A 40,390-nucleotide genomic window follows, 5' to 3' on the forward strand; every position below is an offset into this window, starting at 1 on the left:
GATTTCCTTTAAGAACACTGTTAGCAAATCCCTTATCAAAGGTAATAACGCAATCGAGTTTTCCTTCCGTAATTTGTTTCGATACATCAGATTCTTTAAGTTTTTTTACCTTTACATTCTCCAAATCTTTTATAAATTTAATGGTATTTGTTGTAACAGCTTGATGATCATGATTGACAATCCCAACTTGCAGTGTCGTTCCACCTGAACCCCCATAGGAAAGAAGGGAGATAAATATTCCAATCAGAGGAGTGCATATATATAACAGAATTCCTTTTTTACTTTTAAACGTTACTCTCAACGTATTTTTCACTAACCAAAATATATCCTTCATGTTTATAACCCCTCCCGTCTTTGGAAAGATACTACCGCTATCAGCATCATAATAAGCGTTATCCCTATATTCAGGATTATGGAAGGAATAGCAGCCCCAAGATCATTCGCATAAATCACTTTGGTAATCCCTTCAATTACCCAAGATAATGGTGAAAGTTTTGGAATATTTCCTGCATAGTCAATTTTAAAATAAGCACCACCTATGAAGGAGGCTATTTGAATAACTATCATCACAATGGTTCGGGCCGCTCCGCCTGTTTTGGTGATATAGCTTACTCCAAGCCCAAAACTGACAGCCATCAGCACTTCTGTTAACAAAACAAGGAATATAACTCCCAAATGATCTCCCCAATTTGCTTTAAAAACAAATTTGCTAAATAAAACAACGATGACAATAAAGATAAAATTTATTGTTATACTTCCCAATACTTTTCCTAAAAATATTTCACTTTTGCGAGCAGGCGATACTAATAGCCGATCCCCTGTTTTCCTTGCTATTTCCGTATTCATTAAGGAAGTACCGTTCAGTGCAGCGTAAAAGGCAATCATGGCGGTCATGGCAATCGCATAATAATCCATTGCACCTGGTGATTTTGCAGCATGTAAGGATGTTTCTTTTATATACTGTTTGGAGTGATTCGATGCAAGAACCATATTCACTTTACTTGGATCAACTTTTGCTACCGACATAGCAACATTGTATTTATCGACAAAAGCAGTCAACATTCCTTGAATAATGTTTCCTTCAATACTATTCCGATCACTTTCATATAACTTGATTCCATTGTTTGAAATCTTCACATAACCGTCAACATTATTCTGTTTTACTGCTTTCTTTCCATCTACATTCCCTGTTGCCTCTTTAAACTGAATCCCTGATTTTGCCGTTTCCTTTTTTAATGTTTCAAATGACTGTGCCAATTGATTATTCCCCAGATTCTTATATAGAACATGAATGTTATCGATTGAAATCTTACTTGTACTGAATGCATTTGATAGCGCCATCCCAAGTACCAACATAAACACAATTGGAAAAGCGATCATGAAAACAAACATCCGAAAATCTCGAAAGGTTTGCTTTAACTCTTTTAAAAAGATGTTGACAATATTCAACATTATCCCTCCCTTCTTTTAATCACGCAGGTTTCTCCCTGTTAACGTCAAGAACACCGTTTCAAGATTTGGTTCCTGCTCTTCTAAAGAACGTATTTCTGCACCATTTTTTATTAACTGTTCAATGATCTTATTTAAATTATTCACTCCTGCATCACTATGGATTTTAATAACATTCTCTTCTATTTGAACTGCCTCCACTCCGTTAATTGCCTGCAGAGTATTCAGATCAAGACCTTCCGTCGATTTCACTTCAATCCAAATATCTTTCGTATTGGTTATGATGGATTTCAACTGCTCTTTCGTACCCTCCGCAATAATTTGGCCGTGATCAACAATAGCAATGCGAGTACAGATTTCCTCTACTTCTTCCATATAATGACTTGTGTAAATGATCGTACTTCCCATTTCATTAAGCTTGCGTACAGAGTTAAGGATATAGTTTCTGGATTGCGGGTCGATACCTACAGTCGGTTCATCCATAATAATCAATTTTGGCCGATGGGCAATAGCACATGCTATGTTCAGGCGCCTTTTCATCCCGCCGGAAAAATTCTTTGGATAGTTTTTATGCTTATCACTGAGGCCAACAAACGCGAGCGCTTCCTTTACCCGGGCATCTAATACAGCGCCCCTTAACCCGTACAATCCAGCAAAAAAACGGACATTTTCATATGCAGTTAGATCTTCGTAAATGGCTAAATCCTGTGGTACTATCCCGATATTCATTTTTGCAAACCGGTTATGTTTGACGGCATTCTTCCCAAGGATATTAATAACCCCTTCGTTGCTTCTTAACAGTCCAGATATCATATTGATGGTCGTGCTCTTACCCGCTCCGTTTGCACCTAAAAATCCGAAAATCTCCCCTTCTTCAATTTTTAAAGACATATTATCCACCGCGATAAAGTCACCGAATTTCTTCGTTAAATTTTTTATCTCCAACACGTTCACGTTTTTTCTCCTCTCCATTAGAAAAGCGAAAGCGCCTTTCTCATCGGTATACGGATTTCGTAGTCACAGGCGAGACAAAGGAAACCGAGTTGTGATAGTTCACGAGCTGAGGTTTCACCCGCAGGAAGAAGACCAGAAACCCGAGCTAGCGGGATAGGCGCTGCAGCTAGACATGTATTAATAGTTTCTGATGATATTATATGAAAAAGGAATGCACTCCCATAAGTGCATTCCTTCATTGTTTTAACATGAGAATTCTCATGTTTTTCATATGAGGTTTTTAGATAGAGTTATTTACCCTGATTACATGCTTTGATAAACTCTGCAAATAGACGATCCATCTGAAAATTATCGCCCATTTCCTCCGGATGCCACTGAACACCCAACAGCCAATTTTCTTCCATATTCATTGCTTCAATAGCTTCTATAATTCCGTCAAATGCCCGAGCTGTTACCTTTATTCCAGGTGCAAGATTATTGACAGCTTGATGGTGAAAACTATTCACCCGCACTGCGTGCAAACCAAGGATGGAGAAAAGCAAGCTATTTTTATTTATTTTAACGCTGTGAGAAGCAGTTTCACTGGATGCCTTTTGAGTGTGCTGAATACAATTAGGAACGATACTTTCAATATCCTGCAAGAGAGTACCACCTAGTGCTACATTCAAGACATGCATCCCTCTGCAAATCGCCAATACCGGTACTTTCTTTTTTCTTGCTTCCTGTACTAAACTTATTTCAAATTGATCCCGCTCTAGTTTTGTTTTTTCCAACTTTGGATGAGGTTCCTCATGATAAGAGAAAGGATCTATATCTTCCCCGCCACTTAAAATAATACCATCACATATGCTTATCCAATGTTCTGCCATTTCTTGTTTCGCAACAGCAAGAATAACAGGAATACCCCCTGCTTTAGTTATTGCTTCACAATAACTAATCGGAAGAATAGAGCTTTCTTGGCCATTATATTTAACCGATGAACTAGCAATACCGATAACTGTTTTTTTCATATTCAATAAATGTTCTCTCCTCTTTCAAAACAATACTTATTAAGAGTATTTCCTTTTAAAGAAGGAGCTATTTATGAATATAGAAAGGGTAAAAATAAAATCCAAAATTGTTGCAAGGTAATAAAAAAATGGCGTTCTGGTTTATTATTTAACTAATGCATCCCAAGCTTAATTAAACTTCGTTAACTTCAGTGCTAATTAACAGCAAGAAAAAATGGGATGAAATAGTAGAACTTATTACTTGTTTGAAATTGAAGCTAACGGCAAGCCTGTATACTTATTAGTAGAATAGGGCAATATTAGTAATTTTACTAATAATAAGCGAGATGCTGAAAAAAAGTTCTTGTTTATGGTGAAGTAACTGAAGGTAAATATTAAGCATTATGAAAAAAAATCTTGACCCAACTCATTATTCTTTGAAGTATCAAAAAATTTTCCGCTATATAAAAAATTATGACTAAAAGGTATTTATGATTTACTAAGGTGAGTAGCTGAATATCATTTGTTACGGAAGCCACAGGCGAACGTATAGCTTCTTACCCCTAGTTTACTACAAGTAAACTGGATTCCTTTTCTATAGACTCCAATAATGGCAGGTTAAAATTTTTTGTGATAAATCAAGGGGGAAGAAGAAATGTGAAAGACTCCCACTAGCATAAGCTTTATAAGAAGAACCAGATTGCTCTTTCCAATTGTCTACTTGCCATATTGAAAAACAGCCTCTCTCAAATGTATATCATATCCACAAACTATTAGCTGGATTTGTTTAAGTACATTATTTCACAAACTCTCCTTTTAAAAAAATTAACGATGCCTTTTTAGACATCGCATTCTCAGTAATATATAAACTTTTTATTTATTATTAACTTCGAATTACTACCTTAGTTCCAGTTTTGATTAAATCCATTTAGCATCTGAAATGGTTAACGAATACAGCTACGGGATGCTTTTTGTCCCAGTTTTTGGGCCCATAGTGTACTTACAGGTTGAGATTAGGTCAAAGGACAATATAACTATTAATTACACAAAGAGATTTACTCTAAGTCCCGGTTAAAAAAAATTGTTTTTAATAACTTCTTCTGTATATTCTCTGGTAAAACAAAAAGACTCTTTGAGTTGTAAATCCCACTAAAAGGATGATCACAAGCAATAATGTTATGGTTGCTCCTGGTGGTGTGCCGAGATTATATGAAGAAATTAAACCGGTGTATACACTGAATATAGCGACAAAAATTGCAGTAAAAATAACAACCTTAAAACCCTTGGCCAATTTAATCGCAAAAGAAGCAGGTAACACTAATAACGCTGAAACTAATAACACACCTATTGTAGGAATGATGACAGAAATTGCTAGACCTGTAAGCATACTAAATGATAAAGATAATAAATTTGTATTGATTCCACTTGTTTGGGCTGTGTCTTCATCAAAAGTTAATAAAAATAAAGATCGTTTAAACAAGACAAAATAAATAAGAACAATGATTGTGACCCCTAATAATGTGTAAACCTGCTCATTACTAATGGTTACAATGGAACCAAATAAATATTGTTCTATATTTGGACTCATGCCTCCTTCTGTAATACTCATCAAAAATAATGCAAAGGATAATCCAGCCGTCATTAATATGGCTATCGATACTTCTGAATACGATTGGTATGATCTTCGCATATATTCAATCCCAATGGCTCCCATCATGACAACAGCAATACCTGATAAGGTAATATTCGAATGAATAAAAAAACCAATGGCAACCCCCGCTAAAGAGATATGAGATAAGGTATCTGCCATCAATGCTTGCCTTCTTAAAACAAGGAAGATGCCTATTATAGGAGCGATAATTGCAATGAGTCCGCCTGCCCAAAATGCCCGTTGCATGAACTCAAGGTTAAACATTTCCACTCTCCGTGTTCCCCTTTCTCCAAATGAATCATTTTATCAAAGCTGTCACCAGCTTCTTCCTGGTCATGAGTGACCATTACAACTGTTCTTTTATGCAGTCTAACTTGATGCTTCATAAACTTATAAAAACTTACTCTACTATCGTAATCCATTCCAGTAGTGGGTTCATCCAAGACTAACAAATCTGGTTCTGTCGCAAGAACTCTAGCAATGCAAATTTTTTGTTTCTGCCCCCCAGATAACGAGCCGATTTTCTCATTTTTGAATTCCCACATTCCCACCATGTTTAATGCATTTTCCACTATTTCATGATCAAGTTTGGTAAGTCTTTGATACCACTTTTTATCTTGGAATCTACCAGAACGAACAAGTTCGATGACACTACTAGGAAATCCTACATTAAATGATGCGATCTGTTGAGGGACATACCCTACTTTTAAAGGGTTTCCCATTGAATTAGTTTTACTTAAATAAATTCGCCCTGACCACGGCTTAATTAAGCCTAACATTAATTTCAGTATAGTTGACTTTGAAGCACCGTTTGCTCCTGTAACTCCAACAAACTCTCCAGAAGCTATTTCAAATGAAACACTATTTAATGTTGGAATATGAGTATAGCCAAACGTAACATTCTCTAATGCAGCTAACTTCATTGATTGCACTCCTTCCTGAATAGGAGCGTCGGCTTTTATGACGCCCTTTTTGAGCTACTCATTTAATGTTTTTTCCAAGCTTTTTAAATTCTCTTCCATTTCGGTAATATAGTCTAAACCTTTTTCTTGATCCTTCTTACTTAATCCCTCAAGTGTATTAAGTACTTCGATTTTAGCCCCAATTTCATTTGCCAGTGTCTTCGCAACCTTCGGAGAAGCAACTTCTTCATAATAAATCACTTTTAGATTATGGGATTTCGCAAATTTCTTTAACTCTCCTAATTTAGCAGGACTAGGCTCTTGATCTGGTGAAAGTCCTGCGATAGGAACCTGGGTCAGATGATACGTTCTTGCCAGGTATCCAAATGCTGCATGCTGGGTGATTATTTCACGTTTTTTAACATTTTGCAGTGCTGTTCGATAGGCCTTATCTAGTTTTTCAAGTTCTTGCAAATACGTTTTACTATTATTCTCATAATAATTCTTATTTTTAGGATCAACTTTTACTAGCGTCTGAGTAATATTGGTTACTTCTTTTTGAGCTAATGCAGGACTTAACCATACATGAGGATCCATTTGAGTTTGTTTATTCTTAGCTGTTGAATCTTCTTCAGCTACTCCTTTCATTAGATGAATTCCTTTACTTGCTTCTACATACTGTGGACCCTTATTCCCTAAACTTTTTTGGATATTCGGAACCCATGTCTCAAGAAACTTACTGTTATACACAAGAACATTGGCATTTTGAATTTTCAACATATCCTTCGGAGATGGCTCCCAATCATGGGGTTCAACATTTGAAGGAATTAAAAGCTCTACATCAGCCATATTTCCAGCAATGTTTCTAGTGAATTCATACATTGGATAAAAGGTCGTAACAATATGGATTTTTTTATCCTTCCCACCCTTTTCCTTATTTTCACTATTGTCATTCTTACTGCAACCTTGTAAACAAATAAATGCTATACATAGAATCATGAGTGCTTTTAAATTAATTACTTTCTTCACCTAATTCCCTCCAAACACTTTGAATAAAATGTAATGATTACGATTTATTATTGAAAACTTCATTAAAAAATAGATATCTTTAAGGATAATTCGAAATCATTACGATTTAGAATCAATAATAAACACATAAACTTATTTTATATGTAAACATTAATTTAAAATATCCATTATCCACTTCGATTTTTATTTAAATCGTAATGATTACGTTTATTATATTAACGTTGTTCCGATATCATGTCAAACATTGTTTTTTTAATACTCCTTTTTTTATGACGACCTATACTAAATAATTATTTCCCTTTTTTAATTCCTTGTTCAACTAAGCTGCCAGTTCGTATTATAAGGTTAAACGAATGCTAAATATTTCTGGTTGACCTGTAACCATCTGCCTCTATACAAAAATAATAAAAAAAGCTGTAATCATATCGATCAACAGCTCCTTCCTCCTATTTATTTTTATAGGAATTATATCAATATTTTTTATCATTTAGGCTTAAACATTTTTAAATAGGCAGCAATGTCGTGACCGAAAAGCCGTTTGTCCCATCCACGATTACTTTCCCGTTAATAGCGGCGGTCCGTTCTTCCATTCCCCTAATTCCAAGCCCTTTTTTCACTTTTTCAGCTCCTTTTCCATTATCCTTCACTTCCACCCTGATCAATTTATTTAATACATTTAAATCTACAGAAATATGAGTAGCCTCGGAATATTTTAAAGTGTTTGTTAAAGCTTCCGTTATGTTCTCCTGAATAATCTTCCAGTGGATTGGAGCAATTACCTCCAGATTCCCTTTATAAACAAAGGAGGTTGCCAGTTCATGTTTCGAGGCAAATTCATCAATTAATAACTTCATACGGTGAATACCCATTTGTTCCGTTGGCGGCTTGATATTTTTCAAGGTGATGCGAATGCTTTCGATTCCCTCCTTCGAGATATTGATAGCATTTTGCAGTAACTCCGTTGCTTTTTCTTGATTTATGCTCATCAAACGCTTAGAGGCTTCCATTTGAATGAGGGCACCCGTCATGGAATGACCAACTTTATCATGAATTTCTTGTGATAGCCTGTTCCTCTCCTCCAACTTGAAAGTATATTCAGATTGCCTTATGTATTCTTGATTTTCATTCAAACTTCTTGAAAGCTTTTGTAGATTTTTTCGCATTTTGTCCATATTTTTTTCGTATTTTGTCAGTTTCTCGGTAAAAATAACCCCCATCCCAAACACCATAAAGCTTAATAATGTTACCAATCCATATATAGGATACATAGCTATTGGCATATAGATAATCGGAATAGTCGCAATCAATAGTAAAAAAGGCTTTTTTTCTATAAAATAGTTTCCTAACTCATATATACTGAGAGGTAAAAGCAACATAAAATAGGAATCGATTTGTATACAGAAAATAACCAATACAATAATCGACACCAGCATAGACAGCTTTCTAGCCCCATTCTTTTTAAACAAATAAATCAAAATGCTCATACTAAAATAAACTAGCAGCGAAAAAACAATCCATGGCAAATCGGAGCTTCCTGATTGTATACAGACAGCAGCAATATACCCCATTACAATTAATTTGCTGAAAATCATCCATAATTCCATTGTTGTTTCCTCATTGCTCCACTTTTCCTGTTAAATAATAAATGGCAATTTGTGTTCGATGTTCAAGAGCCGTTTTATTTAGAATGGAAGTAATATAATTGGCAATCGTTCCTTCCGAAATAAAAAGCTGCTTGGAGATTTCTTTGTTCGAAAAACCTTTTGCAATTAATGCCATAATGCTCAATTCCCTTTCCGTAAACAAACTTGTATCTATTTTTATTTCCTTATTTTTCGGCTCTGCCAAATTAGATTTTATTTTTTCCAATACGACATCCTGAATAAAACTGTTCCCTTTATAAACACCCTTAATGGCATCACGAATCACTTCTGGCTCTGTATTTTTCAGTAAATAGCCCTTCGCCCCGTTCTTTATGGCATCCATGATATATTCATCATCATCAAAGGTAGTTAGAATTAGTGGCTTTGTATTCGTTTCCTCCGTGATTAGCTTTGTTGCATCTACCCCATTCATATTCGGCATTCTCACGTCTAATAAAGCAACATCCACCTCATGACTTTTACAATAATCAACTGCTTCCTTTCCATCGTCTACTGTCGCTAAAACCTCGAACTCCTCATACGTACTTAGGATGATTTTCATCCCTTCCCGAATAAAAGAATTATCGTCGGCAATAATTAATTTTATCTTCATTCTAATAGTGCGTTTCTCGCACTTTGTTCACATCCTTTATATGAATTTACCCTAAAAAACGTATTCTCCTTCGTTCAAATAAAATCCTTTCTAAGTTATTCTAGCTTAATATATTACAGGAAAAGCGTTGGCGCCACAGTTCATTCAAATCCATAGGAGATGTGAAGGAAACCATTGTTACGAGATGATCCCCTTACCCGAAAGACGTGGCCACACGGATTATAGCAACACAGTCCAATAATTTATATAGTATTAAATTTTCAACATTCCTTTACTCTCAAATGTTAATAAGATTTCCCAAAAAAAATTTTAAAACTTTTTATCCTCACCGCACGTCTATTTTCCGTAACAAACTTCATGATACGTATCTTAGAAAAAGGAGCTCTTTTTTCAATGAAAAGCAAGTTGGACCATTATTTTATACAGTTCGTAACAGAAAATAAAGAAGACTTTTATCGACTGGCTTATAGTTATGTGAAAAATTCGGAGGACGCATTGGACATTGTTCAAGATTCTATAAAAAAGGCGATTCTGGCGAAAGACACTATACGGGATGCTCAGTCCGTCAAAAGCTGGTTCTACCGAATCGTGGTCAATACATCCCTTGACTTTTTGCGTAAAAGGAAAAGGGTTACTTTCGTCGATGAAGAAGCGCTAGATTATTATAGCTCAGGCAAAGAAGATAGCTACAAGCATCTGGATTTAGAAAAATCTCTCGAGGAATTACCAATGAAATATCGAAGTGTCATTGTTTTACGATTTTTCGAGGATTTAAAGATTGAGGAAGTAGCGGAAGTGCTAGGCGAAAAAGAAAGCACGGTCAAAACAAGGTTATACAGAGCATTGGACATGCTGCGAATTAAGTTAAAATAACTCTTTACTGGAGGAATTTTGGATGGATAAAAAATTGGAGCAGTTAAGAAATGAATATAAAAATATTCCTATCCCTGCAGAACTAGATGATGTAGTAAATAATGCACTAATACAGTCGAGACGCCCTAGACGCATCTATCCATGGATTTTAGGGGCTGTAGCCGCTGCAGCAATTTTCATTGTTAGCTTAAATACGAGTCCCACATTTGCAAAAACATTATCTGACATACCTGTTATTAGGAATGTCGTGAAAGTATTTACGTTTAAAGAATTTAATGTTGATGACAAAAACTATAATGCCAATCTCAAAACCCCTGGTATTAAAAATCTCGAAAATAAAGGCCTGGAAAACAGTCTCAATCAAAAGTATATCGATGAAAATCGTAAATTGTATAAAGACTTCACACAAGAGATGAACGAAATGAAGAAACAAGGCAATGGACATATGAGCGTTGATAGCGGTTATGAAGTCAAAACAGATAATGATCAAATATTATCTATTGAAAGATATGTGACAAAAATACAAGCATCGTCCGATACAACATTAAAATTTGATACGATTGATAAGAAGAAGCAAATTTTATTAACCCTTCCAATTCTATTTAAAAATGACCAATATATTGACGTAATCAGTAAAAATATACAAGAGCAAATGCTTCAGCAAATGAAGGAAGATCCAAGTAAAATTTATTGGATTAGTGGAGCGGGAGATCTGGATATTAGCCAGGAAGAGATGTTTAAGAAAATCTCTGCCAATCAAAACTTTTATATCAATAAAGATCATAAATTAGTGATTGCCTTTAATCAATTTGATGTTGCACCAGGATATATGGGTACAGTAGAATTTGTCATTCCAACGAAAGTTATATCGAATATATTAGTGGGGCACGAGTATATTCAATAATTTTAACATTGACAGGGGTAGGTGTTGGTTACTATCCCTGTATACATTTAATTTCTGACATAATACCCATTGATGTATTCGTAATATAAATGTAATATTTGTAATGTAAATACCTTGAATTGAGCAATATTCGTGGAGAGATAGATGAAAGGATCTATCCGCATTTTATATTTAAAATTATAAGCAGCTTCTTTCATTTACGATTCCCTTTATTGTTTCTTCATACAACATGTCTATTCTTCTTAAAGGAGGAAACAGCCTAATGGAATTACATACAGAAAAAAAACGTTATATTCATTCTCTTGATGGCTTGCGGGCATTAGCCGTATTTGCCGTTATCTTCTACCATCTTGGATTTGGATGGGCAAGCGGAGGCTTTTTAGGGGTATGTGTATTTTTCGTACTATCTGGATACCTTATTACCGATTTACTTGTCTCAGAAAAGGAAAGAAAAGGAACAATTGATTTAAAAAGCTTCTGGTACCGCAGAGCAAGACGTCTACTGCCTGCAATGTTCACTCTCCTAATTGCTCTTTCATGCTGGGTTATCTTATTTGACCGCCATTTTCTTGCTAGTTTAAGAGGAGATATAATTGCAGCATCGTTTTATTTCAGTAATTGGTGGTATATTTTCCACCATGTCTCTTATTTTGAAAGCTTTCATTCTCCTTCCCTGCTTACTCATTTTTGGTCATTAGCAGTGGAAGAACAGTTTTATCTAGTTTGGCCTTTACTTATTTTGATTGGTTTAAACTTTTTATCTAAACGTTCTGTACTATTTTTAACACTTCTTGCTGCTATCCTTTCCGGTTTAGCAATGGCATTTCTATATCAACCAGGTATGGATCCTAGCAGAGTATACTATGGAACAGATACTCGTGCCTTTTCCTTATTAATTGGAGCTGCTCTTGCCCTCTGCTGGCCTAGTCAAAAATTAGCAGGAAAAGTACCTTTTAAATCTAGTGTTTTTCTAAATTTCATTGGGGCATTCGGACTTTTCATCCTGCTTTGGATGCTGGCTCGCACAAATCAATATGAAAGCTTTTTATATTTAGGCGGAATGATTCTGTTATCTGTTATTACGGTGCTTTTATTGGCTTCCCTTGTGCATCCTGCAAGCAGCATCAGTAGGATCTTTGAGCTTAAACCATTGCGCTTTCTTGGAGTTCGGTCTTATGGTATTTATTTATGGCATTACCCAATTATTTTGCTAACGACACCAGCTGTTCATACTCAAGGAATATCTATATTTAGGGTTTTATTTCAAATCGCACTTATTATCTTGCTTTCATCTCTTTCTTATACATTTATAGAAAATCCTATAAGAAAAAACGGATTTGGAGTCATTTGGAAAAGACTTGGAATATTTTCTTACCGACGTGCATTTGCTTTTGTGGGAGTATCTGTTATTTTACTTATTTCCATACTGTTCAGTTCAAATGAACCTAGTGCAAAAACGAATAGTAAAACAGCTTCCCTTTCTGTCCCTACAGAAAAGCAGACATCCATGAAGGGGGAAAAACAAAAAGAAAAACCGAATGAAGAACGGAAAGAGAGTCCAACCTCACAACAGGATTCCGTCTCGAAAGAAGTAAAAGTTCAACCATCCAAAAAAGTGGTGGAACAAAAGGTTCCCCTAAAGGATCATAATTCTGCAGGAGAACACAAAGTTACGCAGAAAGCTAATAATTCTACAATCGCTAAAAACAAGCACTCTACCAAAAACTCGCCACCTCCAAATTCCAATCTAGCGATATCAGCTATCGGTGATTCCATTTTGGTAGACGTAGAACCGCATTTGAAAAAGATATATCCATCTATAAAGGTGAATGCCGTAATCGGAAGACAAATGTATCAAGCTTTAGATGTTGTGAAGCAAATGAAAAAGAACGGAGAATTGGGCAATGTGGTAATTATTGAACTCGGAACAAATGGTCCTTTTACCAAAAGCCAGCTAGAAACTATGATGAACATTATTGGGGTGAATAGGAAGGTCATTTTCGTCAACACAAGAGTTCCACGCCCATGGCAAAATATTGTAAATACCGCTTTGAAAGAGGCAGCTGCAAAATATTCTAATGCCTCCCTTGTTGATTGGTATTCTTCCAGTACTAATCATAATGAATACTTCGAACCGGATGGTGTTCATCTTAATCCTAAAGGAGCATCAACGTATGCATCTTTAGTGGCTAATAAAGTGAAATAGAGTAATAGTATAAGAAGAAGGACACGAAAATAGTATTCAATTAGACTGTATTATTTCACAGCTTGATATGAACCAACGAAAAAACGAAATTCCTCAGTCTTTTTTTACCTACATAATTGTTTGTCAAACTTCAAAAAAACATGGCCAAGGATTCTAAGTTGAATTCTTGGCCATGTTTTTAAAATTGCAATGCCTCTTTTACTTCCTCGATTTGTTTTAAATGCCGCTGCTCATGATACCCTATCAATTCAACCCATTGTTTCAAACATAAAGGACCAAATAAGCGATGAGTCATTACCCTATTTGTCAAGTCTTCCTCAGATGTATTCGCAACAAAATTTATTAATGCTTCACGAGAACTATCTAGTTTTTTCTTCATCTCTTTTAAAGAGAAAAATTCATTAGAAGGCTTAAGAAAATCTGGAGCCTCGACCTTTTTTGATCGATTTAACAACACGGTTATGGGCACTTCCGAAGTTGGTTCCGAATGGTACTTCAATTCCTGCTTCATTCTTTGTACAATAGTTTTCTCCATCAAGTATAGATGTTCTAAGTTTTGCATGATAGACCATGTTGCCTCTTCTGGCTTTGTGTTTAATTGCTCATCGGATAGGTAGCTCACACTTTCCAATAATTCTTCTCTAACTTTTTGATTATGTTCCATAGATTCACCCCTGTTCATGTTTACTAAAATTATACACGTTAAACTATATAAACAGGGGAAATTTTCTATGCACATTAATCATCAGACTCTACATATTCTTTTAAAGCTGATAATTTATCTGCCCAATATTTTTCGAAGAAGCTTAACCATTTTTGAAGTTCTTTCAATGGCTCGGGCTGCAGCTTATACCTAGTTTCGCGACCTACCTTTTTGCTTTGGACAAGACCTGCATTGGCTAGTACGTGAAGATGTTTATTGACTGCGGTACGGCTAATAGGAAATTGTTCGGTAATGGAAGTAATCGGCATTTCCCTATCAGCAAGTAGTATAAGCATCTTGCGCCGGGTTGGGTCGGCAACCGCTTGAAAAACATCGTGTTTTATCTCGGTGTCTTTCATTTTAATGATTCTACATAAGATACAAGCTTGTTGTCTTTAATTTTTGCCCAACCTTGATCCATAATGCCTCGGATAACCGTATGGGGTTGATTAAACTCTGTAACCTTATTTTCATCCCAGCCAGAGTGAACGAGTGTAAATTCTGTTTTTCCATCTACCTCTTTTAATTCAAAAGTTAAATGCCAATCCTTCCCCCAATCAAATCCAACTTTATAAGGAGGATCAAGTTCCGTCACCTTGCAAGGTGAATCACCATAAGGTCCAGCATGTAAAACAAATTCCTTTCCGAGAATTGGTTCAAATGTATTGTCCATCCACCATGCTGCAATTCCTTCTGAAGTAGCTACTGCTTTCCATACTTTTTCAATCGGTGCATTTAAAAGAATACAGTATTTTATATCCGGTAATGTCATTTTAAAACCTCCAAAAAAATATAACACTAAAAGGTGTTATATCCATTATAACACCTTTTAGTGTTATTTCAACTCTACTTACTAACTAGTGTTTGATTTCTTGAAAGTTTTAATGCCATACTTTTTAATCGTGGGTCTTTTTCCGTAAGCCCAATCTTCTCCAGAACCGCCATCGTAAATTCATAATGGGCAAATCCTTTACTAGTAATTAGTTTATCACTAGCAACCATATCAGTGTCTATATAATGTCCATCAGCAAAATACTCTGAATAGATATCCTTGATATGAGGCATCGTGGTAAAATCACCTTTTACCAAACCAGCACCTGCCACGATGGTTGCTGAAGCACAGCTTGCAGCAATAAGCCCATTAAACGCTTGCAAAAATTGTTGCAAAAACAGATTATCTACTAATTCCTCCGACATTCTACCTCCGGGTAAAAGTAAAAATTCATATTGATTTGGATTTTTATACTTAAGACTTTCTGTATGAACAAGAACGCCTCCATCAGTCGATATTAAACCTCCGTTAATCGATAGAGTCTCAATCTGATAGTCAGCATCTGTTAAGAACTTTTGTAACAGGGAAACCTGCCAAATAGCAAAATGATCATAGACGATAAATCCAACCTTCTTTTGCATCTCTTACCTCCTCACAATTTTATTTTCATTATAGTAATAATTTTCAAAACAAAAAAGTCGCTAATTACTTTTGGATATACTGTATTATATTACCAACAGCAAAAAGAGCCTCTTGTATTACTCCCATTATCTACCTCCATATTCGTGAGCTTCATCTCCTAGAAATAAAGAATTCTTCCTGAGAAAATATATTTTTATATATCTGCGCGTTTTTATGATTCTATCATTTATAGTCTATAAGTCTAAAGTTTCTCCTTTTTTCTGCCATTATGGAGGGGAGACATCTCAAATAAGAGGAATGATCATTTGTTCAGGGGGGGAAATAAATGATTCCCGGAGCCCGGATTATAGAAAATCTTCCTTAATTTACCCAATTAACGAACAAAAAAAGGGGAGAAATTAGTTTCCCCCCTAATGAAGCTTATTTCGATTCTTTACGTTTTTGTCTTAAAAGGAATAACGCACCCAATAATAGGAATGCTGAACCAAATAACAGCCAGTTATAAGTATTAGTAGCTGTATTTGGTAAAATACCTTTATCACTATTTTTTGATTGGTTATTTGAGTCTTGTAATCTTACTAATGCATTTCTTGATTCTTTTAATCTATTTAACGCAGCATTAACTTCATATTGTGTAGCATTTCGGTCGGCCAGTATTTTCTTAGCATGGTTTAAAGCATCCTGATAAGACTTCCAACTGTCTTTTGTATAATCTTTAGCTGATAAATCCTCTGAATAATTTTTCTCATTATTTAGTTGTGTTTTATCGACTGAAAGAGAACGTCGAGCTTTTTCAAGTTCTGCTTTTGCTACATCTACCTCTTCTTGAGTTGCTTTGGAATCATTTATTACCTTTTTTGCTCTCTCTAATGCTTTTTGATAATTATCCCAACTGCCTTTTGAATAATCTGCTGCCTTCAATTCACTTGAAAGTTCGTACTCTTTTATAAGTTGTGTCTTATCTACTTGTGTATGATCAACATTAGGAGTTAGAGATTTTCGCGCATTTTCAAGCTCTATTTTTGCTGCATTTACCTCTTCTTGAGTTGCTTTGGAATCATTTATTATCTCTTTTGCCTTTGCTATTGCTTTTTGGTAATTATTCCAACTGTCTTTTGTATAATCTACTGCTTTCAATTCACTTGAAAGTTCGTACTCTTTTATAAGTTGTGTTTTATCTACTTGTGTATGATCAACATTAGGAGTTAGAGATTTTCGTGCATTTTCAAGCTCTATTTTTGCTGCATCTACCTCTTCTTGAGTTGCTTTGGAATCATTTATTACCTCTTTTGCCTTTGCTATTGCTTTTTGGTAATTATTCCAACTGTCTTTTGTATAATCTACTGCTTTCAATTCACTTGAAAGTTCGTACTCTTTTATAAGTTGTGTTTTATCTACTTGTGTATGATCAACATTAGGAGTTAGAGATTTTCGTGCATTTTCAAGCTCTATTTTTGCTGCATCTACCTCTTCTTGAGTTGCTTTGGAATCATTTATTACCTCTTTTGCCTTTGCTATTGCTTTTTGGTAATTATTCCAACTGTCTTCTGTATAATCTTCTTGTTTAAATTCACTTGAAAGTTCGTACTCTTTTATAAGTTGCGTCTTATCTACTTGTGTATGATCAACATTAGGAGTTAGAGATTTTCGTGCATTTTCAAGCTCTATTTTTGCTGCATCTACCTCTTCTTGAGTTGCTTTGGAATCATTTATTACCTCTTTTGCCTTTGCTATTGCTTTTTGGTAATTATTCCAACTGTCTTTTGTATAATCTACTGCTTTCAATTCACTTGAAAGTTCGTACTCTTTTATAAGTTGTGTTTTATCTACTTGTGTATGATCAACATTAGGAGTTAGAGATTTTCGTGCATTTTCAAGCTCTATTTTTGCTGCATCTACCTCTTCTTGAGTTGCTTTGGAATCATTTATTACCTCTTTTGCCTTTGCTATTGCTTTTTGGTAATTATTCCAACTGTCTTTTGTATAATCTACTGCTTTCAATTCACTTGAAAGTTCGTACTCTTTTATAAGTTGTGTTTTATCTACTTGTGTATGATCAACATTAGGAGTTAGAGATTTTCGTGCATTTTCAAGCTCTATTTTTGCTGCATCTACCTCTTCTTGAGTTGCTTTGGAATCATTTATTACCTCTTTTGCCTTTGCTATTGCTTTTTGGTAATTATTCCAACTGTCTTTTGTATAATCTACTGCTTTCAATTCACTTGAAAGTTCGTACTCTTTTATAAGTTGTGTTTTATCTACTTGTGTATGATCAACATTAGGAGTTAGAGATTTTCGTGCATTTTCAAGCTCTATTTTTGCTGCATCTACCTCTTCTTGAGTTGCTTTGGAATCATTTATTACCTCTTTTGCCTTTGCTATTGCTTTTTGGTAATTATTCCAACTGTCTTCTGTATAATCTTCTTGTTTAAATTCACTTGAAAGTTCGTACTCTTTTATAAGTTGCGTCTTATCTACTTGTGTATGATCAACATTAGGAGTTAGAGATTTTCGTGCATTTTCAAGCTCTAACTTCGCTTTGTTTACTTGTTCCTTTGTTGCAGAAGAATCGTCTAATACTTTTGTTGCATTTGTTAGAGCTGTTTGATAAGCATCCCAACTGTCTTTAGTGTAATTACTTTGTACTAAATTGTTTCCTTGCTTTACTTCATCCTCTAAAGCCTTAATGTATACTAATTCATCGTAGGCATTTTGGAGGGAAGTAGTGGCATTATCAACCTCTATTTGAGTTGCTTTAGGATTGTTTATTATTAATTTCGCTTTGTTAAAAGCATCCTCGAACTTTGTCCATGAACCTTGTGTGTATTCACTTTCAACTAGTTTTTTGCTTGTAATACTATCTTTTAAATTAACAAGAGTTTCTTTGTCCACAACAATAAATTTGTGAGATTTTGTTACGTCTTGATAACCAGTCTTTGAAACAGTTACTTTCACTTCATATTCACCTGGTGAAAGTTTTTGATTAACGTTATATGTCCAAGAGCCATCTGAATTTATATTCATATTATCTTTATCGACTATAATCTTAGAACCGTTGGAACCTGTGATAGTAATGATAGCTTGTTCTGTATCCAAATCCGTTGTACCTTTAACGCTCGGTGTTGTGTCATTTGTAATATCGTTAGGCTCATTGATTTGCAAATCCTGACCGAATGGTGGGATTGGGTCTACCACTGGTGGATCAGCTACAATAAACTTATGATATTTTGTAATATCTCGATTAGATTTAGAAGCTGTTACTTTTACTTCATATTCCCCAGGAGAGAGTTGTTCAGCAACATTGTATGTCCAAGAACCATCTGGATTAATTGTTATATTATCTTTATCGACTATAATGTTTGAACCATTAGAATCTGTAATGGTAATTTCCGCATGTTCTGTATCTTTATCTATTGAACCCTTAATGATTGGTGTTTTGTTATAAGTAGTACCGTTTGGTTCATTAATTTGCAAAGAATGTCCAAATGTATCTTCTGCTTGTATTACAAATTCTTCTACAGCTGAACCATTTTCTTCCTCACCAACAAGGTTAGAAGTGGTATCCGGGTGATACTCCACTGTAACGTTTTTAGCGTCACTATCTAATGGTTGATCCACAGTTAGTGTGACTTTGTCACCATTAGTCTTTACTTCCGTTACTTTATACTCTTTTCCATCTACTGTAACTGAAAAGGCTTCTGTTAGATCATCAACTGTTTGCTTAATGTTTTTATTAAAATCAATTGTAATTTGCTTATTCCCATCCTCAAAGCTTGCCGGATTTGTTGCTACAGGAGGGATTTTTCAAGTTTTTCCTTTGCATTTTGAAGATTGGTTAACGCTTCATCTATATCTTCTTGTTTAGGATTGGAATTATTCGATGAATCAGCAATATTATCTAAAATTTCTTTCGCAGTTTGTAATGCTGAATCGAATTGATTCCATCCTGAACGATAATCTTCCTTTTTAAGTTCTTTCACTTGATTATAATATTGTTCTAAATTTGTCTTATCAACAAAAGTGAAAGTAGATGAATTGGTTTTTGAAGTTGCTCCACCTTTAGATGCTGTTGCCTCAATTGTATAATCGCCTTTACTTAAATTATCTTTAAGATTAATAGACCATTTTCCTTCTTTGTCAGTGGAGGTTGTACTATTAAACGAATAACCCATATCGCTTTTAACAGTTACATTAACTGTTGAATCCGGTTCAGCTATTCCACTAATTGTTTTACTTTCTGGATCATAAATATAAGAACCGTCCTTCGGAGAATCGATGGATAAAGTATCGCCTAATAAATTCGCTGCTTCATCTTTGGAACTCATCTTGATTATTAAATTATTGTCTTGACTTTTTTGCCCCTCACTATTTACCACTGAAATTTGCACAGGGCGATCTCCACTGTATTGTGAATTTTCATACTGTACTAATTGTGCAATTGCATTCACTACACCATTAACTACTTTAGTACTTACAACACGAACATTATCAATACTTAAAGTTGCACCATGAGTTGTACCGTCTGTTCGGTTAAACGATCCTGCCACAAAACGAAATTTATATGTTCCATCTTGAGGAACAGTCCCTGAATTAGTAGTCCAATCTTGTGCTGATCCTCGCCCATAAAGTATTTCTGTATTCTCATTTGTTTCAGTATTTACTAAAAATCCATATACCTCATAGTCGTCTCCACCATCATTGGCTTTCCAATCGAATGATAATTTATCACCCTTTTTAGCCTTAAATGGAGAACTAATTGCTTCTATTCCAAATGAAGAAGCAATTTTGCCATCAGTTTTACCATAATCACCTGAATTGAGCATGGCATTTAAAAATCCTATTTCAAGTGATTGTCCTTTTGTTGGATCAGTACCGGCATCTATTCTTTTCACAAATCCATAAGGACCATTATTTTTATTCCAAGTATTAAAGACGGCTTCAAAACCTTCTATACTTTGAGGGTCATTATAAAGCGCTTTACCATTATAATTTAGATTGGTTATATAGGTATACTCTCCATTTGGGCCTGTTACTTTATATTTTCCATCCCCAATGTTTTCTACCTTTTGATAAGCACGACCTTTGGTATGCGTAGCCAAATCCCCTAACCAAATTTGATTGATTGTTTTTCCATTTACGACACTCGTATTATTAATTGTCCAACTTGGAACTACTACATTGTCACCACTATCTCCTTCTTCAAAATTCCCATTAGGTAGTGGTGCAGATAGATCAATTTTTAGCGCATTTCCTTCTCCATTTTCCTTACTATTAACGGAAGCAATTGCAATATCATTAAGTAAGATTTGATCCCCTTTTACTTCGAGGATAGAACCATCATCCAAAGTAACTCTTGCACCGTCAGGTAAAAATAGTTTATCTGTATCTACGTAGCCATTTGAAATTTCAAATTTTATATACCCTTCAGCGAACGTTTCCCCTGAATTTGCATCAAGTTCGAAATTAGGTGCGACTTTGACTGAATTACCTATATACGGGTCATAATCAATGTCTGTTAACTCTGCTGCAAAGGATTTTTGATTGCCCCATGTAGGTAGAATCGTTCCGAATAATAGAATGGCAATTAAAAAGATTGCAAGCTTTGACTCGTGTTTCTCCATAAATTCACTCCCCTATATTTTAAGTTAATGTGTCATCCTGCTTATTTAAGTAGTAGAACTACCAAAATCAATACTGTATCAAATCCCGCTATACAAAAACTCGACAAAAAATTACTAAACTATACAAAACTTTACATGTTCCTTGGACTATGAATATAATGGGTAATATTGAATTGGCTGGGTGTATAGATTGAGGAGTGAATTTATGAAATGTATTTCATATATATTTATCTTTATCGGTCTTTTTTGTCTATTAATCGGAGGTACGCAATTATATAAGACCTCTTTTACAGGTAAAGAAGCTTTATCCAAGGCAACAGCGCTTGTTAATGACTCTTCAAAAATAGGCAATGTTAATAATTACGAAAAGAGTAAAGAAAGGAATTATAAAAAAGATAGTGTTATGGGGTTACTTGAAATCCCTGCATTAAAAATGAAGATTCCTATTATAGAAGGTACAGAACCACGACAATTAGAAAAGGGGGTTGGTCATTATATTGATACCGCATTACCAGGTGAACATGGGCAGGTATTTCTTGCAGGACATAGGGACACTGTGTTTCGAGGATTAGGTAATTTAAATAAAGGACAAAAAATTATAATTAAGTTGAAATACGGTACATTTAAATATAAAATGACAAAATCAAAAATTGTTAAATCTGATGATCGCTCTATCATTGAAATTAATGCTAAAAAAGATAGTTTAGTGCTTGCGACTTGTTATCCTTTTCTATTTGTAGGAAATGCCCCAGACCGCTATATTATTTATGCAGCGCCTGTGTAAGTGAAGACTAATTTTAATATAAAGTTGAAAATGAGGCTGGGACAAAACTCAGTTAAAATCAAAAAAAACGTGTGAAATCTAGTTTAAAAACCTTGATTTCATACGTTTTTAATTTCGGGGCTTAAACCAGTTTTAATAGTTTTTTGTCCTATGTGTTTTTAATAGCTTTCTTCTAGTTTGGACTACTTGTAATAGCCACCCCCACTACTGTTATTTTCCTTTCTGAGATAGTGATCCAAGCTCTAAATGGTATGAAACTGTTCCGCCATGCGCCATTAATACTTGATGATAAGATTGATCCATCGAGTCTTTATAATCAACAATAGCCGTTGTAGCACCTTGAGCTGTATCTGAATCGGAGCGATACAGAGATGCATATCCTTGTGTATTTAAGTACATAGTGCTTTCAAATGGGTTCTTCATTCCAGGACCGTTCAATACATTGTATACATGCAAAGATTGCGTTAAATTGGACGGCAACAAAAAGGAAGAACTGTTTGTTGATGGCATATAGCCTGAACCACAATCTAATGTATAAACCTCTTCAATATGTTTCGTTAATGCCTTTTGTCCTTGTTGAGCAAATGATTCATCTGTTGTGACAACTTGTGCATTATGAACGATTTGGACTCCGCCTTCATTATAATTAGTTTGGTCACTTGTAATATTGCGGGTTGACTGAATAGTAGATGTATAGCGCTCGCCTTTTGCCTCAATCACCCCTTGAATTTCATAACTCTTATTTGCATTTTCTCCAAATAAGTTATTATCATTTCCGAATAAATCTGTTTTTGTTTTATCTGACCCCGTTGGGAAGGTTAACGTGTTTTTCACAATCTTCCCAGAAGTTGACTTACCACCATTTTGATATAAAAATAACGAGCCACTCATCAGCCAGTAATTAATATGCTGGTTCACTTTAAGGCTTAGTTTATGTTTTCCGCCTAATAGCCCCGCAAATGGAGTTAAATTCACCCGGTATGCAGTCATATCTAATGTATGGATACCCTGAATAGGGCGCCATAAATACGGATTCACCCCTCCAGTATATAAGGTGGGTTCTGGCCACACTGCTCCTGCAGGCTGCCCATCAATATAAACCTCAATCTCACGGAAATCCGGCTGCAGCGACCACCAAAATTCATCATTATTTTGTGGCACAGCGTATAAATCGAGGTAAGCTCCTTTAATATCCTTCGGTAAATCGAGCGGCACATCCATGGAAGGATCCCTCTCATACATATAAAAAGGTGCGGCATCCTTGGTAATAGAAACAATCTTATCAGGAGTTTCTATTTTTAATGGATCGTCTTGTCTATCCTTCTTACCTTTTTCCTCAGGATAGTATTCTAATTGAATAGACATTTCAGGAATTCCAGTGTAGGTTTCATTTACGTAGTTTTCTAACTTTATCGTTAATACCTGGTTTCCTTGCAAAATCGGCATGTATTCCGTCACGTCTTTTTGGATTTTCCACTCTATTCCATCTTTTGTTGGTTCCGGTGTCACTCCGACAAAAATCTGCGAGGCGCCTGCCCAAATTTGGAAGAGCCTGTCATATTGCCTACCTTTTTGCGTTCCCGTAATTGTTAAGATGACTTTCCCCCATTTTCCGGATGGAAGCTTCACTTCACTTTTTACAGGCGGCTTCGCATTTCCGAATTGCTCCTTTTTCAAAACTTTTACAACGGTTGGTTTTGTAGAAGGAATCGAAAGCGGAACACCAATCGAAATGGGATTATCTGTTTTGCTAAATTGCTGATTTTTAGCAATGGCTTGTGCAGTTGCTAAGGGCTTCTTTTGCACATCTTGCTTGTTTGCGAAAGTTGATTGAGTGCTTCCCAAAGTAAGAAGCGTTATGGCAATTCCTGTGAATGCGAGCTTTATTCCTGATTTTTTCATAAAAAATGATGTGCCTCCTCGGATTTTTGACTATTATGATAATTTCTAAGCTTTTTTGTGAATTCCTTCCAACTTTTGAATTATATATTTGATAGTGCTAAAGTTGGTTGACTTGACTTCTATATCAGTTTAGTTATAAACTGATATCAACAAGAGGTGATGGTATTGAAGGATAAACTCAGTCTAATGATCTGGTTCCGATTATCGAGAATTTATAACAAAAGTATCCGGGAATCGAACCAACACCTAAAAAAATGGAATTTATCTATCGCGCAATTTGATGTACTAGCACAAATTGGTTCACAAAAACGTTTATCCCAACAAGAACTAGCAGATAAACTTTTAGTTACAAAAGGAAACATCACGCAGCTCTTATCAAAATTGGAAAATATGGGGCTAATCCAAAGAGAACAGGAATGGAAAACAAAATATTTATCTTTGACAAAAAAGGGAAAAGAATTATTTGAAGAAGTCGTCCCATTGCAAGAACAATTTCAGGCATCGCAGTTTAGTAAATTAAATCAAGAAGAGAAGAAGCAATTACTAGAGTTGCTCAGAAAAATACAGAATTAAACGGAGGAATTCATATGGAATTAAAGGGTATTCACCATGTTTCTGCCTTAACAGCAAAGGCTCCTGAAAACTTTGACTTTTATACAAAAGTATTAGGGCTGCGGTTAGTAAAAAAGACCGTTAATCAAGATGATATTTCTGTGTATCATTTATTTTATGGCGATGAAAAAGGGAATCCTGGTACAGAATTAACATTCTTTGAAATTCCGCATGCTGCACGTACGCATGAGGGGGTAAATAGTATTTCTGCACTTTCCCTTCGCGTTGCAAATGATCAAGCACTTGTCTTTTGGAAAAAACGATTTGAGGAATTACATGTGGAACATGAAGAAATTAAAAATCGAGCTGGTCGCTCCACGCTTGCTTTTAAAGATCATGAAGGTCAACATCTGATTTTAGTTTCAGATGAGAATAATGTTGGAGTAAAAGGCGGGAAACCATGGGATAAAAGCCCAGTTCCACAGGAGTATGGAATGCTTGGATTAGGTCCAGTGAAATTAACTGTACACTACGCACCTTCAACGATAAATGTATTGACAGATATATTGGGATTTCGATTAAAGGGACAATATCCATCAGAAGTGGAAGGTCAGCCAGATATTCTTGTGTTTGAAACAGGTGAAGGCGGTACTGGAGCAGAGGTCCATGTCGAGGAAAGAAACGATTTGCCACCAGAACGTCTTGGACGCGGTGGGGTTCATCATGTTGCATTTCGGGTAGAGGACGAAGAAGAGTTACGAGAGTGGATTGCAAAAATCCGAGCTGCAAGATTCCCTAATTCTGGATTTGTTGATCGTTTTTATTTCCGCTCCCTCTATTTCAGAGAACCGAATGGTATTCTATTTGAGCTTGCAACGGATGGACCAGGATTTGATACAGATGAAGATATAGCTACTCTTGGAGAATCTCTCGCATTACCGCCATTTTTAGAAGATAAACGGGAACAAATAGAAGCGCACTTAAAACCATTAAATACAAAACAATAGAAAGGTGAAAGTGATGAGACATATATTTGAAAAAGGGAAAAATCCTAACTCCCCAACGCTCCTACTTCTTCACGGAACGGGCGGGACAGAGCATGACCTAATCAATGTAGGAAAAATAATTTCAGAAGAAGCTTCCTTATTAGGTGTAAAAGGAAATGTGTCAGAATTTGGAATGGCCCGCTTTTTCCGCCGTCTTTCGGAAGGTGTTTTCGATGAAGAGGATTTAATTTTCCGCACGAGAGAGCTAAATGAATTCTTAGACGAAAGCGCAGAGCATTATCAATTTGATCGGAACAATATTGTTGCAGTTGGTTATTCGAATGGAGCAAATATTGCAGCAAGCTTGCTCTTCCATTATCAAAATTCGTTGGCAGGTGCGGTTCTTTTTCATCCAATGGTGCCTAGACGCGGCATTGAAATGCCTGATTTAAGCGGAACTTCCGTATTCATCGGAGCAGGTGAAAATGACCCATTAGTACCGCTTCATGAGACCAAAGAGCTTGCAGAGTTGCTGAAAGATGCGAATGCTAATGTAGATGTACTATTTGAACAAAACGGACATCAGTTATCCGGAAACGAAGTATATGCTGCTCGGGATTGGTTCTATAAAATTTTTTCTAAATAAACATTGAATAATGGGTGTCCTAAGTGGCCCCCATTTTATTTTTGTAGGATCTATTTTGTTTTTCAAAGTGCTTCCCTGAAGATATTTCGGATATCCTCTTTGAGCTCGAGAGTTTTCTTTTTTTGTTTGGAATATGGTTCACCTTTTTTAGGGTCCCTCCAACGCTATCACCCGTTTTTCTACACGCTGCGGTTTCCATCAGGTTCCCTTCTATTTTTACACACTTCTCTCCGATTTTCCCTCAGCTTTTACCCATTTTTCCTCACTCTCCCGTTTTCATCCGTTTCCGCTTTTTTTCCTCATTTCCCTCACTTTTTTACTCACTTCTCTCGGGTTTTTCCTCAGTTTTCACCCATTTTTCCTCACTCTCCCCCGTTTTCATCCGTTCCCGATTTTTTTTCCTCATTTCCCTCACTTTTTTATTCACTTCTCTCGGGTTTTTCATCAGCTTTTACCTCTTTTTCCTCACTCTCTCCCGTTTTCATCCGTTCCCGATTTTTTTTTCCTCATTTCATTCACTTTTTTACTCTTTTCTCTCGGGTTTTTCCTCAGCTTTTACCTCTTTTTCCTCACTCTCTCAGGGTTTCATCCGTTCCCGATTTTTTTTCCTCATTCCCCTCACTTTTTTCCTCACTTCTCTCGTTTTTTTCCTCAGCTTTCACCCATTTTTCCACACTCTCTCACGTTTTCATCCGTTCCCGCTTTTTTTTCCTCATTCCCCTCACTTTTTTCCTCACTTCTCTCGAGTTTTTCCTCAGCTTTTACCTCTTTTTCCTCACTCTCTCACGTTTTCATCCATTCCCGCTTTTTTTTTTCCTCATTCCCCTCACTTTTTTCCTCACATCCCTCGGGTTTTTCCTCTATCATCACGATTTTTCTATACTCCAACGTTTTTTCACCGTTTACTACGGTTCTTCCCACTCTTAAGAATTGATTCCACCCTACATGATTTTTCCAANATCCCTCGGGTTTTTCCTCTATCATCACGATTTTTCTATACTCCAACGTTTTTTCACCGTTTACTACGGTTCTTCCCACTCTTAAGAATTGATTCCACCCTACATGATTTTTCCAATGAGTGGTATCACAATACACACGATAGTCAATGATAAATAACGAAAATGGTCAAGGAGGAATATTGATGTTTCAATCTATTTCGGAATTTTTAAATCAGTGGGAGCATGAGAGCAGCTCGACTCAGAAAGTCTTGGATGCCTTAACAGATGCATCCCTTAGACAGCAGGTATCAGCAGAGGGGCGAGACTTAGGCAGGATTGCTTGGCATGTTGTGGCTTCTCTTCATGAGATGATTTCCAAAACCGGCCTTTTATTTGAGGGGGCTACGTCTGAACAAGATGCACCAACTTCTGCCAAAAAAATAGCTGACCAATATCGACAGACAAATGAGGCAATGGTCTCTGCTATTAAAGAACAATGGAATGACCAATCTTTAAAAGAAGAACATGATATGTTCGGCAGACAGATGCCTAATGGTGCTTCTCTGCTTTTGGTAATCTTGCATCAAACTCACCACCGCGGACAGATGACCGTTCTTATGAGACAAGCTGGCCTCAAGGTTCCAGGTATATATGGCCCTTCCCAAGAGGAGTGGAGTGCAATCGGAATGGAACCCCCTAAACTTTAATAGAAAAACCCTTAGCTCTACATTCAGCTAAGGGTTTTCTAGTTTAGTTAACCTTTTGTATTCTATTTTGAATCTCCATTGTAATAGGACCAGTTTGCTTTTTCACGTAATCTACTAGTGCATCCAAATCTACTGGACCATTTACTGGATTTGTTCCCTTAGCAAATTCCGTAAATTCATCTCCACCGCTTGCTAAAAAGTTATTCATTGCTACTGTATAGGTTTGGTCTGGTTCAATCGGTGTGCCATCCTCTAATGTTAACGAAACAATTTTATCATCTGTTTTGGTACTATCCCATGTATATTTCATCCCTGAGATTTGCAGCATTTTAGAGGATCCGTCATCACGCCATTGTTGATTTAATGCTTTGCGAATTTGATCGCCAGTTAGCTCCATTGTAATCATTGTATTTCCGAAAGGTTGTACCGTGTAAAGCTCTCCCCAAGTGATATCTCCGCTATTGATGTCCGCACGTATTCCTCCTGGATTTGTAATAGCAATTTGTGCCTGTGTAATATCACGTTGCGCATCTGTAATAAAATCGCCTAAATTAGATTCGCCGCTCTCATTTTGTTTTCCAGTAAGTGTAGTTGTCGTTGTTCCAAGTACTTGGTTAATTAATGGGGCAACTCTTTCTTCATCCTCATCAATCATCGCTTTGATTTCAGGGTCTGGTGTAATGGAGTCTTGATAGGTTGTTACAATTTCTGCGCTGTCTTTTACAACGTCTTTTGTTCGTGGATCAATCCAAATATGAACATCCGCAAATGCTGTACCATATGAATATGCTTGCACAACTCGCTTTCCAGCTACTTTTGTATTGATGTAAGCATGATTATGACCGCCGAAAACTACATCCACTTCAGGGTCAATATTTTTGGCCATGTCAATCACTTTGCCGGTTGCATTTTTTCCATCATAATCGGAATTTCCAGGGTCATGCGCTAAAACAATTATAGTCCGCACCCCTTTTTTCTTTAATACCTTTGCATATGTATTAATTGCTTCTGTCTCATCTGTGAATTCAACATCCTTCACATTTGTAGGAATTGTAATACTTGGTGTTTCGGTTGTATCAACTCCGATAAACCCTATGTTTACGCCATGTACCTTTTTGATTACATATGGAGGCAGCAATGGCTTCTTTGTCTTTTTATCTATCACATTAGCGCAAACATACGGGAAATTTACGCCTTTAAAATATTCCCCAGTTGTTGGATTAGTTCCACCATATATCTGTCTCATCATTTCATTTACACCATGGTCAAATTCGTGATTTCCCAGTGTGCCAACATCAAAATGAAGTGTATTTAAAATTTTTAAAGTTGGTTCATCCTGAAATAGTGCTGATACGGGTGCAGAAGCCCCTACAGCATCACCGCTTGTCACAAGTAAAGTATCCTTAACCTGTGCTTCCCTTTGTTTTAAATAGGCTGCGAGTATATCCGCGCGTCCAACTTGCCGCCCGCCAACTGTTCGGGTGACATCTAATTGTCCATGCAAGTCATTAATCCCTAAGATTTGCACCTCAATTGGATGTGGATGTGCCTTTTTCACAGGTTTATGCTTTACGGCCGCATCTGCGGATGAGAACGGCAAGGTTAACAATGTGGCTAAACCAACTGATAATAATATGTTTCTTTTACGCAAAATCTCCCACTCCCCTAGTTTGATAGTTTACAAGATTCAGTATAAATAACGTATATTAGACATACAACGAGTAATAATATGCGTATTTTTTACAAAAATTGTATTGGAATTTTACCCGAAATCGTAAATTTGAACCACTTTACGAATAATCAATATTACCTAGTGGGCAAATACTATTTCTATCATAATCATAAAATCTGAATGTTAATTTCATATTTTGGGAGTTTCAATTTACGGTTAATTCTACGTAAAAAGATCATTTCTACTCGATAGAAATGATCTTTGGTTTTAAGGAATCAATAATACCTTTCCAGTACTCTTCCTGCTTTCAATGAATTCGTGGGCTTTTGCACCATCGCTTAATGGAAACCTAGTAGGTTCAGAAATCTTTAATTTTCCGCTTTGAATCCATTCAAATAATTCTCCGGAACGCTTCACACGTTCTTCACGTGATGTTAGCACATTCCACAGGTCACCACCAGTTAGCGTTTTCGATGTATCCATCAGCATTCTTGGGTCAACTGGTGCTGGATCACCGCCCGCCATTCCAAAAAATACTACAGTTCCACCGATACGTGTTACATCAAAGCTATCCATTAGGGTTGCTCCGATAGATTCGTACACAACATCTGCACCCAGTCCATCTGTTACTTCTTTCACTTGTGCTTTCCAATCCTCTGAATATAAGAACACTTGATTTGCTCCCGCTGATAATGCAGCTTGGCGCTTTTTCTCCGAGGAAGTTAATCCAATAACCTTACCACCGAGTAATGTGATGATTTGAACGAGTAGCTGACCTACCCCTCCGGCTGCAGCGTGAACTAGCGCAACATCATTATTATTTATAAAATAACTATCCTTTGTTAAATAATGAGCCGTTAAACCTTGCAACAGCAATGAAGCCGCTGTTTCATATGAAATGCTGTCTGGAATAGGCACCGCTTTATCCTGAGGTACTGAAACAAATTCTGCATTTGCAAATGGAACATCGGCAAAAGCTACTCTATCTCCTACCTTAATTCCTTCCACCTTATTTCCGACTTGTTTCACAATACCCGCTCCCTCATATCCTAAGATATACGGAGGCTGGCCAACCAAATGATAGTTACCTTTTCTGCGGTACACATCTGCAAAATTTAATCCAATTGCTTTCATTTCTAATAAAATTTCTTCCGAACCGATTTCCGGATTCTTTATATCTCGATATTGGAGAACTTCTGGCCCTCCAAACTTCTCAAAAATCAATGCTTTCATATTGTGTGCCCCATCTCATTTAAAAATCATTCTTCTTATTTTATCCAATCCACTATCAAATCATGGACTAATGTCATTTTACAATGAATAGGTTGTACTCCTCCAATGCTTTGTACCCGACCTTTTATTCCCTTTCCACCCGAGTCTTTGTAGCTCCTTAGCTATCATTAAATTCATTATCCCATGCCCTACCAGAACGACCGATTGATGTTGTTTCGCATTTTTTATTAATATTTCCGTTGCTCTTGTTGCCCTTTCTTTTGTACTACTATAGGGCTCGCACTCATTTGAGTAACCTCTATACCATAAGCATCTCATGATGATAGACCACATATTGGGAGGTAATTTAATCCTTAAATTTCTTGCAGGAACAGGCAGTTCAGCTTCGCGAAAGAGAGGATCAGGAATGATCTTTATATGAGAATTTAATAGTGTTGCAGAATCTATCGCTCTTTTTAAATCACTGGTAATCACTACATTTGCATTTGTTATTTTTTCAAGAGTTTGATGAGGAAAGGAGGTTTCATTAATTACACCATGTTCATTATACTTCTGAATCCAATTTTTGAACTCCCAGCAAGTAATTCGCTGATTTTGCTTTAGTGTAGATTTTCCGTGCCTAATCAGTGTGATCTCCATGTAATTTCTCCCTTATAATGCTTTAACTGCTACATAAGTAATGGCATTTGTTGTTAAAATAACACCCTTTCCATCTCTACTAATCTTGTATTCTAACGGCTTAACAACCTTCATTACTATATTCCATTCATGATAATGGTCCTCTAATTTTTGCAGCATATCCTTAGTAGATAGGTTTACTTCCATGTATGCTTCCAGAGATTGATTAGTTGCTTGCTCTATTTCTTGAACCTCTGAGTTGATAACTAAGCAATGAATACCACCAATTTTCGTTCCATTCCTCATTCTTTTTAAAAGATCATCGAAAACTTCTTCTGATTCCACATGCTCCAAACTCGATACAGCTATGATAAAATCATATTCCTCAGGTTTTATTTTAAACTCACCGATGTCTGCCTGAACCGTCTCTATTACTTCACTAACACCATACTGCATGCTGTATTTCTTTAAATGTTCTAATGCCGAATCCAGCAAATCTACACAAACAACCTTTCCCTCATTGTTTTTTATTTTCTCTGCAATAGGGATACTGTTTCGGCCAACTCCACAGCCTATGTCGAGAACGTTCACTTCTTCTTTTCCCTCGAACATTGGCAAAAAGTCTATCACCGTTTTTACCGGCTTATGGAGCCATGAACCCGTTTCGAATAATGAATAGTTATCATAACAATAGTCATGATATTTTTTCTCTTCCTTCCGTATTTGACGAATCCTATCCATCCTGATACCCCACTCTATAAATCTTGAGAAAGCCTCACCATATCTATAACTTGAATACCATTCTCATAAATTTTTTCCTCATAATGCCTGATAAAAAAATCCTTATCCACTCCAACAATCCGAAAACCACATTTTTGATAGAGTAACAACTGGCCAACACTGGAGTTTGCCGTACCAATTTCGATTGTTTTATAGCCCCATTCCCTAGACCGCCTTATTGCATCATTCACCAATTCCCGTCCAATTCCTTTGCCTTGGGAATGCTCCGCAACCGCAATATTCACAATTTCTATAGTGTCAGGTCGGGTTGGAAGCAATACATATTCACCTATGATACTTCCCTCTTCCTCTGCTACAAAACATTCACCTCGAGCAATATATTCTTCTATTAGCTTTAAAGATGGATCTGCTAATAGTAAAAGTGCTATTGGATGCTGTTCCTCGGGGGTTAATTTTCGTATATGCATAATTTCACTCCTCTGTCTTCACTACTGTTTTATTCGTCATCTATTTTCCCATTCCCTCTAAATTTACATTTTTATCTCGATATGTTATATTACCCAATGAACCAATCATCCTACAAATTTGAGGTGTAATATGGATATCGCAAAAACAAATCGATTATCACTTGTTGAACAAATCGTTTCACAGATAGAATCCCTCATTGAGTCTGGGGCATGGGAAGTTGGAAGCCGTATTCCGCCAGAATTAGAATTAATGCAGCAACTTGATGTTAGCCGTAATACTTTAAGAGAGGCCATTCGTGCTCTCGTTCATGCAGGACTTCTTCAAACAAAACAAGGCAGTGGTACATATGTATGTTCATCCAGTACTTTGGGGGCAGCATTGCAAAAGCGATTGCAAAAGGCAAATCTTATTGAAATACTGGAAGTTCGTCATGCATTAGAAAGGGAAGCTGCACGATTAGCGGCAATCAGAAGAAATAAAGAAGATCTAGATGACATTCAAACACATCTTGAAGCATGCCATGAAGCGGCGGAAGCAAAGGATAGTAAGACATATGTGGAAGCGGATATTCAATTGCATAAGGCGATTGTAAATGCATCCCACAACCGGATGCTAGTCGATTTATACGAGCAAATGTCTGCACCCTTGCAACAATCGGTCCATAACTTATCGGAAATAACTTGTCATTCGGATTTTCATCATCATGTTCATCGAAAATTAGTGGAGGCAATCATAGGGCAAGACACCGATCTAGCAGCAGAGGCTGTGAATGAATATATTGAACAATTTATTGAGACTTTAACATAAAAGAATGGAGGAGTTATTTTGCAACAAGGAACAATTCAACAAGATCACAGAGTAGACGTAAAACCCAAAGTATTACTTCTTATTATTGGCATCATTTTTATTGGAGCGAATTTAAGAGCTCCTTTAACATCAGTCGGACCTTTGATTCCCTCCATTCGCGAGAGTTTGGGGATATCCAGTACACTTGCTGGTGCATTAACAACGGTTCCATTACTTGCATTTGCACTTTTATCGCCATTCGCTCCCAAATTAGCGCGGCGCTATGGTATGGAGTCTGTTCTTTTTCTATCTCTAATCCTGTTAACGATAGGCATTATCCTTCGTCCTCTTTCAGGCGTAGGAATGCTATTTTCAGGTACTATTTTTCTTGGATTAGCCATTGCGGTAGGTAATGTGTTAGTTCCAAGCATTATCAAGCAATACTTTCCCAAAAGTGTGGGAACTATGACGGGAGTATATTCTGTTTCTATGAATCTATGCGGGGCTATTGCATCGGGGCTAAGTATCCCTATCTCCTCTAAGTCAGGATTAGGATGGCAAGGTTCCCTTGGATACTGGGGAATCATTTCAATCATTGCTATTCTTTTTTGGATACCACAATTTCGTTCAAACCGTAATCAAGCGATAAATGTATCTGAAAAACCGCAATCAGTGAACATGTGGAAATCTGGATTGGCATGGCAAGTAACAGTGTTCATGGGACTGCAATCATTGATATTTTATACGATTGTTGCTTGGCTTCCTGAAATTTTGCAACAACAAGGGTTAAGCTCCAGCACAGCCGGTTGGATGCTCTCCTTAATGCAGTTCGCTGTTCTTCCATTTACTTTTATCGTTCCTATACTAGCAGGACGCATGAAAAATCAATATCTGCTCGTTACCATTACAGCTCTTTTGTTTGTTATTGGAATGATTGGAATTCTTTACGGAAATCTTTCTCTTATCCCATTCTCCGTAATATTACTGGGGATTGCAGGGGGCTGTGCTTTTAGCCTAGCAATGATGTTCTTTAGCCTCCGTACCAAAAATTCCTATCAAGCCGCAGAATTATCCGGTATGGCACAGTCCTTCGGATACCTTCTTGCAGCTATTGGTCCAACCCTTTTTGGCGTGCTTCATGATATTACGCATAACTGGGCTGTTCCTTTATGGATGCTTGTTATAGTTTCAGTGCTTATTTTTATATCTGGTATAGGCGCAGGGAGAAATAAATATATTCAGGAATAATAAAGCGGGATGGATAAATGCCATCCCGTTTTTTCATTTCCACCAACACTTTCGCCATTGTAATTTATAAGCAAAAAAAGTGTGCTCCATATAAGAGACGATGAGTTTTTCTTATATTTTCTCGAACACTCTATTCCGAGCACAATTCTCCCTCTTCATTTGAATAAGACGAACCATATATTCAATCGTTTCCTGAATAAAAAGACACTTCTCTGTCTTCTCCCCTAGAAACGCCGCTCATAGTTTCTTTTTCACCCGATGATTCGGATAAGCGGAAATGCAATATTCTCTTCTACCATTAAATCTTTTAAAAGGTTAAAGAATTGAAAAATAAACCCAATATTATCTCTTCTATATTGAGACGCATATAATTGTCGTAAACATATTCTAATCATGTTTTCATTCAGCTGGATAGTTCCCTTATCAGGCTTACCAAAGTGGTGAGAATAGTAAGAAGCGTGCTCTTTCCTGACCCGTTCGTTCCATTATGGAAAGTAATTCGCCTTTTTGGGGATCATAAGAGATATTTTTCAATGCTCGAACTTCCTATCTAATGCCTTGATACGTTTTTGTAAGGCGTTCTACGATTAATACAATTTGGTCGTTGCTTATTTAACCACTTCCAAGGTATTTAGAATAGTAGTTTCTTAGAATACACTTCCAGAGCAGCCACACATCGTCCACCTTCATAAATCGTTTCGATCAATGCAACTTCTGCTATCTTTGCTTTAATAGTGTTTAGTTTATGAGAGCAATAGGCAAATGCTTCACATAGTTTTTCGTGTGATAAGCGGTTAGCCAATGTGCAATGGGGAATCCAATTCCCTGGTAAATACAGAGACTCAGGATTATCATTGTACTTTTTGAAATTGTCATGGTGATTCCTATGAAAATTGGACAGTGGTGCAGATATCGTTGGGGATAAAAACAATGTTCCTGAGTTTAAAAATGTTCCTAAAGTATTAAATGCTATTTCCACTTCTGGGGAAGAATCATAGAACTGATCCATTGATCGAATAAAGTCACTTTTCTCCAACCGATTATAACCTGCAATGGTAATATGCGGCTTTCGGTCTTCTACTTCCTCTGCATAATAAGAAATTGATTGCTTCTTAAGATCCCTCCAGATTTCCTTTACTACCTCTTCTGTCTTCTTGTCTAATAATGCAATAAATCCGTACATGTTAAACCCCTTTTCAAATATCCTCGACAATCCTATCCCCATGACTATGAGTTTGTAAGATAACTATAAACTTGAAGATTCATTTTTTTACCTGTATTCTGATTATTTGTTCGTCCTTTCACCTGTACTTACGTTTTTGTAACCATTCCCGATACTACAGTTTAAGGCACAAAATCAATTGTTCCCCAATTTCCCCCATTTTTCTCCGTCCAGTATCTGTAAATCCGACCTTCTCATATAATTTTTGTGCGGGAATATTTCTTTGATTTACTGCTAATACAATCTCGTTACATTGCGGGAATTCTTGGTGAACAAAGTCATGTAATAGTTTCATGCCTTTCTTGGCGAAACCTTTTCCCTGATGTGCATGATTAATAGAAAATGCTGTTAATAACATGGCATTAGGATTATCTGTATATTCCGCAACTCTTTCACTAGAATGCAGTACAAAGAAGCCTACTGGTTCATTATGGCTTACAATCATTATCGGGTGCCTAACATTGGTAGTTTCCAACATTTCAACTGGCAAGGCAGTAAATTGTTCTTGATCTGCAGGTAAATAAAAATTACGTAATTCATTTAAATATTTTGGTTGATAATACTCCAATGTGACTTCAAAAGATGTATGCATAGATTCCTCCTGTTAGGTTCTAATTAAATATAAGATCCACATTACCATTCCCTTTTACATACGAAACTTTTGCCTTTGCCCCATTCACCAAAATCATTTGTGGAGGAATGTGACCAATATCTGCATCATAAATTACCGGAATATCCATGTCATCAAAAATCTGATGCAGTGCATCTACTATCGTAAAATCCTTACTGTCAGAATATCCTGCTGGTCTTCCAATCACTATGCCATTGGTATGCTCAAACCAGCCATTCATTTTCATTTGCCATAGACGGCGGTAAATATCAGCTGCATTCATTTCACAGCTTTCCAGGTACCAAACAACGCCTGAATCTTTACAATAATCCTCGACAAACTGGGAAACAGGGGCATAAGGAGTCCCAAGAAGAACAGAAATAGTATCTAAACAGCCGCCTAACAATCTGCCTGAAAATTGTATAGAATCCGTTGAATCAATTGACTTCCAAACCGTCTGTGTATCTAACTGAAAGCCTTGATTTGGGTCATCCCTCCAAAAAGATTGGTGAAGCTGAGAAGAAGTTTGCGATACTGTTCCACCTGAACGAGTACTAATAACATCCACCCACCTCTCGGTTAATGAATCTAAGTTATACGCACTTAAATCAAAAAAATTATTGCCATGTGCTGAAGCAATTCCGGTCAGTAATGTATAAGCAAATATAAAGGTGCTAATATCAGAATAGCCTAGAATCCATTTAGGAGTACTGGTTCTTATTTTTTCCCAATCTAGTAAAGGGAGAATCTCCATTAAAAATTCGCCGCCCCAAGGAGGAATAATTGCATTTACTCGGTCATCTAGCAAAAATTGTTGAAGTTCTGCAGCACGGATTTCTTTTGAGGCACTTACACATTTTTCATTCTTCCACACAGTATCCCCAATTACGACCTGATACCCTGCTAGTTCTACATTCCTTTTTGCATCCCTTATGTATTTATGCAATTGTTCTTCCACACCGCTTGAAGGCGCGCATACTGCAATGGTATCACCCTTTTCGAGATTTTTCGGAAAGATAATTTGTTTGTTCATTTTCATTCCTCCCAGCTTTGCCATCATCCATTTACCATTTCAACTAAGTGACGCTCCGTACACAATATGCCAATGAAGATGTTTGGAATCCTGATAGTTTCCTATATTTGTAATCACTCTACACGCACCATTCTCCTCCGTTACCTTTGCAGCAACTTGTTTAATGACATTCAATAACTCTAGTAGTAATTCATTATCTTCTTCTGGAAGTGTGATAAGCGATGAAATATGCTTTTTTGGTATCGCCACGATGTGAACAGGATAGGATGGCCTTGTATGATAGTAAGCTAATACATTTTCCGTTTCCAATACCTTTTGGACAGCTGTTTTGCCGCTCAACACCTCATCACAATAAAAATCCTCTGTCATAATGACACCTCTTTCGATAAAAATTTTAACAGCGGTGGACGTCTAAGCGAACACATAGTTCGTTATCTATGAAAAAACTATATTAATCAACTCCTATGTCCTCAATTTAGCCTTTTTTGTGTGTCCGATAAAATCTTTACCCAATCTGTCTTCAGAATAGAAAAGACATTGGCATCGTATGACACTCCACCCTGATAAATATAACCTCTTAATAATCCCTCTTTAAGGAATCCCAATTTTAATAGAAGATTAGAAGACGCTTCGTTTTCCGGAAAGGTAACCGCACCGATTCGATGCAAATCCAATTCTTGAAAGCTGTATTGCAAGACTGCTTTAACAGCTTCCGATACGATTCCCTTTCTCCAAAATTTAGGGTGCAGCTCATATCCTACTTCCGCTCGTTTCCCTGCTAAAACAAGATTATTTAACCCCACACTTCCCACGTATTCCCCAGATTCCTTCCATTGCATTCCCCAGCGAATTCCCCGCTTTGCTTCAAAATTCATTGCGAAGGACTGCACCATTTTTTGTGCCTGCTCTTCCTCCACAAATGGAATCATGCCATAATATCGTGTTACATCTTCTCGAGAAAAAATGTCAAACATTGCCGGAGCATAATCTTCCGTTATTTCTACAAGTCTTAGTCGTTCTGTTTCTAAAATTGGAAATGACATAGATAACACCTCATTTTATTTAGGCTATTTCGCACACATTAAGGTTATTCGTTCAAAACAGAATAAGGTTGTTTATAAAGTTTTCCTATACAAAATTTAAGATACCGTTTCAAATGCAGGAGGATACTTTTCTTTCCCCTTAATGCCCTTAAACGAATGTGCTTTCAGCTCCATCGCCATAAAATATCAATCCTGAACGGGATAAGGACATTCCATTCCAAACGTAGATTGTGATGGCAAGAAGCCAAATTTAGGATAGAATTCAGGATGTCCGAGTACAAATACATGAGAGTACCCTAGCACACGACATGCCTCCAATCCCGCCTTAACTAGTGCTGTTCCAATTCCGATTCCTTGAAATTCTGGTTTCGCCGCCATTGGTGCAAGCCCAATGGTGGTTATTACCCCATCATATGTTTCTATGAAAATCTGGCTAAACAAAATATGTCCAATAATGTCTGCTTCTTTCACTGCCACGAGTGAGCGTTCTGAATAAATAAATCACTTTTCCGTATAGCTTCCATTAAGTTCACTTCATTTGTTTTATTTTCAAATGCAAGTTAATTAACCGTTTGAATTCCTTTTATCACCAGCTAATCGTTCCGGGCGAATAATGTATTCATGATCGTTTACCATATTCCAACCACCCTCCTTTGATTGTAAAAATATTACTATAATTACTTTTGTATGTATAGTGAATATTATAAATAAAATGTATTTTGGAAACTTTTTTATTTTTAATTGAATAAATGGAAAATAAATGAAATAATAAAACAAAAAACGAAGGAGGCGAACTAATTGATAGCTACTCGTTACGTAAATTTTGCTGATCATTAACGCTGAGCCCGAGGACCCCCGATATAGAGGTTTTGCAACGAAAAAACTTTTATATTGGAGGAGAGAATATGAATACATCATTAATGATTCTGTTATTCGGCAGGATTTTGACCAATTTTTCGGATAGCTTTTATTTAGTAGCGACGGTGTGGTATGTAAAAAATGCAACAAATTCGCCTTTACTAGTCGGCATTACCAGTGCCATAGCGATATTGCCGATTACAATTCAGTTTCTTTACGGTCCGATTATTGATCGGTTTTCAAAACGGAAAATATTATTTTTCGCATCCATTGGGCAAGGTTTCTTTATCAGCATCCTTTCCATCTTGTATTATTCGGAAATCCTATGGCTTCCCGTTCTATTTTTGCTGATGTTTCTTTCTTTATCATTTTCGGAAGCAACCTACCCAACAGAAAATGCTTTAATTGAACGTTTGGCAATGCGAGATAAGTTAGCAAAGGTAAATTCAATTTTTTCCTTTTCATATCAAACCTTGGACATCATTTGCGACGCAATCTCCGGTATTTTGATTGCCTTCGTTGGATTGGGAGTTATTTATATTTCAAATAGTGTTCTGCTCATTCTTACAGGACTTCTGTTCTTCTTTTACCTAAAAGTCCCTAAATCGCCAAAGGAACAGGAAACACCTACTCATCATTTTTTCAAACAGTATAAAAAGGATTTTGTAGATGGATACCATGTAGTCAAAGAACAAAAAACACTATTAAGTATTTTGTTTGGTGTGATTGGAATCAATGTATTGGCAACGATGGGATTGGCGATGCTGCCCGTGATATCTTCATCATCTGTAAAATATGGTTTCTGGTTAACCTCCATGTCCATCGGGTCAATCGTTGGAACCATCTTATCTAGCCGTTTGGAGAAGTTGCCTTTAAACAAGATATTTCCATTTGTTTCACTATTTTCGGGAGTATCATGGCTAATATCCATGATATTGATAGATCACTACCTAATTCCTTTTATTTTCTTTGGTCTAGCATGGTTCGGAATTGCAATAATGGGAATTTATATTCAAACATTAATTCAGGTTAATCTGCCTGAAGAATACTTAGGAACTGGCTTTTCCTTCCTATCTTCACTGCTTGGCTCTTTAAGTCCAATCGGGTATTTTTTAGGAGGATTATTGGGTCAACTAACGTCTAGCCATCTTGTACTCTATTTGGCTTGCATTGGCTATTTTGGTTTCGCCGTTTATTTTTGTATACATCCGAAATTGAAAAGGCTTGGAAATCAATTATCGAATCCGTTTGAGGAAATGTGAAGATAGCATAAGGATGCATTGAAAAATTTATTATTATGGGTATAAATTGAAAAAAGCCAATTCAATAGTTTGAACTCAGGTAAAAAACAAAAAAAATGAGGGGCTGGGACATAACTAGCTTCAAATAATG

40 protein-coding genes and 1 pseudogene (1 of these 41 only partly in view) are annotated in these 40,390 nt (G+C 36.5%); 11 read left to right on the plus strand and 30 right to left on the minus strand.

Features of this window, described 5'->3' with window-relative positions:
- The 9 genes from CWO92_RS15515 to CWO92_RS15555 all read right to left on the minus strand — a co-directional run.
- A protein-coding gene (locus CWO92_RS15515) for an ABC transporter permease (RefSeq protein ID WP_101355124.1) crosses the window boundary here: on the minus strand, nucleotides 1-334 show its beginning. It extends 812 nt beyond the left edge of the window; the window shows 334 of its 1,146 coding nt (coding positions 1-334); the start codon lies at nucleotides 332-334; its stop codon lies off the left edge, out of view.
- A gap of 2 nt (nucleotides 335-336) precedes the next feature.
- Entirely contained in the window at nucleotides 337-1,449 is a 1,113-nt protein-coding gene (locus CWO92_RS15520; protein ID WP_101355125.1) for an ABC transporter permease, read from the minus strand.
- An 18-nt stretch (nucleotides 1,450-1,467) separates the two neighbouring features.
- Nucleotides 1,468-2,403 carry an ABC transporter ATP-binding protein gene (locus tag CWO92_RS15525; RefSeq protein WP_101355126.1) on the minus strand — a complete coding sequence of 312 codons (936 nt, stop codon included), beginning with the start codon at nucleotides 2,401-2,403 and terminating at the stop codon, nucleotides 1,468-1,470.
- A gap of 290 nt (nucleotides 2,404-2,693) precedes the next feature.
- Nucleotides 2,694-3,413: a gamma-glutamyl-gamma-aminobutyrate hydrolase family protein gene (locus tag CWO92_RS15530; RefSeq protein ID WP_233270059.1), complete on the minus strand. Its 720-nt coding sequence runs from the start codon at nucleotides 3,411-3,413 to the stop codon at nucleotides 2,694-2,696.
- A gap of 1,066 nt (nucleotides 3,414-4,479) precedes the next feature.
- Complete coding sequence (locus CWO92_RS15535) at nucleotides 4,480-5,313, minus strand: iron chelate uptake ABC transporter family permease subunit (protein WP_101355128.1); 834 nt, start codon at nucleotides 5,311-5,313, stop codon at nucleotides 4,480-4,482.
- On the minus strand, nucleotides 5,238-5,966 hold the full coding sequence (locus CWO92_RS15540) for a metal ABC transporter ATP-binding protein (protein WP_101355129.1): 729 nt from the start codon (nucleotides 5,964-5,966) through the stop codon (nucleotides 5,238-5,240). The genes CWO92_RS15535 and CWO92_RS15540 overlap by 76 nt, the downstream gene beginning before the upstream one ends.
- A gap of 54 nt (nucleotides 5,967-6,020) precedes the next feature.
- Entirely contained in the window at nucleotides 6,021-6,944 is a 924-nt protein-coding gene (locus CWO92_RS15545) for a metal ABC transporter substrate-binding protein (RefSeq protein ID WP_101355168.1), read from the minus strand.
- Nucleotides 6,945-7,477: 533 nt separating this feature from the next.
- Entirely contained in the window at nucleotides 7,478-8,578 is a 1,101-nt protein-coding gene (locus CWO92_RS15550; RefSeq protein WP_101355130.1) for a sensor histidine kinase, read from the minus strand.
- Nucleotides 8,579-8,588: 10 nt separating this feature from the next.
- Complete coding sequence (locus tag CWO92_RS15555; protein WP_101355131.1) at nucleotides 8,589-9,230, minus strand: response regulator transcription factor; 642 nt, start codon at nucleotides 9,228-9,230, stop codon at nucleotides 8,589-8,591.
- A gap of 393 nt (nucleotides 9,231-9,623) precedes the next feature.
- Between CWO92_RS15555 and sigV the strand changes: the two genes are divergently transcribed.
- The 3 genes from sigV to CWO92_RS15570 all read left to right on the plus strand — a co-directional run bounded on the left by sigV (nucleotide 9,624) and on the right by CWO92_RS15570 (nucleotide 13,213).
- Complete coding sequence (sigV, locus tag CWO92_RS15560) at nucleotides 9,624-10,103, plus strand: RNA polymerase sigma factor SigV (RefSeq protein ID WP_101355132.1); 480 nt, start codon at nucleotides 9,624-9,626, stop codon at nucleotides 10,101-10,103.
- A gap of 22 nt (nucleotides 10,104-10,125) precedes the next feature.
- Nucleotides 10,126-11,007, plus strand: coding sequence for an anti-sigma-V factor RsiV (gene rsiV / locus CWO92_RS15565; protein WP_101355133.1), 882 nt, complete (start codon nucleotides 10,126-10,128; stop codon nucleotides 11,005-11,007).
- Nucleotides 11,008-11,269: 262 nt separating this feature from the next.
- Complete coding sequence (locus CWO92_RS15570; RefSeq protein ID WP_101355134.1) at nucleotides 11,270-13,213, plus strand: acyltransferase family protein; 1,944 nt, start codon at nucleotides 11,270-11,272, stop codon at nucleotides 13,211-13,213.
- A 178-nt stretch (nucleotides 13,214-13,391) separates the two neighbouring features.
- On the opposite strand, the gene CWO92_RS15575 is transcribed toward CWO92_RS15570, so the two are convergent.
- The 7 genes and pseudogenes from CWO92_RS15575 to CWO92_RS15600 form a co-directional block, all read right to left on the minus strand.
- Nucleotides 13,392-13,877: a DinB family protein gene (locus CWO92_RS15575; RefSeq protein ID WP_101355135.1), complete on the minus strand. Its 486-nt coding sequence runs from the start codon at nucleotides 13,875-13,877 to the stop codon at nucleotides 13,392-13,394.
- Nucleotides 13,878-13,951: 74 nt separating this feature from the next.
- The gene (locus tag CWO92_RS15580; RefSeq protein WP_101355136.1) at nucleotides 13,952-14,275 is read right to left on the minus strand and encodes an ArsR/SmtB family transcription factor; all 324 of its coding nucleotides are present in this window, start codon (nucleotides 14,273-14,275) and stop codon (nucleotides 13,952-13,954) included.
- Nucleotides 14,272-14,688 carry an SRPBCC family protein gene (locus tag CWO92_RS15585; protein ID WP_101355137.1) on the minus strand — a complete coding sequence of 139 codons (417 nt, stop codon included), beginning with the start codon at nucleotides 14,686-14,688 and terminating at the stop codon, nucleotides 14,272-14,274. Before CWO92_RS15585 ends, CWO92_RS15580 begins: the two co-directional genes overlap by 4 nt.
- Nucleotides 14,689-14,762: 74 nt before the next feature.
- Entirely contained in the window at nucleotides 14,763-15,329 is a 567-nt protein-coding gene (locus tag CWO92_RS15590) for a DJ-1/PfpI family protein (protein WP_101355138.1), read from the minus strand.
- Nucleotides 15,330-15,750: 421 nt separating this feature from the next.
- On the minus strand, nucleotides 15,751-18,948 hold the full coding sequence (locus CWO92_RS15595; protein ID WP_101355139.1) for an LPxTATN C-terminal sorting signal domain: 3,198 nt from the start codon (nucleotides 18,946-18,948) through the stop codon (nucleotides 15,751-15,753).
- A pseudogene (locus CWO92_RS26575) lies at nucleotides 18,949-19,131 on the minus strand (hypothetical protein); the annotation flags it as partial. It lies immediately after the preceding gene.
- Nucleotides 19,119-20,951, minus strand: a complete 1,833-nt coding sequence (locus tag CWO92_RS15600) for an Ig-like domain-containing protein (RefSeq protein WP_101355140.1) — start codon at nucleotides 20,949-20,951, stop codon at nucleotides 19,119-19,121. The pseudogene CWO92_RS26575 and the gene CWO92_RS15600, both read right to left, overlap by 13 nt.
- Nucleotides 20,952-21,156: 205 nt before the next feature.
- Between CWO92_RS15600 and srtD the strand changes: the two genes are divergently transcribed.
- Nucleotides 21,157-21,735 (plus strand): class D sortase, LPxTATN-specific, encoded by a 579-nt coding sequence (gene srtD / locus CWO92_RS15605; RefSeq protein ID WP_101355141.1) that lies wholly within the window; start codon nucleotides 21,157-21,159, stop codon nucleotides 21,733-21,735.
- 210 nt (nucleotides 21,736-21,945) lie between these two features.
- Here srtD and CWO92_RS15610 read toward each other — a convergent pair whose 3' ends face one another.
- Nucleotides 21,946-23,637: a peptide-N4-asparagine amidase gene (locus CWO92_RS15610; protein WP_101355142.1), complete on the minus strand. Its 1,692-nt coding sequence runs from the start codon at nucleotides 23,635-23,637 to the stop codon at nucleotides 21,946-21,948.
- Nucleotides 23,638-23,796: 159 nt separating this feature from the next.
- Between CWO92_RS15610 and CWO92_RS15615 the strand changes: the two genes are divergently transcribed.
- The 3 genes from CWO92_RS15615 to CWO92_RS15625 are packed head-to-tail and all read left to right on the plus strand — an operon-like array spanning nucleotide 23,797 to nucleotide 25,821.
- Nucleotides 23,797-24,210 carry a MarR family winged helix-turn-helix transcriptional regulator gene (locus tag CWO92_RS15615; RefSeq protein ID WP_101355143.1) on the plus strand — a complete coding sequence of 138 codons (414 nt, stop codon included), beginning with the start codon at nucleotides 23,797-23,799 and terminating at the stop codon, nucleotides 24,208-24,210.
- Nucleotides 24,211-24,224: 14 nt separating this feature from the next.
- A complete protein-coding gene (locus CWO92_RS15620; RefSeq protein WP_101355144.1) occupies nucleotides 24,225-25,196 on the plus strand; it encodes a ring-cleaving dioxygenase in 972 nt (323 codons plus the stop codon).
- 13 nt (nucleotides 25,197-25,209) lie between these two features.
- Nucleotides 25,210-25,821 carry an alpha/beta hydrolase gene (locus CWO92_RS15625; protein ID WP_101355145.1) on the plus strand — a complete coding sequence of 204 codons (612 nt, stop codon included), beginning with the start codon at nucleotides 25,210-25,212 and terminating at the stop codon, nucleotides 25,819-25,821.
- A 19-nt stretch (nucleotides 25,822-25,840) separates the two neighbouring features.
- On the opposite strand, the gene CWO92_RS15630 is transcribed toward CWO92_RS15625, so the two are convergent.
- Both CWO92_RS15630 and CWO92_RS26335 read right to left on the minus strand, forming a co-directional pair.
- On the minus strand, nucleotides 25,841-26,020 hold the full coding sequence (locus CWO92_RS15630) for a hypothetical protein (RefSeq protein WP_101355146.1): 180 nt from the start codon (nucleotides 26,018-26,020) through the stop codon (nucleotides 25,841-25,843).
- A gap of 117 nt (nucleotides 26,021-26,137) precedes the next feature.
- The gene (locus tag CWO92_RS26335; RefSeq protein WP_268877596.1) at nucleotides 26,138-26,266 is read right to left on the minus strand and encodes a hypothetical protein; all 129 of its coding nucleotides are present in this window, start codon (nucleotides 26,264-26,266) and stop codon (nucleotides 26,138-26,140) included.
- Between the two features lie 696 nt (nucleotides 26,267-26,962).
- Between CWO92_RS26335 and CWO92_RS15640 the strand changes: the two genes are divergently transcribed.
- Nucleotides 26,963-27,466, plus strand: a complete 504-nt coding sequence (locus CWO92_RS15640) for a DinB family protein (RefSeq protein WP_101355148.1) — start codon at nucleotides 26,963-26,965, stop codon at nucleotides 27,464-27,466.
- Between the two features lie 43 nt (nucleotides 27,467-27,509).
- Here the strand turns inward: CWO92_RS15640 and CWO92_RS15645 are convergent, their stop codons facing one another.
- The 5 genes from CWO92_RS15645 to CWO92_RS15665 form a co-directional block, all read right to left on the minus strand.
- Complete coding sequence (locus CWO92_RS15645) at nucleotides 27,510-29,120, minus strand: bifunctional metallophosphatase/5'-nucleotidase (protein ID WP_101355149.1); 1,611 nt, start codon at nucleotides 29,118-29,120, stop codon at nucleotides 27,510-27,512.
- Nucleotides 29,121-29,405: 285 nt separating this feature from the next.
- On the minus strand, nucleotides 29,406-30,371 hold the full coding sequence (locus CWO92_RS15650) for a quinone oxidoreductase family protein (protein ID WP_101355150.1): 966 nt from the start codon (nucleotides 30,369-30,371) through the stop codon (nucleotides 29,406-29,408).
- A 78-nt stretch (nucleotides 30,372-30,449) separates the two neighbouring features.
- Nucleotides 30,450-31,010, minus strand: a complete 561-nt coding sequence (locus tag CWO92_RS15655) for a histidine phosphatase family protein (RefSeq protein WP_101355151.1) — start codon at nucleotides 31,008-31,010, stop codon at nucleotides 30,450-30,452.
- 12 nt (nucleotides 31,011-31,022) lie between these two features.
- Nucleotides 31,023-31,730, minus strand: a complete 708-nt coding sequence (locus tag CWO92_RS15660; protein WP_101355152.1) for a class I SAM-dependent methyltransferase — start codon at nucleotides 31,728-31,730, stop codon at nucleotides 31,023-31,025.
- Between the two features lie 14 nt (nucleotides 31,731-31,744).
- The gene (locus tag CWO92_RS15665) at nucleotides 31,745-32,197 is read right to left on the minus strand and encodes a GNAT family N-acetyltransferase (protein WP_101355153.1); all 453 of its coding nucleotides are present in this window, start codon (nucleotides 32,195-32,197) and stop codon (nucleotides 31,745-31,747) included.
- 130 nt (nucleotides 32,198-32,327) lie between these two features.
- Here CWO92_RS15665 and CWO92_RS15670 point away from each other — a divergent pair, with 130 nt between their 5' ends.
- Both CWO92_RS15670 and CWO92_RS15675 read left to right on the plus strand, forming a co-directional pair.
- On the plus strand, nucleotides 32,328-33,005 hold the full coding sequence (locus CWO92_RS15670; RefSeq protein ID WP_101355154.1) for a FadR/GntR family transcriptional regulator: 678 nt from the start codon (nucleotides 32,328-32,330) through the stop codon (nucleotides 33,003-33,005).
- A gap of 18 nt (nucleotides 33,006-33,023) precedes the next feature.
- Nucleotides 33,024-34,232: a CynX/NimT family MFS transporter gene (locus CWO92_RS15675; RefSeq protein ID WP_101355155.1), complete on the plus strand. Its 1,209-nt coding sequence runs from the start codon at nucleotides 33,024-33,026 to the stop codon at nucleotides 34,230-34,232.
- Between the two features lie 631 nt (nucleotides 34,233-34,863).
- On the opposite strand, the gene CWO92_RS15680 is transcribed toward CWO92_RS15675, so the two are convergent.
- From CWO92_RS15680 to CWO92_RS15705, 6 genes are all read right to left on the minus strand, one after another.
- The gene (locus tag CWO92_RS15680) at nucleotides 34,864-35,415 is read right to left on the minus strand and encodes a 2'-5' RNA ligase family protein (RefSeq protein ID WP_158175251.1); all 552 of its coding nucleotides are present in this window, start codon (nucleotides 35,413-35,415) and stop codon (nucleotides 34,864-34,866) included.
- A 154-nt stretch (nucleotides 35,416-35,569) separates the two neighbouring features.
- Entirely contained in the window at nucleotides 35,570-36,046 is a 477-nt protein-coding gene (locus CWO92_RS15685; protein WP_101355157.1) for a GNAT family N-acetyltransferase, read from the minus strand.
- A gap of 19 nt (nucleotides 36,047-36,065) precedes the next feature.
- The gene (locus CWO92_RS15690; RefSeq protein ID WP_101355158.1) at nucleotides 36,066-37,097 is read right to left on the minus strand and encodes a S66 family peptidase; all 1,032 of its coding nucleotides are present in this window, start codon (nucleotides 37,095-37,097) and stop codon (nucleotides 36,066-36,068) included.
- Nucleotides 37,098-37,136: 39 nt separating this feature from the next.
- Nucleotides 37,137-37,466, minus strand: coding sequence for an HIT domain-containing protein (locus CWO92_RS15695; protein WP_165786695.1), 330 nt, complete (start codon nucleotides 37,464-37,466; stop codon nucleotides 37,137-37,139).
- 101 nt (nucleotides 37,467-37,567) lie between these two features.
- Nucleotides 37,568-38,140, minus strand: coding sequence for a GNAT family N-acetyltransferase (locus CWO92_RS15700; protein WP_101355160.1), 573 nt, complete (start codon nucleotides 38,138-38,140; stop codon nucleotides 37,568-37,570).
- 186 nt (nucleotides 38,141-38,326) lie between these two features.
- On the minus strand, nucleotides 38,327-38,617 hold the full coding sequence (locus CWO92_RS15705; RefSeq protein ID WP_158175252.1) for a GNAT family N-acetyltransferase: 291 nt from the start codon (nucleotides 38,615-38,617) through the stop codon (nucleotides 38,327-38,329).
- A gap of 428 nt (nucleotides 38,618-39,045) precedes the next feature.
- On the opposite strand from CWO92_RS15705, the gene CWO92_RS15715 reads away from it, so the two are divergent.
- A complete protein-coding gene (locus CWO92_RS15715; protein WP_101355163.1) occupies nucleotides 39,046-40,260 on the plus strand; it encodes an MFS transporter in 1,215 nt (404 codons plus the stop codon).
- The last annotated feature ends 130 nt before the right edge of the window (nucleotides 40,261-40,390 follow it).

This window comes from Heyndrickxia camelliae, assembly GCF_002844575.1.
GTDB lineage: Bacteria > Bacillota > Bacilli > Bacillales > Bacillaceae_C > Margalitia > Margalitia camelliae.

Excerpts from the sequence above, each read along its gene's own strand:
- CWO92_RS15530 (WP_233270059.1), bottom strand. The coding sequence starts at position 3,413 with ATGAAAAAAACAGTTATCGGTATTGCTAGTTCATCGGTTAAATATAAT.
- CWO92_RS15540 (WP_101355129.1), bottom strand. The coding sequence starts at position 5,966 with ATGAAGTTAGCTGCATTAGAGAATGTTACGTTTGGCTATACTCATATT.
- CWO92_RS15545 (WP_101355168.1), bottom strand. The coding sequence starts at position 6,944 with ATGATTCTATGTATAGCATTTATTTGTTTACAAGGTTGCAGTAAGAAT.
- CWO92_RS15550 (WP_101355130.1), bottom strand. The coding sequence starts at position 8,578 with ATGGAATTATGGATGATTTTCAGCAAATTAATTGTAATGGGGTATATT.
- CWO92_RS15555 (WP_101355131.1), bottom strand. The coding sequence starts at position 9,230 with ATGAAGATAAAATTAATTATTGCCGACGATAATTCTTTTATTCGGGAA.
- sigV (WP_101355132.1), top strand. The coding sequence starts at position 9,624 with ATGAAAAGCAAGTTGGACCATTATTTTATACAGTTCGTAACAGAAAAT.
- rsiV (WP_101355133.1), top strand. The coding sequence starts at position 10,126 with ATGGATAAAAAATTGGAGCAGTTAAGAAATGAATATAAAAATATTCCT.
- CWO92_RS15570 (WP_101355134.1), top strand. The coding sequence starts at position 11,270 with ATGGAATTACATACAGAAAAAAAACGTTATATTCATTCTCTTGATGGC.
- CWO92_RS15575 (WP_101355135.1), bottom strand. The coding sequence starts at position 13,877 with ATGGAACATAATCAAAAAGTTAGAGAAGAATTATTGGAAAGTGTGAGC.
- CWO92_RS15580 (WP_101355136.1), bottom strand. The coding sequence starts at position 14,275 with ATGAAAGACACCGAGATAAAACACGATGTTTTTCAAGCGGTTGCCGAC.
- CWO92_RS15585 (WP_101355137.1), bottom strand. The coding sequence starts at position 14,688 with ATGACATTACCGGATATAAAATACTGTATTCTTTTAAATGCACCGATT.
- CWO92_RS15590 (WP_101355138.1), bottom strand. The coding sequence starts at position 15,329 with ATGCAAAAGAAGGTTGGATTTATCGTCTATGATCATTTTGCTATTTGG.
- CWO92_RS15600 (WP_101355140.1), bottom strand. The coding sequence starts at position 20,951 with ATGGAGAAACACGAGTCAAAGCTTGCAATCTTTTTAATTGCCATTCTA.
- srtD (WP_101355141.1), top strand. The coding sequence starts at position 21,157 with ATGAAATGTATTTCATATATATTTATCTTTATCGGTCTTTTTTGTCTA.
- CWO92_RS15610 (WP_101355142.1), bottom strand. The coding sequence starts at position 23,637 with ATGAAAAAATCAGGAATAAAGCTCGCATTCACAGGAATTGCCATAACG.
- CWO92_RS15615 (WP_101355143.1), top strand. The coding sequence starts at position 23,797 with ATGGTATTGAAGGATAAACTCAGTCTAATGATCTGGTTCCGATTATCG.
- CWO92_RS15620 (WP_101355144.1), top strand. The coding sequence starts at position 24,225 with ATGGAATTAAAGGGTATTCACCATGTTTCTGCCTTAACAGCAAAGGCT.
- CWO92_RS15625 (WP_101355145.1), top strand. The coding sequence starts at position 25,210 with ATGAGACATATATTTGAAAAAGGGAAAAATCCTAACTCCCCAACGCTC.
- CWO92_RS15630 (WP_101355146.1), bottom strand. The coding sequence starts at position 26,020 with ATGGAAACCGCAGCGTGTAGAAAAACGGGTGATAGCGTTGGAGGGACC.
- CWO92_RS26335 (WP_268877596.1), bottom strand. The coding sequence starts at position 26,266 with ATGAAAAACCCGAGAGAAGTGAATAAAAAAGTGAGGGAAATGAGGAAA.
- CWO92_RS15640 (WP_101355148.1), top strand. The coding sequence starts at position 26,963 with ATGTTTCAATCTATTTCGGAATTTTTAAATCAGTGGGAGCATGAGAGC.
- CWO92_RS15650 (WP_101355150.1), bottom strand. The coding sequence starts at position 30,371 with ATGAAAGCATTGATTTTTGAGAAGTTTGGAGGGCCAGAAGTTCTCCAA.
- CWO92_RS15655 (WP_101355151.1), bottom strand. The coding sequence starts at position 31,010 with ATGGAGATCACACTGATTAGGCACGGAAAATCTACACTAAAGCAAAAT.
- CWO92_RS15660 (WP_101355152.1), bottom strand. The coding sequence starts at position 31,730 with ATGGATAGGATTCGTCAAATACGGAAGGAAGAGAAAAAATATCATGAC.
- CWO92_RS15665 (WP_101355153.1), bottom strand. The coding sequence starts at position 32,197 with ATGCATATACGAAAATTAACCCCCGAGGAACAGCATCCAATAGCACTT.
- CWO92_RS15670 (WP_101355154.1), top strand. The coding sequence starts at position 32,328 with ATGGATATCGCAAAAACAAATCGATTATCACTTGTTGAACAAATCGTT.
- CWO92_RS15680 (WP_158175251.1), bottom strand. The coding sequence starts at position 35,415 with ATGTACGGATTTATTGCATTATTAGACAAGAAGACAGAAGAGGTAGTA.
- CWO92_RS15685 (WP_101355157.1), bottom strand. The coding sequence starts at position 36,046 with ATGCATACATCTTTTGAAGTCACATTGGAGTATTATCAACCAAAATAT.
- CWO92_RS15690 (WP_101355158.1), bottom strand. The coding sequence starts at position 37,097 with ATGAACAAACAAATTATCTTTCCGAAAAATCTCGAAAAGGGTGATACC.
- CWO92_RS15695 (WP_165786695.1), bottom strand. The coding sequence starts at position 37,466 with ATGACAGAGGATTTTTATTGTGATGAGGTGTTGAGCGGCAAAACAGCT.
- CWO92_RS15700 (WP_101355160.1), bottom strand. The coding sequence starts at position 38,140 with ATGTCATTTCCAATTTTAGAAACAGAACGACTAAGACTTGTAGAAATA.
- CWO92_RS15715 (WP_101355163.1), top strand. The coding sequence starts at position 39,046 with ATGAATACATCATTAATGATTCTGTTATTCGGCAGGATTTTGACCAAT.